The sequence below is a fragment of the Cellulophaga baltica 18 genome (assembly GCF_000468615.2).
In the GTDB taxonomy this organism is placed as follows: Bacteria; Bacteroidota; Bacteroidia; order Flavobacteriales; family Flavobacteriaceae; genus Cellulophaga; species Cellulophaga baltica.
Genome location: NZ_CP009976.1, coordinates 2,364,530 through 2,422,200, shown reverse-complemented (window position 1 = coordinate 2,422,200; position 57,671 = coordinate 2,364,530). Strand labels below are relative to the sequence as shown.

The following is a 57,671-nucleotide window of genomic DNA, read 5'->3' as shown; positions in this document are numbered from 1 at the left end:
TCAAATCTCCAAAAACCGATTCAATACTCAAAAATTCTTTTGGCTCATTTTTAGCCTCTATTGCTTTCTGATGCAACAACTCTGCCAATGCATCTTTAATCACTAACGTATTACCGTTCTCATCAAATCCTAAGGAATAAATAGCCCAAGCTGCAATAACAAACGCAGCTAATTTAACAGATCCACTCTCCTTTAATTGCGCATTTATTGTAGGCAATATAAATATAGGAAGCTTCGCAGAAGTTTCTGAGCAAATTCTATCAATTTGATCCTTAATATATATATTCCCGAAACGCTGAATTAAAGAATGCTTATAGCTTTTTAAATCGACACCTTCTAAATTACCCAGAACTGGCGTCACTTCAATATCCATATACAATTTTAGAAACTGACTGATTGCTGGATCATGTACCGCTTCATCAATTGTAGCATATCCTTTTAATGCTCCTAATATTCCTAAAACAGAATGACCGGCATTAAGCAAACTCAACTTCATTTTTTCATAAGGAACTACATCTGCTACAAATTGAGCCCCAACATTTTCCCATGCAGGTCTTCCTGCAGCAAAATCATCCTCAATAACCCATTGCTTAAATGGTTCACAAACTACTGGCCAAGCATCATCAATACCTGAATTTTCTTTTAATGCTGATATATCTACTAAACTTGTAGCTGGCGTAATCCTATCTACCATACTATTTGGGAATGTAACATTTGCATGAATCCATTCTACCAATGAAGGCGCTGCTTTTTCCACATAACTTAATAACATATTCTGAATCATATGCCCATTACCCTGAACATTATCACATGACTGAATAGCCACCCCTTTTAAATGCTGTTCTTTACGCGCTTTTAAAGCTTGCGTCAAATAACCGAATATTGTCTTTGGTGCCGTAGGATTTTCTAAATCATGCTGAATTAAAGGATTTGCAAAATCGAATTTTTTGGTTGCTTCATTATAATTATACCCCCCTTCTGTAATGGTGAGTGTTATAATCTTAATATCTTGATGCGCCATTTTATCAATAACTGCAGCAGGATTTTCTGGCGCAAATAGATACTCTACTATAGAGCCTACAATTGTTTTTGTTAACGTACCATCTAATTCTTTCACAATTAACGTGTAAAGACCATCTTGGTCTTTAAGCGTTTGATATATTTTTTGATCAAAATCTAATAACGCCACGCCACAGATTCCCCAATCTTTAATTCCTTCTTTGTGTAATAATTGATCTGTATAATATGCTTCGTGCGCCCTATGAAAGCCACCAATACCCACATGAACAATACCCACCTTTACATCTGACCTATCATATGCTGGAATAGCTGCGCTTCCCGAAAATTTTGATAGATTCTCACTATTTAATTTATAACTTGCCATCAATCTTATTATTATTTATTTTCAAAACGTTGCAGTAATACCGCAAATATGATAATCCCACCTTTTACTACTTGTTGTGGATAGGACGGCACATTTAATAGGTTTAATATATTCCCTATCAAGCCTAAAATTAAAACTCCCATCAACGTATTTATAGCCGAACCTCTACCGCCATTTAAACTAGCACCACCAATTACAACTGCTGCAATAGCATCTAATTCCCAAGCCATACCCATATTCGGAGAGCCAAGATTTGTTCTTGAAGCAACAATGATTGCCGCTATTGCCGCTAATGAGCCAGAAATTGCGTAGACTAAAAATTTGTATTTATTTACTTTAATCCCTGATAAGCGAGAAGCCTCTTCATTACTACCTATAGCAATGATTAATCTACCAAACACATTATAACGCAGCATAACAAATGCAGCAGCTACGATGATAAAAAATACGATAGCTATATTAGGCACACCGATAGTAGAATTATTTGCGAAATTTGACATAAATTCTCCTCCTGGAGTTTTAAATGTAATAGGAGATCCTTTAGAATAAATAAAACCTAGTCCTCTAGCTACAGTCATCAAAGCCAGTGTTGCTATAAATGGCGCCATCTTTTGATAAGCCACCAAATACCCGGAGACACTACCTAGACCAAAACCAATAACCACTGTTATTAAAATCGCCACGGGCAACACCACAACATTTACTAAGAGGGCAAATGTAACCGCTAGCAGTGCCACTAAGGACCCTACTGACAAATCTATACCCCCTGTTAAAATAACGATAAGCATACCGATACTAATAATTCCTATACCAGAAACCTGTTTTAATAAGTTTGAAAGGTTTACGGATGTAAAGAATACATCAGATATTACCGCCGAAAAAATTAACAATACTATAAAAATGAAAATAGTATTGTACTTTATTAAAAACTTTAGTAAACCTCCTGGACTACTAAGTTGTTGTTTTAAATTTAAAGCCATTGTTTGTTTTTTTGTTTGTTGAGTTGAGTTACTTTAATTGTTCCCCGATGGAATAGCGAAGTATGTTTTCTTCTGAAAAATTTTCTTTTGGCAATTCTCCGTATATACTACCTTCATGCATGACCAAAATTCTATCTGAAATTCCCATAATTTCTGGCATATCAGAAGAAATGACAATGACTGCCACACCTTTTTTCGCTACTTCATTAATAAGATTATAAATTTCTACTTTAGCACCCACATCTACCCCACGAGTAGGTTCATCTATAATAATAACCTTACTATTTACACTCAGCCATTTTGCTAAAGCAACTTTTTGCTGATTACCTCCACTCAAGTTTTTTACTTGAACTTCAGAGCTCACTGTTTTTATATTTAGTTTTTCAATAAGGTCTTGAGCATTCTTAGTTTCCTTATCTACACTAATAAAGCCTAACTTGCTAGAGATCGGTCCAAAATTGGTTACACTAATATTTCTTCTAATAGATAAAGGAAGAAAAACTCCTTCCTCTTTTCTGTTTTCTGATACAAGACCAATCTCATATCCAACAGCATCTACAGGAGATTTTGTTTTAATCTCTTCTCCATGCAAGAAAATACTGCCTGATTTCTTTTTATCTGCCCCAAAAATCAATTTAGCCGTTTCTGTTCTTCCACTACCTCCAAGACCTGCGATACCCAAAACCTCTCCAGCTCTAACCGAAAAAGAGACGTCATGCACTAAAGTATCTTTTGCAGTAAGGTTTTTTACTTCAAATATTGGAACCTCACCTACTTTTACATCACGTACTGGATACAAATCTTTCAACTCTCTACCAATCATCAAACGTATCACCCCATCCGTATCTGTTTCTGAAACAGGCATACTTCCAGTATCTACACCATCTTTTAAAACCGTAACCGTGTCAGCTATTTTAAAAATTTCATCTAGGTGATGCGAGATATAGATAATGGATATCCCTGTTTTTTTTAATCGCAATAAATTATCAAACAATTTCTGAGCATCTGTAGGGTCAAAAACCGTGGTAGGCTCATCCAATACTAAAACCTTAGTATCTTCCGAAATAGCTTTCGCTATTTCTACTACTTGTTTTTGGACTATACTCAAATCTCTAACCGTAGCTGTGGCATCAATATTAAATCCTAAAGAATTTATGAGTTCTTGAGCATCGTGTGTAATTTTCTTCCAATTCATCCAAAACTTACTTGCACCTAATTTGTGCAAGTAAATATTTTCTGCCACAGAAAGATCGTTCACTAATGAAAGCTCTTGATACACCACATTAATACCCAGAACTTGACCGTCATGTGTATTTTTAGGATTTATCTCTTCTCCATTTAACAAAACTGTTCCTGCATCTTTTTGATGTACACCACTAAGAATCTTCATTAACGTAGATTTCCCCGCGCCATTCTCCCCAAGTAAAGCATGGATTTCTCCATGCTTTACTTTTAAATTTACATTACCTAAAACCGAAACTTGTCCGAAACTTTTAGATATCCCAGTCATTTCTAACCGGTATTCACTTTCTGAGTTTTGCATATCAACTAATCTTACCGATTAAAATAAAGCTTTAGGATCGTAATATTTTGCAGCGTTTTCTTTGGTTATTAATAAAGGTGCTGTAAATGAAGTCTTCTTAAAATCTCTCTTACCGTTTATATATTGAATCGCATACTCAACCGCATTTTTACCAATTTGCACTGGACTATTCATTGCTGTACACCCGTAAAAATCTGTATCCATAATATATTTGATAGCCTCTTTCTGACCATCTGCACCAGCAACGATTAAAATATCATCTGTTTTACCTGCTTGCGCAATTGCTTTAATAGCACCAAGAACACAAACATCAGACTCTGTAATCACTACATTAATATCTGGATGCGCGACCAAAATATCTTCCATTGCCTTTAAACCTCCTGCATATGACCAATCTGTATACATTTGAGTTTTAATATCTAAATCTATATATCCTAATGTTCTTAACTGCTCCTCTGTGATACCCTGCAACAAACCTTGCTTACGAGTTCTTCCCACAGGATTACCCGCATTACCACTTAATAAAGCAATATTCATTTTTTCTTTTCCAAACTTTTTAGCTAACCATTCTCCTGCCAATTCGCCATTTGCTAAATTGTTAGACTGAATTGTAGTTACAAAATCTGCAGAAGGATCAATAGAACTATCAATTATAAATACTGGAATACCAGCAGCCTTAGCCAACTTAGTTACCCCTACCAATGCATCAGGATCTTTCGGGTTTAATAGCAATGCATCTACACCTTTGGTAATCAAATCTTCTACTGCTGCAATTTGCTTATTAATATCATCCTGTCCATCCGCAGATAAAAACACCATTCCGTTTTTTTCTGTACTGGCTTGAATACTTTGTAATAAAGCTTGATAATATGGTGCATTTAATGAAGGAGTACAATACCCTATTTTCATACCGGTAAGATCAATAGCGCTCTCTATTTTTTCACTTGTATCTGTAGCAGCATCGGTACCTGATTTAGATTTATCTACTTGCTCCACACAACTGGCGAGATTAAAAAATAAGGTCACCACCATTAAAGGCTTTAGAAGCCACTGAATAACATTTTTTTGTTTCTTAGTTTTCATAATAAATTGTTTTAAAATTTAGTTGAGATTAATTATATTCTATTTATTAAAATAAGGTAATATCTAATTGAAGCACTGTTTTTTCTTTTTCAGGATTCCACATGGCCGTAACTTCTACAGGCATTTTATAGGTTCCGAAATTAATATTCTTTCCTAGAGTCGCCCCTACATTAATAACATTACCTGCTCCTTCGGTATAAAACGTTTTATCTGTAAAAAACGACCAAGCACCGCCAGCAAATAAGGATAAGCTATAATCATCTTTTTCCCACACTTTACTTTTAACTTCAAAATAATGGGTCCAAGAATTTTTCAGAGAAGCATCTTCTTGCACTTCATAATCACCAGAGCCACCGCCTAATATTGTAGCAAAATATAATAAGGTATTATCAGAAATATTATACCCGAAGTTTAAATCTACAAAATTATATCCTTGTGTTTTATCATAACTCCAATACTCCAACTTATCTCCTCTTTCCTCAACACCTGTATAATTATTATGCGTAACCGCTTCTATAAAGAATTTATCTGAAAAACGATATGAGGTATAAATTGAAAATTCTTTATAATTAGCACCTACATAATCTCCTGTATCTTTATTAACAACATCTACACTTGTTAAGCTAGCCCCACCCCAAACACCAAAAGTAAATTTCTGATCTCTAGTCTTATACTCCAAGCTCGTTGCAAAAACTGCACCTGGGTGCACCACAAAACCATGCCATGTATGCATATTTTTAATATGAGCATTTGCATTAAAAGCATTATAAGTATCTATTTCCGTTTCATCTTCCTGAGCAGAAGAAATATGCACTCCTATAAGTAGTAAAATACTAAATAAAGCTATAGGTAACATTCTCAAGCTATTAGCTTTTACCAAAGAATGTTCTGGAACCAATACCTCGTGTACTCGTGTTTTCCTTGTGTTTTTCATTATTCAGGGTGTTATTTGGGTTAAATTATTTATTAAACGTACTATTAACGTTTTTTCAAATGTAAAATAAAAATTGACATAACAATAAATTTTAACATATTAAAATAGATATATCACAATAATACCCCTGTTTAATTCGATGATTGACACAATAAAAGAGAAACAAGAATACATCTAACGTATATAAAACGTTTTAAAATACCGAACATCTCTCACTCTTTCATAATCGAAGAATTAACTCTTATTAAGGTTGATTCTCTTAATTTTAAACCCTTAGACTAAAAAAGTCTTTGAAATATAATTGAAAGTATTTTTGATGCCCTTATCTTTGTAGCTTATAACTATGTATCAGTATGATTAAGATTACATTACCAGACGGTAGTATTAGAGAGTGCGAAAAAGGAAGCACACCAATGGATGTTGCTAAAAGTATTAGTGAAGGATTTGCGAGAAATGTTATTTCTGCAAAATTCAATGACACCGTACTTGAAGTTACCACCCCGCTTTTAGAAGATGGTTCCCTAATATTATATACTTGGAATGATGCAGCAGGAAAAAAAGCCTTTTGGCATTCTTCTTCTCACGTTGTTGCGCAAGCTATTGAAGAGTTATACCCTGGGGTAAAATTAACGATAGGGCCTGCTATTGATAACGGATTTTATTACGATGTAGATTTAGGAGAAAACAAATCTATCTCAGATAAAGACTTCCCTGCGATAGAGAAAAAGGCAATAGAAATTGCTAGAGGTAAGCATAATTTTGAGATGCATGCCGTATCTAAAGCAGATGCGTTAAAGAAATACAAGGAACAAGGCAACGAATACAAAGTTGAACTTATAGAAAATCTGGAAGATGGCACAATCACTTTCTGTGATCATGATACGTTTACAGATTTATGTAGAGGGGGTCATATCCCTAATACAGGAATAATAAAAGCGATCAAAATTTTAAGTGTTGCAGGAGCTTATTGGAGAGGTGATGAAAACAAACCACAACTTACTAGAGTTTATGGTATTTCATTCCCAAAACAAAAAGAGCTTACAGAATATTTAGAATTATTAGAGCAAGCGAAACAAAGAGACCATAGAAAATTAGGAAGAGAATTAGAGCTATTTACCTTCTCTGCTAAAGTAGGACAAGGTTTACCTTTATGGTTACCTAAAGGAGCTGCTTTGCGCGAAAGATTAGAAAACTTCCTAAAGAAGGCACAGAAAAAAGCTGGTTATGAAATGGTAGTCACACCTCATATCGGCCAAAAAGAATTATACGTTACCTCTGGTCATTATGCCAAATACGGAGAAGATAGCTTTCAGCCTATCAAAACTCCTAAAATGGATGAAGAATTCTTGTTAAAACCAATGAATTGCCCACACCACTGTGAGGTTTACAACTTTAAACCTCATTCTTATAAAGATTTACCGAAGCGTTTTGCTGAATTTGGTACTGTATATAGATATGAGCAGAGTGGAGAGCTACATGGCTTAACACGTGTTAGAGGTTTCACTCAAGATGATGCTCACATTTTCTGTACTCCAGATCAATTGGATCAAGAATTTAAAAACGTTATCGATTTATCCTTATATGTTCTAGGTTCTTTAGGCTTTGATAATTTTACGGCACAGGTTTCCGTACGTGATTTAACCAAACCAGAAAAATATATTGGTTCTGTTGAAAATTGGGAAAAAGCGGAAAATGCAATTATAAATGCTGCAAAAGAAAAAGGTCTCAATTTTGTAATTGAAAGTGGTGAAGCTGCTTTCTATGGTCCAAAATTAGATTTTATGGTTAAAGACGCCCTTGGTAGACAATGGCAATTAGGAACTATTCAAGTAGACTACAATCTTCCTGAACGTTTTGATCTTACCTATAAAGGTAGTGACAATGAGCTTCATAGACCCGTAATGATTCACCGTGCTCCTTTTGGTAGTATGGAACGTTTTATCGCCCTATTATTAGAGCATACAGGAGGTAATTTCCCACTTTGGTTAATCCCAGAACAAGCTATAATTTTACCGGTCAGCGAGAAACATGAAAAATATGCGGAAAAAGTTTTAAATTCGCTAGAAAAACACGAAATTCGCGCACTTGTTGACAAGCGTAATGAGACTGTTGGCAAGAAAATACGAGAAGCAGAGATGAATAAATTACCATTTATGCTTATCGTAGGAGAAGATGAAGAAGCTAAAGAAACCATCTCTGTACGTAGACATGGAGGCGAAGATTTAGGTTCAATTACAATTTCTGACTTTAATGAGTTGGTAACTAAAGAAATAAATAGTACCTTAAAGTCGTTTTAAAAAAATAAGTTTAATTAAAAAGATTTAGTCATAGCAATAAGAAAAAGATTTAAACCCCAACCACGGAGGGAAAATAAAAACCCTCACAAAATCAACGCACAAATACTTTCTCCTAACGTAAGGTTGGTAGGTGATAATGTAGAAGTTGGTGTTTACCCTATTAGGGAAGCACTTAACAAATCTGAGGAATTAGAATTAGATTTGGTAGAGATATCTCCAAATGCTGATCCGCCTGTTTGTAAGATAACAGATTATAAAAAATTCTTATACGAGCAAAAGAAGCGCGAAAAAGTCATGAAGGCTAAAGCGACTAAAGTTGTTGTAAAAGAAATTCGTTTTGGACCACAAACTGATGATCATGATTATGAGTTCAAAAAGAAGCATGCTGAGAAATTTTTAAAAGACGGAGCTAAGTTAAAAGCATATGTGTTTTTTAAAGGACGTTCAATTGTTTACAAAGATCAAGGTGAAATACTTTTATTGAAACTAGCTTCTGAATTAGAAGATTTAGGTAAAGTAGAACAAATGCCAAGATTAGAAGGAAAAAGAATGACTATGTTCATTGCTCCTAAAACAAACAAGAAGTAATACATAACTCTGTTCTAAAATTGTTTAGAACTTACGAGATAAGATAAAGAAATTGCCAGCTGAAAAGCCGGCATTTTCCATAATAATAAGCGAGATAAATTAATAAACTAGGAACAAGATGCCTAAACAGAAAACTAAATCCAGTGCTAAAAAGCGTTTTAAGCTTACAGGTTCTGGTAAAATCAAAAGAAAGCACGCTTTTAAGAGTCACATTTTGACGAAAAAATCTAAAAAGCGTAAGCTAGCGTTAACACATTCAGGGTTAGTTCACCAGGCTGATGTTAACAGTATTAAAGAGCAATTACGTTTAAAGTAATTTTCTCTTTACCGGTAAATTAATTATAAACCATGGAGTTAGGCTTTAAAAGTGTCGATCATCGACCGCCTACTACAAAAAACAATTTAAAAGTATGCCAAGATCAGTAAATTCAGTTGCTTCTAGAGCCAGAAGAAAAAAGGTAATGAAGCAAGCCAAAGGTTACTTTGGAAGACGTAAAAACGTTTGGACAGTAGCTAAAAATGCGGTTGAAAAAGCAATGTTATATGCTTACAGAGACCGTAGAAACAAGAAAAGAAATTTCCGTTCATTATGGATCACTCGTATTAATGCAGGTGCTCGTTTACACGGAATGTCTTATTCTCAGTTTATGGGGAAAGTAAAAGCTAACAACATCGAATTAAACCGTAAGGTTTTAGCCGATTTAGCAATGAATCACCCAGAAGCTTTTAAAGCTGTCGTTCAAAAAATAAAGTAACATTAACAATATATCTCGCTTATAAAAAATCCGATTCTAACGAATCGGATTTTTTTTTATCCTATTGTATACCTATCTTCTATTTAAATACGTTACCTATTTTCAATAAGAATTATAAAAATGAATGAAAACAATTTAATTGAAAACCCTATAATTAAAAATACGTTAAAAGAAGACCACAGTACATTAGCACTTTTACATTATAGCCAACTCTTAAATTTCTTTGGATTCTTCGGTATCATCATACCGGTAGTCTTATGGTCTACGAAAAAGAATGAAATTAAAGGAATGGATGAACATGGCAAACACGTGATCAATTACCAATTGAGTATGTTATTGTACGGGGTAATTTACGCTATGCTGTTTGTCATCTCCATACTATTAACGTTTGTATTTATAGGATTTGTTTTTATTATCATCCTTAGTATTCTTGGAATACCACTAGCACTTCTCTTAATTGTATATCCCATTATAGGAGGTATAGCAGCATCAAAAGGAGAATTTTACAACTACCCTTTAACTATAAAATTTATACGTTAGTTTCCAAAGGCTGTAATAACAATAGTTCTTCCAGAAGCACTATCTCGATGTTCACATATATATATTCCTTGCCAGATTCCTAAATTCAACTGGCCATTGGTAATGGGGATTTGAACTGAAGCCCCCATTAAAGAAGATTTGATATGTGCAGGCATGTCATCAGAACCTTCATAATCATGTTTATAATAGGGTTGATTTTCAGGCACCATAACATTCATGTGACTTTCAAAATCTAAGCGTACGGTTGGATCGGCATTTTCATTAATTGTTAAACTGGCCGAGGTATGCTTTATAAATACCTGAAGCATACCCACTTTAATATTTTTTAGTTCTGGAAGTTCTCGCAAGACTTGTTCTGTTATTAGATGAAAGCCCCTAGAAAAACTTTTTAACCTGAATTCCGATTGATAAAACTTCATAGCCTTTAACATTTATATACTAATATTAATACAAACTTATCTATTTAAACACAAATGTTCGTTGCTTATAGAATAACTTTGCAGCTTTTAAATTTTGAAACTATGGATCTATCAAAAATAAAAATGGTTGTTACAGATATGGACGGGACTTTATTAAACTCCGATCATCAAGTAAGCGCCAAATTCTTTTCATTATTTGAATCATTAAAGAAAAAGGATATTAAATTTGTTGCCGCAAGCGGAAGACAATGCCATAGCATCGTTGACAAATTAGCAGCTATTAAAAATGATATTATAGTCATTGCCGAAAATGGTGGTGTTGCTAAACAATATGGAAAGGAGCTGCTAGTCACCCCCCTACCCAATGCTACAAAAAATGAAGTTATTGCTATTTTAGATGGCGTAGAAAATGTACACCCTGTACTCTGTGGGAAAGACAACGCATACATAACGAACAAGTCTACGATGTTCGAGCAAAAATTAAAAGAATACTACACCAACTATAAGGTCTTAGATAATTTAAATGACTTTGATGGCGAAATAGTTAAGATTGCTATTTATCACTTTGAAAACTCTGAAAAATACATCTACCCAAAAGTATTTCACCTAGAAAATGAATTACAAGTAAAAATATCAGGAGCTAATTGGGTAGATATCTCCAGTAAAAATGCTAACAAAGGGTATGCATTGGAAAAAGTGATGCAGGAAAATAACATCTTACCCCATGAGTTACTGGTCTTTGGTGATTACAATAATGATTTAGAAATGCTAGCCTTAGCAGACTACAGTTTTGCGATGAAGAACGCTCACCCTAAGGTTTTAAAACTAGCCAATTACCACACCGAAAGTAACGATAACTTTGGAGTAGAAAGAATTTTAGAACAACTAATAAACTTAAAATAAGGTATTTACATATTTAAAATACAATTAAAAGTTAAAATAGTTTTTTATTTCAAAGCAAGTGCTTAGCTTTGTGGTGTAGTTTAGAAGTAATGGCTCGTAAAAAACAATATAACGAAGAAGAAGTAATCAATAAAGCAATGCGGCTTTTTTGGAAAAATGGTTACGAAGCTACTTCTGTACGTATGTTAGAGAAAGAAATGGGCATCAACCAATTCTCTATCTACGCAAGTTTTAAAAACAAACAAGGTGTTTTTTTAGAAAGCATTAAGAATTATAAGAAGGAAATTAATGGAATTAAGGAAATACTGAGACAGTCTAACAACGGTGTCACCGGTATTAAACAATACTTCTATAATTTTTTAGAATTTTCAAAAGAAGGAACACTAAGAAAAGGTTGTTTGGTAACCAATTCTGTGAACGAAATTAAAGACGATGCAGATCCTGAGGTTATGGTAGAACTTAAAAAGTTCGCAAATGAAATTAGAACTTTATTTGTAAGTAATCTAAAACAAGACGACCAAAGAAAAGAAATAGAATGCAAGGCAGATTTTTTAATGAATAGTCTTTTGGGTTTATCCATAGCATCAAAAGTATTTGATAAAGATCAGCTAGAAAATATAATAGAAGTTACGTTTAAAAACCTGTAACTTTTTTTTACCATATAACTAAGCGTATGCTTAGTTTGAATTTAAACATAGAATTAATAATACATAAAATTTAAAATTATGACAACTTTAAAAGTTCAAACTATTGAATCTGCTCCAGAAGCTAGTAAACCATTATTAGAGAATTCTCAAAAAGCTTACGGAATGATCCCTGGACTACATGGTGTTTTGGCAACTGCTCCTAACCTTTTGAAAGCATACCAAACATTACATGAATTGTTTGTAGATACCTCTTTCAATAATGAAGAGCTTACCGTAGTGTGGCAAACCATTAACGTAGAACACGCTTGTCATTATTGTGTGCCAGCACATACAGGTATTGCAAAAATGATGAAAGTAGATGATGCTATTACCGAAGCATTACGTAATGAAACTCCTTTAGCAGATGCTAAGTTAGAAGCACTACGTACCATGACCTTAGCCATTACTCGTAACCGCGGAAACGTTTCTCAAGAAGATTTAAATGCTTTTTATGCGGCTGGTTACGGTGAGCAACAAGTATTAGAAATTATTTTAGGCCTTTCTCAAAAAGTAATTAGTAATTATACAAATCATATAGCAAATACTCCAGTAGATGATGCTTTTAAGAGTTTTGCATGGTCTAAAAAATAGTAAGCACAATGCCACATGTAGATAAATGATGCAGGAGAGTGGCATATTTAAACCTTCCGTTTTAAAATCGGGAGGTTTAATTTTTTAAATAATAGCTTAGGTAAAGTTCTATTTACCACAAGGCATCTATTATAGAAGATTTAGTTATTCGGATTTATAGGTAGATAAGTCATAAATTGGGTTAGAACTACTTTTTACCAAAAGGATACTCCTTAAGTTCATACCTTTAAATGGGATAGTTTCCCTTTATCAAACAGCTGTTTTTTCAGATGAAAAGAAGAATGGAGACATATAGCTTAAAATATTAGTTTTAAATAAAAAACAACTAAAATCAGTATGGAAATACAAAGCATCAACATAAAAAAGTTAGCAAAGTATTCTGTAGAAGAAGTATTTAGAACAAATACAGATGCTCCTGGTTTCGTTTTGTTAGATTTCGGTAAAAGCCTATCCTCTTATAAATTAAGAGAAATTATGGTGAGTTTAAAAAAAGAATTATCTAGTTTCACCATAAGTGAATATAATAAAAAATTAAGTTACCACTGGCTTGTGCGCTTTGACCAACAGGAAGACACTCCTTTCCATTTAGACAATGCAGCAGAGGAATCTTTTTTAATGCTAGGGTATGAACCCAGTGAAATAAGAAGTGAATTATATATAGCCGACTATCATAAATTTGCTACTAATAATGAATTTGCTCCTACAGATTATTTAAGAAATTTTACGCCTGTATACAAAGAAGACGAATCCTTACTACGGCCATTTAGTACTAAAATAGCATCATTCCATAAAGATTCTTACAAAATTGTTTTAATAAACAATAGTAAACCAAAACCTGTAGCTAACACTTTGGGCGTATTTCACAAAGCAAAAATTGTTAGTAAAGATTTAAAAAAGAGTCGAATAGTAAATTCTATGATTATCAATATGCTTCCAGCGAATAAAATTATAGATAATGAGCCCGATGAAGAAGAATTTTTAAAGACAGCCTTAATTAGTAAATAAAAACTATTTAGTATGGAAACTAAAACAAGACCTAAAGTATTATTTTTTGATGTAAATGAATCTCTTTTAGACTTAAACGTTATGAAAAAAAGCGTTGGTAAGGCACTAGGAGACAGAGAAGATTTATTACCCTTGTGGTTTTCTACCATGTTACATTATTCTCTTGTAACCACCCTTAGCGAGCAATTTACAGATTTTAGTGCCATTGGAGCGGCAGCATTACAAATGGTAGCTGCTAATAATGCTATTACTATTTCAGAAGAAGATGCAAAAGAAGTAATGACTGCTTTTAGCGCATTACCGCCACACCCTGAAGTAAAAGAAGCTTTAACCATATTAAAAGATGCAGGATATACACTCGTATCTTTAACTAACTCCTCTACTAAAGGGGTAGAAACTCAATTCAAAAATGCAGGATTAACACATTTTTTTGATGAACGTTTAAGCGTTGAAGCGTTTGGAAAATACAAGCCTGCCAAAGATGTTTATACTTGGGCCGCAAATAAAATGGGCGTAGCACCAGAAGATTGCATAATGATTGCCGCACATGGATGGGATATTGCAGGTGCAATTTGGGCCGGTTGGAGAGGTGCATTTATAGCCAGACCAGGCAAACAATTGTATCCTTTAGCACCACTTCCAGAAATAAATGAACCTAATTTATTATTAATTGCAGAAAAACTTATTGCGCTTAAAGCATAATTGGCAAGTACTATATCGGTACTTAAATAAATAACACATAGAAACTAAGCTGATGCTTAGTTTAAATTAAAACAAATAAACTATGAGTATTTCTATAGAAAATAAAATTGCCTTAGTCACAGGAGCAAACAGAGGAATAGGTAAAGCCATTGTAGAATCCTTAATAAATCATGGCGCTAAAAAAGTGTACTTGGCAGTACGTGACCTATCTTCCACTAAAGAACTGGAAGATAAATTTGGAGCAAAGGTTGTAACCATTAAAGCCGATGTTTCTAGTACGACCTCTATAAACGATTTAGCTAAACAAACTACAGATGTTGACATTGTAGTAAATAATGCTGGCATAGGAGCACCGCAAGCAACACTTGGAGAAAACGTAGAAAAAGATTTCGCGCATCAATTAGAGGTAAATGCTTTTGGATTGTTACGTATAGCAAATTCTTTTGCCGATACATTAATTAAAAATAAAGGAGCATTAGTTCAATTAAACTCCATCGCCTCTATTAAAAACTTTGCACATTTATCTACTTATTCTGCTTCCAAAGCAGCTTCCTATTCTTTAACACAAGGACTGAGAACCGAACTAGGAGCAAAAGGAGTGTCTGTATTAAGTGTGCATCCTGGTCCTATTGCCACAGACATGGGTAGCGCAGCTGGCTTTAATGATGGTGCAGCCACAACGGTGGTATCAGAAGGTATTATCAGCGCACTAAAAGCAGGAGACTTTCACTTATTTCCAGATGAAATGGCAAAACAAGTAGAAAGTGCCTACCAAAGCTTTTCTGATAATGTGGTATTAGCAGATTTTTCAGCATAAAACAAAACACTAAAAAATATAAAAAAATACGATGATAAAACTAACAGTACTATATCCAAATACTCCAGAACTAAAATTTGATAAGGCATATTATATTAAGGAGCACGGGCAATTATTAAAAGATTTATTAGGAGATGCTATAATTTCTTCTGATGTAAATATGGGCTTATCTGGTGCCCAACCAAATACTCCTGCTCCTTATGTTGTAATTTCTAATATTATTTTTGAATCTTTGAAATCATTTCAAGAGTCTTTTGGTGCTAATGCTGAAAAGATATTAGGTGATTTACCTAATTTTTCGAACGTAAAACCAGAAGTTCAGATCAGTGAAATTGTGTAACTCTTAGGGAGTTTTATATTCAAGAGAAGAATCCTATACACAAGGTTTCTTCTCTTTTATCTTTAAAAAAATAATAAGATGACAGAAAAAATTAAAATAGATGTAGTTTCAGATGTTGTTTGTCCATGGTGTGCCATTGGATACAAACGTCTTGAGCAAGCCATTACAGAAATGGGCATCCAAGATAAGATTAGCCTAGAATGGCAACCCTTTGAATTAAACCCTAATATGCCTGCAGAAGGTCAAGATTTAGAAGAACATATTACAGAAAAATATGGTTCTACTCTGGAACAGCAAAAAGAATCGCAAGAGCGTATGACCGATTTTGGTGCTGAGCTCGGTTTTAAATTTGATTATTTTGAAGGTATGCGTATGGCCAATACTTTTGATGCGCATGTACTTCTAGAACATGCCAAAGAGCAAGGACTGCAAACAGAGCTAAAAATGCGATTAATGAATGACTTTTTTGGAGCACATCAAGATGTATCTAAGAGAGAGGTTTTAAAAGTAGCCTTAGAAGACGTTGGTTTAAATGCTGAAGAAGCATTTGCTGCATTGGATAATCAAGAGCTGCGTAAAAATGTAAAATCTACAGAACGCTACTGGCAAGAATTGGGTGTCAACTCTGTTCCTACCATAGTCTTTAATAGAAAAAGTGCGCTTACAGGTGCACAGCCTGTAGCGGTGTATAAACAAGTGCTAACAGAGCTTCTAGAAGCTAATTAACACGTAGGTAGCAAATTTAAAAACTAATAAATTATTATGAAAAGAGTCGTCATTACCGGTTTAGGAGCATTGACTCCAATAGGAAACTCCGTAGACACATTTTGGGAAAATGCTATCAACGGACAAAGTGGTGCATCAAAAATTACCAAATTTGATACCTCCTTATTTAAAACAAAATTTGCTGCTGAACTTAAAGATTTTGATGCTAAAAAATATTTAGATCGCAATCAAATAAAAAGAAGCGACCTTTTTACGCAGTACGCCCTATATAGTGTTGCGGAAGCTATGGAAGATAGTGGTCTAGATACTAGTATAATGTCTCCTTTTGATATTGGCGTAATTTGGGGTACTGGCCAAGGGGGTATGCAAACTTTCGAGGATGAAGTTAAAAATTATGTAGAAGGCAATAAAAACCCACGCTTTAGTCCGTTTTTTATTCCGAAACTATTATCTAATATGGCTTCTGGGTTAATTGCTATGAAATACGGTTTGATGGGTATTAATTATACGGCTGTTTCTGCCTGTGCATCTTCTAGTTCTGCTATTATGGACGCTTTTAATTATATCCGTTTAAACAAAGCGAAAGTGATGGTTACCGGCGGTTCTGAATCTCCTATTACCGAAGCTTCTATTGGAGGCTTCAACGCCATGAAAGCTTTATCAACAGCTAATGACCATGCAGAAGAAGCTTCTAGACCATTTGATGTAGACCGAAGCGGTTTTGTCATGGGAGAAGGTGCTGGAGCTCTAATCTTAGAAGAATACGAGCACGCAAAAAAACGTGGAGCTACCATCTACGCAGAAATTGTTGGTGCCGCAATGACGGATGATGCTTATCATATATCTGCAACTCACCCAGAAGGCTTAGGGGCTATTAAAGCCATGCAATTAGCCATGGAGGAAGCCAACATAAACCCAGAAGCTGTAAATTACTTAAATACTCATGCAACCTCCACTCCTGTTGGAGATATTAGCGAGGTTAAAGCTGTAGCGACTACCTTTAACAACCGTTTTGATCATCTTAAAATAAGTGCTACAAAATCTATGACGGGTCATTTACTGGGTGCTGCTGGCGCAATAGAGGCCATATTAGCTATTAAAACGATACAACACAATACCATACCGCCTACTATTAATACCACAACATTAGATCCTGAAATCCCTGCAGGTATGCCAATTGTAACAAAAGAAGCTATACCCCATAATGTTACCATAGCCATGAGTAATACGTTTGGATTTGGTGGTCATAATGCGACTACAATTTTTAAGAAAATATAATTAATTACAAATTAAAATCAAGACAATGAAACCTATTCTTTATCTATTTTTAGTCGCTCTACTCTTTGTTTCTTGTAAGCAAAGCACAAAGGAACCAAAGGAAACCTCCGTTACAACAAAAGTCCCTGAGGTTACAACAGTAGCGTCTTTTACTGGACAACAAGTTACGGGCGTAACGGTAACTACTACCGGCCGCATTTTCGTGAATTTTCCTAGATGGAGAAAAGGAGTTACTACTTCTGTTCTAGAACTAGGAGAAAACATAAAAGAACCGTTTCCTAATAAAGAATGGAACTCCTGGGAGATTGGGGATAAAGTAGCAATGCATAAATTTATTGGCGTGCAATCTGTTGTTGCCTCTGAAGATAAATTATATGTTTTGGACACTAGAAGTCCGCTTTTTCAAGAAGTATTAGATGCTCCTAGAGTTTTTGTCTTTAATCTAATTACAAAGGCTTTAGAACATACCTATATTTTAACTGAAAATGCATATCACGCTAATTCTTATATCAACGATTTACGCGTAGATAAAAAGAATAACAAAATCTATTTTACAGATTCCGGAAATTCTGGACTAGTTATCTTGGATTTAAAAACAGAAACCTTTCATAGAGTTTTAGACGAACATAGTTCTACAGAGGCAGAACAAGATTATTTAACTTTTACCGATGGAAAATGGATGAATACCGTACATTCTGATGGTATTGCTTTAGATACAAAGAATGATAAATTATATTACCACGCACTTACTGGGTACAGCTTATACAGCATACCAACAAAAGCATTAGGTGTTGAGGATGAACTTGATCTTGAAAAAGCGGTTACCTTAGAAGCTAAAACATCGGCTCCTGACGGGATGATTTTTGATAAAAATGGCAATCTTTATTATGCCGATTTAGAAAATAATAAAATCATGTATCGCGAACCAAATGGAAGTGTACATATTTTGTTGGAGGGTGATAAAGTACGATGGGCTGATACCTTTAGTATTTACGACAACCATTTATACTACACGAATTCTAGAATAAATGAAGTAACAGCAGACATCTCTGAAATGGAATTTACACTTCATAAAATAGCACTACCAATCAATTAAATTTAACGGACCATTTGATAGGGAATTCTACATTCACAAAAAATCAAATGGTTCTGAATACATTAGGAAAACTGGCTAAAGAATTATCAATTCTTTAGCACTAAACCATAAAAAATTTCTAGTCCTTTACACCATTAATTCAATTGAAATATGATTCATAAAACAATAGGCATTGTTGGTGGTGTTGGAAGTTATGCTGGTATAGATTTAATTAAAAAAGTATACGACCTTACCGAGGCAAAATCAGACCAAGAACATTTACCCGTTTCCATGTTGTCTGTTCCGCATAAAATTATAGATCGAACCAAATACCTATTAGGTGAAACCGATATAAATCCAGGTATTGCCATATCAGAAATTATAGCCTCATTAATTGCTAGCGGCTCTAGTATTATTGGTATCCCTTGTAATACCGCACATGCAAGACCTATTTTAAGTTTAATTGAAAAGAGTATACCAGAATCATGCGTACTCGTTAATCTTATTGAAGAGGTAGGCTTGCATATTTCAACAAAATACCCAGAAATTACAAAAGTGGGTGTTTTAGGAACTACCGGTACTATTTTGGCAAAAGTATATCCAGACGTACTCGCAAAATATAATATTGAGGTCATTCAACCTTCGGAAGACATACAAGATTTGTTTGTACACCCTTCCATTTATGACACGAGTTACGGAATCAAGGCTTTTTCAAATCCTGTAAATGAAAAGGCTAAAGAAAACCTGAGTATGGCCGCCACCTATTTATCAAGAAAAGGAGCACAAGCTGTTATATTAGGCTGTACCGAAATACCGCTAGCCATACAATATGAAAAGATTGAAGATAGCTTAATAATTGATGCTACTACCGTCCTTGCTAGCGCCCTTATTAGGGAGTCTAGAAAAATGGAAGAAGAGAACGTAAATGAGTAGAACTATTTACTAGAAACCATTTTTTAATTTATCAGACCAAAAGCTATAACATTCAATTAGATGTAATTATAATTTCCCAGCATACATACTGTAGCCATTACGCACTCAAATACTAATTAGCAGATACTTTCCAAGTTCCGTTTTTTGCTCCACTAAAAACACTATTATCATCTTCTTCCCTTTTGACAAAGAAAAATAAGAGCTAACTCTTTTCCTTTAAAAAAAAACACCTACTACTTCCTTATAAACGCAAGGTTTAAAGCATTTTAAAATTTAGAAATTAATTGATCGCATATAATTCTTAAAATATGTTAAGTTTTATTTGGAATTAATCTAAATAAATAGATACTTTTGCATTCTTATTTTTAATAAGTCTAAATAAATGCGTTTACTACTTTTAGTCACTACATTCTTTATAAGTTGTTTAGGATTTTCCCAAACGGGGGAACTATCTGGTGTTATTATATTAGAGGATAACACACCAGTAATCAATGCGCATATCAAAGTTATAGGTACAACCCACAGTGCCGTAACAGATTTTGATGGTAGCTATTTTATTGAAAACCTAAAGTATGGCACGTATAACCTCCTTATATCTACTATAGAAGCACATAAAAAAACAATTTCTATTACCATAGCACAAGAAAAAACTTCAATTACCACCACTGTCTCAAGAAAAACTAATGAACTAAATGAAGTGGTTGTAAATGGCCAAAGCAAAGAGACAAAGTTAGAAACGGCAGGGTATGCCGTGAACGTTGTCAAAACGGAAGAAGCCAGTATTCGAAACATTCAGACCAATGAATTATTAAACACAACTGTCGGGGTGAAAATTCGTCAAAATGGAGGTTTAGGCTCTGATGTAACTTACAGTCTAAATGGATTATCAGGTAGCTCTATAAGAATTTTCATAAATGGTATTCCTAGCTCCACTTACGGTTCTTCTTTTAATTTAAATAGCATCCCGCCTTCTATGATTAAAAACATTGAGGTCTATAAAGGTGTAGTGCCTGGGCATTTAGCCGATGACGCCTTAGGTGGCGCCATCAATATAGTATTGCATGATAAAATTAAAAACCACCTTAATGCATCAGTCTCCTACGGTTCTTTCAACACATTACAGACAAGCGTCAATGGAGTCTATCGTTTTGATAAAACAGGATTTACCGTAAAAGGCTCCTTATTTCATAATTATTCTGATAATGACTATAAAGTATCTGGAAGAAGTGTTTTAGTTACAGGTCTTGGAGGTGAACAAACACCTATAACCGCTAGAAGGTTTAATGATGCCTATAGATCTACAGGTGGAATGGTGCACTTTGGCTATTCTAACGTATCCTGGGCCGATCAGTTTTTCATTGGATTAACAGCTTCTGATGATTATAAGGAGGTGCAACACGGTGCTTTTATGACCATCACTCCCTATAAAGATAGATTTCTAGAATCGGATGCCCTTCTGGTAAACCTAAGCTATCAAAAGAAAAACATTTTTACAAAAGGATTGGATGTAACTATAAATGGATTGTACGGAAAAAGAAACCGTGCGGTAAATGATACCGTAGCTTGGGCATATAGTTGGTACGGAGAACGAGCTATAGATTTTAGAGGGAACGAATATCAATATACTTGGGGTTCACAACAAGAGGGCGGCCCTACCCTATCGAAAATAAAAAGAAAAGTAGCGGCTATCAGAACTGGTTTATCTTATACTATTGCAGAGAACCACAAAGTTTTATTAAACCATGTGTACAATAGCATTGATAGAGAAGACAGTGATGCCTTACAATCCGTTTTAGAAAATACGTTTATAGGAACAAGAGATTTACATAAAAATATCTTCTCTTTAACCTATGAATTAAATGCCCTTGATGACCAGTTAAAAGCAAGTGTATTTGGTAAACACTACCAGCAAAAAACAATTAGTATTGATCCCGAAATTGAAGCCGATGAAGATGGTAATGACAGGGTAGTTGATGAAATTGTAACTAGCACTAACGCCTACCAAGGTTATGGTTTCGCATCGTCTTATGCAATTACTCCTAACATAACCCTATTAGCTTCTGCAGAAAAAGCCATTCGGTTACCAGATGAAACAGAAGTATTCGGAAATGACGGTGACAATGTAGTTGCCAACCCAAATATACGACCGGAAATAAGTAACAATTATAATCTAGGTTTCCGTCTTGGAAGCTTTAAGGTAAAAAAACACGAGTTTACCATTTCAACAAATCTTTTTACAAGAAATATTAAAGATAGAATTGGTTTGCCTATTGAAACTTCTCTTAATGTTGATGACGAATTAATCGTATATGTAAACCAAGGTAATGCAAAATCTAAAGGAATAGATGCTCAATTGAATTATAGCTATAATAGCAATCTAGGTTTCAATTTTAATGTTTCTAGGTTTGATTTAACTACCGAAACAGCGGCAGGAACCGAATTTGATATTCCTAACACTCCGTTTTTAACTATGAATGGGAGTTTACGCTATTCATTTAAAAATTTCATTCAACAAAAATCAAATCTAAACCTCTTTTACACCCTATACTATACAGATGAGTTTTCATATTTGGTCTCACAAGGATCAAATACGGTGGGAGATGATTTTTTTAAAGTGCCACAACAAGTGACCCAAGACTTTGGTCTTAGCTATGCTTTTCCTAACAGCAAATTTGTAGTGAGTTTTGATGTCAAAAATATATTTGACAAACCTGTATATGACAACCTATCCGTTCAAAAACCAGGAAGAGCCTTTTATTTAAAAATGAATTACACAATAGATAAATTATAATCATAAAAACAGACCTGAAAATGAAACATAATCTTTTAAATTTTAAAACTTTAGCTACGATTTTTTTAACCATTGGCTTCATGAGTTCTTGTAGTAATGATGACAACGCTATAGATCCAGAAACAGAAATAACCCCAGAAACTGGAGCTGAATCTAGATGGATTACAATTGCTGGAGCACGAATGGGTGATAATCCTGGCGACGGAAATGGAGGTACATTAATTTACTCCGTACGTAGTGAAGATGCTAAAGACCCAAATACATCAATTAATGTTTTTGATAACGGTTTTTTAGCTCCTTCCAACAGAACTGCTCGTTTACAATCATCTGAAGATGGCACCACTATATTTAACATAAGCTATGCTGGTGATACCGGTGGTAACTATACAAAATATAACGTAGAAGGTGGGCAGGTGTTTACCGAAATAGGATCTCAGATAAGTATTGCTCCCTATGTTGGAACAGCTCCAAGATGGATTAAGTTATATGATGGCGATAAAACAGGAGCTGCTGTTTATGTTTCTACAGAAAATGAATTTGATGAAAATGAAAAATACATACGTACAAATGCAACTATTGGTGTAGTAACCCTAGATCTGGAAAATTCATTAATTAATGAATTTCAAGAACATAGTGTTGCTTTGAGTCCGGAAGAAGAAGCCTTAGGATACTATATTTCAAGAATAGATATGCCCGTATTAAATGAGGCTGGAGATAAATTGTATATAGGGGCTCGCTTAAGTAAGTTAGACCCAGCTACTACTGAGAGTGATAGTGATTATGAAATTTTAGGTTCTAAAACTATTGTATTAGATTATCCTTCTTTATTAAACCCATCTGTAATTACATCTACTGTAGGATACGGAAACACCAATGGTTACCGAAGCATAAATGCCTTTCTTTATAATGGAAGTGTATACCAAGCAAACCAAAGTGATCCTCAAGGTTCTCACATTTTAAAAATTGATGCGGATAACCAATATGACGATTCTTATGTATTTAATTTAGATGATGCCTTAGGTATAGAAGGTGCTTACATTCTTGCTTGGAAACCTGCTGCCAATGGTAAAGCCGTAATTGCTTATCGTCATGATGCCTCTCAAGAAGGTGTTGCTGGTGCCCAAGGATTTTTTGCCCTAGCGGATTTAAATACCAAAACTGCCACAAAAATTGACGCTATTCCTTATGATGCTGATTTTTACTTATTTCAATACCAAGGTTTTGTAGTTGATGGTACCGATATTTATATAACACAAGCTCCTGTAGGTCAAAATGGAAACATTTACGTTGTAGATACCACAACTGGTGAAGTAACTAAAGGTGCCGAACTAGTCAATGCAGAAGGAAGTCACTTTATTGGTACTTTCTAATTCAAGCCTAACGGCATAAAGATTAACCTTAGTTGATCTAAAACAGATACCAACAACAAGAACCCGCTATAAAAATTACTGTTTTTATAGCGGATTCTTTGTGGTAAATGGTCTCAAATAGAAAAGAGTGTCTACGGCTAAAAAGGCGTTTACTTGCGCAACCAGCCCATTATACGGCTATGATCAATTAGCCATTTATCTTCTTCCCGAATAAGATCATAGGTTTCTCTAGATTCACCGAAAGGTCCAGGATTCTGCTGAATAATTTCAACCTCGCGTTCTGTAACTTTTGAAATAATAGCTACATGTCCGTATTTATTAAATAAGGTTCCGGAGTACACTACCAAATCATTTACTTTAGGTTTAGAACTACTTGGATTTGTAAATTGATTTAGGTTACGCTTAATATTTAAGCCACCATCATCTAATGTTTTACTGAAAAAATCTTTTGCATTGCCATAACTATCGGGCATTTTATGATTCAATGCCTGGTAATAGTATCTTTTTACAAATTCTACACATTGATATTTTAATCCTAAATTATATCCATCTTCGGTTACTTCACGGCCAGCTACATTTCCTACACCTCCATTATAATAAACCACTACGCCATTTAAATCGTCAATTTTTTGTCCAACTTCAAAGTTAGAGTTCAGGTTAATTTTCTTTGATACAAAAAATCCTACTGTAAATAAAATTAATATTCCCAGTATCAGTACACTTCGCTTTTTCAATGTCTTATGTGGTGTTTTTAAGTTTTTTGTTTTTTCTTCTTTGCTGCAGGAAATAATACATTATTTAATATAAGGCGATACCCTGGCGAGGACGGATGTAGTTCCAATTCCGTTTTTGGGTCTCCAACTCTATGCTGATAATCTTCAGGATCATGCCCACCATAGAAGGTAAAAAAACCTTTCCCTTTGATACCATGAATGTACCGCGCTTCTCCATTTACTTTATTTTCCCCCAAAACCAACACGGTAGGTTTTATTTCTGAACGCTGAAAAGAAGTGGTTTGCCCCATGAATCCTTTTACCAAACTGGTATGGTTCTGACAAAGCATTGTGGGTATTGGATCCCATTTGGCAGAAAAATCCATCAAAGAAAAATAATCACTCTCCCTTGTAATGGCTCTTTTAGTGGTCATATCTATAGATGAAAACTCATAGACTAACGGATTTCTTTCTAACGTAAAATTGTCAAAGGCAAATGTTTTTTCAAAATCTAATTTAGCTTGGTAGTTAGCATCTGAAGGATCACCATCAAACATAGCCTCACATATATCTACATCATCTGAAGCAGACAAAGCAATATCAAAACTATCGGTAGCAGAACACATGGCAAACATGAATCCGCCTCCAATCACATAATTTCTAATCTTTAGGGCCACAGCTCTTTTTTCTTCAGAAACTTTACGATATCCAAGTTTTGAAGCTAATGCTTCTGCATCTTTTTTGCTCTGTAGATACCAAGGTGCGGCTTTATAAGCTGCATAAAATTTCCCGTATTGCCCTGTAAAATCTTCATGGTGCAAATGCAACCAATCAAATAAAGCTAAGCCATCTTCTAATACCTCTTCATCGTAAACCGTTTCATAGGGAATTTCAGCGTAGGTAAGTACCATAGTTACGGCATCATCCCATGGTAATGTTCCACTAGGAGTATATACCGCTATTTTTGGTGCTTTCTCTAATATAACTGCTTCTTGGTTTTTAGACGGACTGGATATATCTTCTAAAATTGCATTTGCTTCACTATCCGATATGACCTCAAAAGAAACACCACGAATTTGGCATTCTTTGCGGATAGCCTCACCATCGGGTAATAAAAAAGAACCTCCTCTATAATTTAATAGCCATTGTACCTTTTGCTGCTTCGCCAGAATCCAATAGGTAATTCCGTACGCTTTCAAATGATCTTTCTGTGATTCTGCATCCATAGGAATTAGAATTGCAGAGGCAAAAATCTTGAAGGAGCATGTAAAAAAAAGAAGCGTCCAAAAGTATTTAGACATTATTTTTTGTTTTAAAATAGTGGTATAAAGATAAAGGAAAAAATTACGAAAATTGCTATTAAGCATATCGACCTAATAGCACAAAGTAGGAATAAATAATAGCATTACCTATTTTTTCATGTATGCCAATTTACCACCAACATAGGTTTGTAAAACTTCAATATTTTTAATAGTTCCTGGATTAACCTTGAGTAGATTATCACTTAACACCACAAAATCAGCTAGTTTACCCACTTCTAATGTTCCTTTCTCCTGCTCATCAAAAGAGGCAAAAGCGGCGTTCTTTGTATAGGCATTCAAGGCTTGTAGTACTGTAATTTTCTCTTCAGGAATCCAACCTTCAGGATTTGCATGATCTAAAGTTCTTCTGGTGGTAGCGGCATAAATACCTAAAATAGGAGATGCAGGCGCAACAGGCCAATCACTACCAAAAGCTAAAGTTACCTTCTCCTCTAATAAAGATTTAAAAGCATAGGTTGTTTTAATCCTTTCAGCACCAATTAATTCTTCTGCCCACCTACCATCATCTATAGCATGGTAAGGCTGTACGCTAACAACAATATCTAAAGATCCAAACTTAGAAATATCTTCCTTTAATAAATGCTGCGCGTGTTCTACTCTAAAACGTCTGTCTCTAGGACCATTCTCATTTATTACTGCTTCAAAAATTTCTAATAAAACATGATTGGCATCGTCTCCTATAGCATGGACCAAAACTTGTAATCCTTTTTTATCTGCTTTAGAAATCCATTTTTTCATGTCGTTCTTATCATTTATAAAAAAGCCTCTATCACCAGCTTTGTCTGAATAATCTGCAACAAAAACTGCGGTATGAGAACCCAAAGAGCCATCCATAAAACCTTTTAATGCTCCCATCTTTAACCACTTATTTGTATTCTTAAACGTATCATTACGTTTATCCCAATGGTTTAAAGGGTTAATTGCATAGATTCTCACGGATAACTCATTAGCCTCTTTTAATTTTTTAGCAATAGGATAAGTACCAATACTATCTACATCGTGAACTGAGGTTACACCATTAGATAACAAATAAGTCATCGCTGCTTTAAGTGCCTTTTCTTTTTGAGGAACCGTCATTGAGGGAATCTTAGCCAAAAGATAATTCATGGCATTATCTTTCAAAATACCGGTAGGAATTCCATGCGCATCTTTAACAATTTCGCCACCTTCTATAGCTGGAGTATGCTCATCTATGCCGGCAATTTTTAAGGCTAAAGAATTTGCCAAAACCATATGACCATCTAGCCTATATAGAACTACCGGGTTCTCAGAAGTAAATGCATCAATCCATTCTTTTTTAGGCAATTCTCCTCCCCAAAGGGTATGATCCCAGTTACCTTCTAAGACCCAAGCACCAGGCGCTAAAGTTTTGGTATAATCTGCGATACGTTTTACAAATTCTTGTTGGGTAGTTGCATCTCTGAGTTCTACACTCAATAAGGCGTTACCGCCCATCATTAAATGTACATGGGCATCAATAAAACCAGGCGTAATAAATTTACCTGCCATATCTTTTACTACTGTATGCTCTCCTTTATATTTTTGAAGGTCTGCTGTAGTGCCTAAGGCTAGAATTGTGTCGGCTAGAATTGCCATTGCCTGCGCAGAAGATTGTGCGCTATTACCCGTCCAAATAACAGCATTCTCTACTATTAGATCTGCTTTAGGTAGAGTACTCGTACAAGAGACACATGCCAAAAACAATCCTAATAGTGTACTAAATATCTTGAATTGTTTTGGCATATACTCTTCACTTTAAAATTTAAAATGGAACATCACTATCATCAAAATCTGGCGGTGTTTCATTCATAGAGCTACCAAAGGCTTGATCTGCATTTGGAAGGCTTTTTGTGGCAAATGGATTTTCTTCTCCATCATTCATTTTGGATTGAAACTCAAAAGGAGAATCAAAATCATCTAGGTTATCAAATTTACCTTGATTACCGATAAACTTCAAACGTATATTCTCTAAACCACCATTCCTGTGTTTTGCAACAATAAACTCCCCTTGACCTGCAGTCGGTGAGCGTTCATCATCATCCCATTCATCAATCTTATAGTACTCTGGTCTATAGATAAAAGATACAATATCGGCATCTTGCTCAATTGCTCCAGATTCCCTAAGGTCAGAAAGTAACGGTCGTTTAGTACCCCCTCTTGTTTCTACCGCACGCGAAAGCTGCGATAGTGCAATTACAGGTACACTTAATTCTTTTGCTAATGCTTTTAGGTTACGCGAAATAGTAGAGATCTCCTGTTCACGGTTACCACCACCCTTTTGGCTTCCCCCAGCAGTCATTAGTTGCAAGTAATCTATCATGATCATTCGGATACCATGTTGGGATGCCAAACGTCTTGCCTTTGCTCTTAAATCGAAGATAGAAAGCGACGGTGTATCATCTATAAACAAAGGTGCTTTTTCAAGCGTCTTTACTTTTACATTTAATTGCTCCCATTCATGCTTCTCTAATTTACCAGTACGTAATTTTTCTGATGATAAACCTGTCTCAGAAGAAATTAGACGAGTAATTAACTGTACAGAAGACATCTCCAGAGAGAAGAACGCTACAGGAATATTAGAATTAACAGCCATATTTCTTGCCATAGATAAGGTCAAAGCCGTTTTACCCATACCCGGACGAGCTGCGATAATAATTAAATCACTCGGCTGCCAACCAGACGTTAGTTTATCTACCTTATCAAAGCCAGAAGGCACACCACTTAATCCTTCTTTATTGGCTATTTCTTCAATTCTTTTTTTCGCCTGAATAACAAGGTTCTGAGCTGTTTCTGCAGAACGTTTTAAATTCCCTTGGGTAACATCATATAATCTAGATTCTGCGGAATCTAATAAATCAAATACATCGGTACTCTCATCATATGCCTCTTTAATAATCTCATTAGAGATTTTAATAAGACTACGTTGAATATATTTTTGTAGAATAATACGGGCATGAAACTCAATATGCGCCGAAGAAGCTACTTTCTGAGTCAATTTTATCAAGTAAAAATCACCTCCAACAGATTCTAATTTACCATCTTTCTTCAATTGGGAAGAAACGGTTAATAAATCGACCGGTTCTGAGGTTTCAAACAACTTAAAGATAGCCTCATAAATAGATTTATGAGCTTCTTTGTAAAAAACATCTGGGTGAAGAATATCGATAACCTCATCAATACCCTTCTTATCTATCATCATTGCCCCAATCACAACCTCCTCTAAATCAACTGCTTGAGGTGGAATTTTCCCACGCTCTAAGCTAATTAAATTAGACTTATCTACTTTGTGACCTACTATCGGACTCGGTTTCTCCATAATTACGAAAGTATGTAATTAACCTTAGGTTAACTTTAAAATTGAATTTAGGATGTCAACAGTTCATTAACAATTTGCATGTTAATAAGTTACGTTTTTGTGTTGACAACAAAAAAAATCTGAAGAATTATTTCTTCAGATTTTATTATCCTAGGATAAAACAGGAATTAACCATTAAATACACCCATGTTGGCGTACTTGTCCATCCTTTTATTTATTAAATCTTTTGGTGATAACTTTTTCAGATCTTCAAAATGTGTTAAAATTTTGTTTTTTACGATTTCAAAAGTTTTGTCTCTATAACTGTGCGCGCCACCTACTGGTTCTCTTACGATTTCGTCGATTATTTTCAACTTCTTCATATCTGTAGCCGTTAGTTTTAACGCTTCTGCTGCAATTTCTTTGTATTCCCAGCTTCTCCATAGAATAGAGGAACAAGATTCTGGAGAGATTACAGAATACCATGTATTCTCTAACATCAATACTTTATCTCCTACACCTATACCTAAAGCACCACCTGAGGCACCTTCACCAATGATTACCACAATTATTGGCACTTTTAAACGTGTCATCTCAAGAATGTTACGAGCAATTGCTTCTCCTTGTCCACGTTCTTCTGCTTCAATACCAGGATAAGCACCTGGTGTATCTATAAAACATACTACAGGAACATTAAATTTCTCTGCAGATTTCATTAGACGTAACGCTTTACGGTAACCTTCTGGATTAGCCATACCAAAATTACGGTATTGACGTGTTTTGGTATTATATCCTTTTTGTTGCCCAACAAACATAAAACTTTGATCGCCAATTTTACCAAGGCCACCAATCATTGCTTTATCATCTTTTACATTACGGTCTCCATGAAGTTCCAAAAAAGTCTCTCCGCAGATAGCGTTAATATAATCAAGTGTATACGGTCTGTTTGGGTGTCTTGACAATTGTACACGTTGCCAAGCTGTTAGATTTTTATATATATCCTTACGGGTTTCAAGAAGTTTTTTCTCTATTTGCTTACAAGTCTCTGTAACATCTACATCACTCTCTTCACCAATAATCATGCACTTATCTAATTGTTCTTCTAGTTCTTTTATGGGAAGTTCAAAATCTAAATATTCCATGAGTATTTCCTGTTTAAATTATAATAGTTGACAAATATAAAACATTAAATAGGTATGCCTAACTCCTATTTCGTTTTTTTAATTTTCCTTTATTCTTTATTAAGCCGTTTGCTACTACTGTGCTTAAAATCAGCAATGCTCCAAAATAAAATAGCGGATTCATTTTCTCACTCTCTCCTAAAAACACAAAGGCTAGTAGAATTCCATATACAGGCTCTAAGTTTACGGTAAGCATTACGGTATAAGGCGTTAGCACTTTCATAACACGTACAGATGCTATAAATGCGTATGCGGTACATATAGAAGCTAAAATGAAAAGGTAGATCCAATCATTTTTAGAAACCTGAAAAAAGCCGGCGTCAAAATCGCCACGAACCGCTAAATAAACTGTAATAAATAAGACTCCTGCGCCAAGTTCATAAAAAGAGATAATACTGGGTCTGTGCGACTGGATGAGTTTACCATTTGCAATAGAAAAGATAGCGGCTAATAAGGCAGAGATTAAGGCTAAAATAATTCCTTCTACATATTGTGTTTCTACATTAAAAATGATATACAAGCCAATCACGACCACAATACCAAATACAATCTCATACCAGATCATCTTCCGTTTGTAAATAAAAGGCTCTATGATTGCCGTGAATAATGCCCCTGTTGATAAGGTGGCTAAGGCAATAGATACATTAGAGACTTTTATCGCCTTAAAAAATGTAAGCCAATGCAATGCTATCACTATCCCAACGACAGCCATTTTAGCCATTTGTTTTGGTGCAATTTTTAAAGAAAACTTATTTATAGCAATAAATACCGCTATAAGCACTACTGCGATTCCCATTCGATACCACACCAGCGGTAGAGCGTCTATCGTAATTAGCTTCCCGAGCACTGCGGTGAACCCCCAAATAAAAATAATAAAATGTAAATGAAGGTAATTTTTAAGCCTATCTGTCATTAGAGTACCAGCGTAATAGAAAGGTGATTATTTTACGAAACTATCTTTTGGCTTTTTGCAATAAATAGAATGCTAAAAATCCAAATAAAACATTTGGCACAATTACGGCTAACAATGGAGAAAAGCCCGATTGTTCTGCTAAGGTACCAAATACACGATCAAAAAATATATAAACAAAGGCCACCAAAATACCAAAAGCCAAGTTTACCCCCATACCTCCTCTACGTTTCTGAGAAGATACTGCTACTGCAATAAGAGTAAGGATAAAAGCGGTTACTGGTAGTGCCCAACGTTTATATTTTACTAAAATATACGTATTAATATTAGATGCCCCTTTACTTTTTTGCACCTCTATAAATTCATTTAATTCAAATAAATTTTTAGTCTCTGCCACATATGACACGGGCGTCAGATCATTTATTTTAAATGGAAATATGGTATCCAGTCTTCTTTTAGTTTCTAATATTTCTGTATCTCCCTTTAGGGTTCTTTTTACATAAGATGTTAACCTATAGGTAGAATCTGCCGGGATCCATCTAATATTAGCTGCAGATAATTTGTATCCTAATACATTATCATCACTAAAGTGCTCCATAGAAAAATTATAGCCTATATCTCTAGCAGGATCAAACCTACTTACATAGATAAAATCATTAGCATTTAATTGATTAAAAATATTCTCTGTGACCCGGTCTTGTTTTCCTTTCTTTAAGTATTTAAACTTAAACTCATTAAAGCCTTTACTAGCATTTGGCACAATGAACATCCCCATTAACAACATGAAAATAGCCACAATTACCGCGCCTATGATATAAGGCCTCAGAAAACGCCCGTAGGATATACCAGAACTTAGCATTGCCACAATCTCTGTATTACTTGCTAATTTTGAGGTAAAGAAAATTACCGAAAGGAAGAGAAAAATAGGCAATAACATACTCCCTATATAAATAGAAAAATTACCCAAATACATTAGTATTTCGTCTACTGGCGCATCATTATCTTGCATTTTATTAAACTGCTCAGATAAGTGCACCATTATTCCAATAGGAATAAATAAAAGTAACATTACTGAAAATGTCACTAAATAACGTTTTAATATGTATCTATCTAAAATGGTCAAGGTTACAATCTTTTATCCATTTGTTTTACCATCTTGTTTTTCCACTCTGTAAAATCTCCAGCTAAGATATGCTTTCTTGCCTCACGAGTTAACCATAAATAAAATCCTAAATTATGAATGGTTGCAATTTGCTTTCCTAAATATTCGTTGGCCGCAAATAGATGACGTAGATATGCTTTAGAATATTCTGTATCTACAAAGGTTATGGCCATATCATCAATCGGAGAAAAATCATCCTCCCATTTTTTATTTTTGATATTTATAGTTCCATGCGCTGTAAAAAGCATTCCGTTTCTTGCATTACGCGTTGGCATTACACAATCAAACATATCAATACCTAAAGCAATGTTCTCCAATATATTGATAGGAGTACCTACTCCCATTAAATATCTTGGCTTGTCTTCTGGCAAAATTTCACAAACCACCTCTGTCATTGCATACATTTCATCTGCCGGTTCCCCTACAGATAAACCTCCAATAGCATTTCCTTCTGCCCCTACTCCTGCAATATATTCTGCAGATTGACGTCTTAAATCTTTATAGGTAGATCCTTGAACGATTGGAAAGAATGATTGGCTATAATCATACTTATAAGGAAGCGTTTCTAAATGTTTAATACAACGCTCTAACCAACGGTGCGTCATATGCATTGAACGCTGTGCATACTTATAATCACAAGGGTAAGGTGTACACTCATCAAAAGCCATGATAATATCTGCTCCAATGATACGCTGAATTTCCATTACACTCTCCGGAGTAAAAGTATGATACGAACCGTCTATATGCGATTTAAACTTAACGCCTTCTTCCTTAATTTTTCTATTTTCAGATAATGAATAGACTTGGTACCCACCACTATCGGTTAGAATATTTCTATCCCAACCCATAAATTTATGAAGTCCACCAGCCTTTTCTAAAATTTGAGTTTTAGGACGTAAATATAAATGATAGGTATTCCCTAATATGATATCAGGATTAATTTCTTCTTTAAGCTCTTTCTGGTGCACTCCTTTTACAGAGGCAACCGTACCTACAGGCATAAAAATTGGCGTTTCAATTTTCCCATGATCAGTGATCATTTCTCCTGCTCTAGCTTTACTATGTGGGTCTGTATGCTTTAGTGTAAATTTCAAATCGTCTATTAAATTAGCGCAAATATAGTTAACTCATCAAGTAAATTACTTAAGAAAAAAATAAAGTTGAGATTATTGAACACAAAATCAGAATCTACTGAAATTAAGTATTTAAAAATTTAACAAGGTCTTATAATTTCAAAAACAATAAAGCCCCTTGCTTCTCGTTGAAAGTGATGAGAACAAACTTGAATTGGTATTATTATTGATACTATTCTTGTTTTTAAACTATAGAAAACATGAGGAAAACAATTTTAACAGCAGTATTGGCCTTAATAGGCGGTATTGCAATGGCACAAACAGAGCCTGGTTTTGGAATTAAAGCAGGGCTAAACTATGGCGCAAATGGCGATTATTTTGATTCTGCAGAAGATGCATACAAGAGTCCAGACGGCAATGTTGGATACCATGTGGGTATTTTTGGAAAATTTGGAGAGCAAATTTACTTTAGACCAGAATTAGTCTATACCAAAACAAAGTCTGATTATGAGAATAATAGTTTGGACATGTCTAAATTAGATGCACCACTATTAATAGGTTTCAATGTTATTGGCCCCTTGACCGTATTTGCAGGTCCATCATTACAGTACATACTAGATACAGATTATGACGGCATTACCTTTGGTGATGTTAAGAATGATTTCACTGTAGGTCTTAACATAGGAGCTGGAGTTAATCTTGGTAAGTTAGGTATTGATTTACGCTACGAACGAGGTTTTTCTGAAAATGAAATAACTGCTATTAACAATAATAACCTATTAAGTGTAGATAGAATAGATACGAGACCAGATCAATTAATTCTGAGTTTATCTTTAAAGATCTAAGATTCCGAACGAATTAAAAACGCATAAAAAAACCTGAAAGCTACACGTAGTTTTCAGGTTTTTTGATTTAAGCTATTTATGCTTATTTGGTATCTGGATCTAAGTGATCTGGAATACCGTCATTATCTGTATCTCTGAAAACAACTTCTCCATTCACAATATCTATCTCTTCACTGGTTGGTGTATTATCACCATCATCATCTGCATCTAGATAATTAGGAACAAACGTAAACACTTTTGCTTCATCTTCCTCATCGGTGTTGTCATTATTTAATCTACCATTTCCATCTACATCTTCTAAATAAGAAGGAATACCATCATTATCGTGATCGGCTTGATTGACTGTAAATAAATCAATTTTAAATACTATAGGAGAGTATGCTGGTATATTGGTTTGAGATGCTGCATAGTATCCTAGTGCTGAAGGCATAAAAATAGCTCCAATACCATAATCTTCAATTTTCACGGTACCATCTTCATTAACGCTTCCAGGTCCTCCACCTTTAAATTGTGTGATCCCTTGAGCAAAGCCTGTTACTAAAGAAGGCAAGCTAAACCATATTGGAGCTGCTGAAGAATCAAAAATAGTACCATCCAATAATTCTCCTTGATATCGTACAAAGGTAGAATCTGCAAATGTTGTTGCTGCACCAATTCCTTCTCTCGCTACTAAATAATATAATTTATGATCAATTTCTTCATCACTATCTGTAATTCCAACATTTTCAGACGTTACTTTAACCGTTTTAAATCCGAAACCTTCACTGTTTAATAGTGAAATCTTATCACTATTAACTCCTGATATCGTATCAAATACAATTTGATAATCAAAATCTTCTGCAGGATTTTCAAAATCTTCATAGTTGTAAAAGTGTGTCGAAAAATAGGCCTGAAGCGCAGACTCATCATCTACAATTGTTTCACTAAGGTCTGTTGGAGGAACAATTACAACATCATCATCTTTCTTACAAGAAATAAAAACTAAGGTAATTGCTAAAAAATAAAATATACTTTTGATATTCATCCATCTAATATTAAGTGTCGCAAGATACAATTTTCCCCTATTTTTGTAGAAAAGATTAAGAAAGAATTATAACTGATTATGCGTATAGATAAATACCTATGGTGTATTAGATATTTTAAAACCAGAAATATTGGTACAGAAGCCTGTAAAAAGGGTCATGTAAAACTAAATGGCGCTGCCGCAAAACCTTCTAAAGAGGTGCTGCCGATGGATAAAATAATTGTGCGCAAAAATCAGATCAACTATGAATTGACGGTTTTAGATGTTCCACCAAATAGAGTGGGCGCAAAACTGGTAGATCTGTACCGTAAAGATACCACCCCAGCTTCTGCTTTTGAAAACAATGAGCTTTTACAATATTCTAAGGATTATTATAGAAAGAAAGGAATGGGGAGACCAACCAAAAAAGACAGAAGAGATATTGAGGACTATATAGATGATTCTTCTGAAACTAAAAATAATGAAGAATAAAGAAGCGTTTCTTTATCTTTGATATGAAAATTTAAACCGCATGCAACACCAGATTTTATCCCATAAAGAGATACAGTACAAAATTAATAGAATTGCTTATCAAATCTATGAAGCTAATGTAGATGAAAAAGAAATCATCATTGCAGGAATAGAAGGCGGTGGTTTAAATTTCGCCAAAAAAATTGTAAAAGTTTTAAAAGAGATTACTACTGCAGAAATAAAGGTATGTAAAGTAAGCATGGATAAAAAAAATCCTTTACAGTCGGGAGTTACTACCGCTATAAAGGAAGAAGATTATGCTAATAAGTCTGTTGTATTAGTAGATGACGTTTTAAATTCTGGTACCACCCTAATATATGGTGTCCATCATTTTTTGCGGGTACCTTTAAAACAATTAAAAACTGCGGTGCTGGTAAACAGAAACCATAAAAAGTACCCTGTTAAGGCAGATTATAAAGGAATATCTTTATCTACCTCTTTACATGAGCAAATACAAGTAGAATTTAAAACAAATAACGACCGCGTCTACCTACTTTAGGTTTTCTAAAATTTCATTTACGATATCTTCCGGTATTTTAGTATCGCAAACAATAGTGGTATTCGCTTGTAGGTAAAAGTTATTTCTTTCAAACAAATGCTTCCCTATAAATTCTGGTAAATCGTTTTCTGCGATGTTTTGAACCAAAGGTCTGCTTTCTTTTTCATTTATTAGCCGTTTTACGAGACTAGGAATTGATAATTTCAGGTAAAAATTATGTTTTGTATGCTTTTGAATTAATGCTAAATTATTCGCGTAACAAGGAGTTCCTCCACCTGTAGATAAAATAAATGATTTTTTTTCTTCCATTAATTCTTGGACATATTTATGCTCCATTTTCCTAAAAAAGATCTCTCCTCGGTCTTTAAAAATATCAGAAACACTTAGATTTAATTTAGATTCTATATACGCATCCAAGTCTATGAAATTGATATTCAATTTTTTAGAAAGTAATTTTCCTATGGTAGTTTTTCCACTTCCCATGTAACCTATAAGGACTATTTTCATTTTCTTATTTTGTGTAAAATTGAACCAAAATAAAGTGATTTCAAAAAAAAATAATTTTTTTTCAAAATAGGCTTGGATATGTGACTAAAGGTTGTATATTTGCACCCGCAAACAGGGAATATTTCTCTATAGCAAATTACTGAAATAATGACCTGGTAGCTCAGTTGGTAGAGCATCTCCCTTTTAAGGAGAGGGTCCTGGGTTCGAGCCCCAGCCCGGTCACAGAAAAGCCTTTTGAATCATAGATTCAAAAGGCTTTTTGCATATATAGCATCTTCCGTAATAGTTTAATATTTTTCTAAATATATTAGGCCATTTCTTGCTAGGATATGTAACTAAAGGTTGTATATTTGCACCCGCAAACAGAGAATATTTCTCTATAGCGAATCATTGAAATAATGACCTGGTAGCTCAGTTGGTAGAGCATCTCCCTTTTAAGGAGAGGGTCCTGGGTTCGAGCCCCAGCCCGGTCACAGAAAAGCCTTTTGAATCATAGATTCAAAAGGCTTTTTGCTTTTAAGATATTGAGCACTTTACTTCTTTTAAAAAAATAGGCAGTTTAATTAATGAGTGCATGCCTACAAAATAAGACTTAGCTGTTTACGTATTTCAAGAAGGTTTAATAGCTGCTAGCACATTTAAACTATTCTACTTCTATAATCATCGCATTTCTTGCCTTTACAGACAACTTAGAAGCTGCATTAATTCTAACATTGTTTAGGACCTCTCTACCTGATAAGGACTCTCCAAGTATTTCTCTATACGTTGTCAAATCTAATAGTACATCTTCGGTGTTTTTATTTAAAATCACCATAATTTTTTTCTGGTTGTTATATCTAAAAAACACATACACCTCTTCCTTATTTTTTGGAGCAAAATGCTTTAAAGATCCGCTATGAATAACTGTAGTGCTTTTACGCCAATTTAGAAGCTTCTTTACAAACTCTTGAGCATCTTTCTGCTTTAACGACATACCGTGCCCTGTAAAGGCATTTACTTTATCTTTTTGCCACCCCCCTGGAAAATCAGAACGTATAATTCCGTGATCATCTGAACCTGGATTGGTCTTTAAGATTTCGGTTCCATAATAGATTTGGGGAATACCGCGCGTAGTAGCAAGATACACCAACGCTAACTTATAAAGGTCGTAGTTTTCATTGAGCTGTGTATACATCCTACTCATGTCATGATTATCTGAAAAAATCATTAAATTATTCGGATTGGCATATACGTAGTCTTGTGCCAATGTTTCGTAAAGCTCTATCCAAGATGAAGCCCATGACTTTTCATTATTTAAGGAATTTACTAAAGCATTCTGTAAAGGAAAGTCCATAACACTTTTTAAGTGTGATTTATAACCATTGTAATTTTCCTTCCCTTCCTGCCAATAGGCCACTTGGTTGGGATTTGTAGACCATTCTTCTCCTACAATAGTAAACAAAGGATATTCTTTAGAAATTGCAGCGGACCAATCATTCATAAATTCCATATCCGGATAAGGATAAGTATCCATTCTTATACCCGATATTCCTGAGTATTCTATCCACCAAATTGCATTCTGAATTAAATAAGTTGCGAGTTCTGGATTTTTTTGATTTAAATCGGGCATAGTACGAACAAACCAACCATCGAAAAATATTTTCCTATCCTCCTCTGCTGCATACGGATCTAATATAATAGATTTCCGATGATTGGTTTCTGTATATTCTGACCATTGGTTAATCCAATCTTGTGATGGCAAATCATTCATCCACCAATGATTTAAACCAATATGGTTGGCCACCATATCCATTATGACAGTTAAGCCTTTTTCATTGGCTTTTTTCACCATACTCCGGTAAAGGTCTTTAGAACCAAATCTAGGATCTACCTTATAAAAATCAGTAATAGCATACCCATGATAACTATTTTTTGGCATCGCATTCTCTAGCATCGGAGTAATCCATAGCGAGGTAAATCCCATATCAGATATATAATCAAGGTGATTAATTATTCCTTGTATATCTCCTCCATGCCTGCCCCCTTTATCTTTTCTATTTACTTTATCTTCAAATCCATTTACATTATCATTGGAGGTATCTCCATTCACAAATCTATCCGGCGTTATTAAATAGACCATATCTGCCGAAGAGAAACCGACAGTATTTTTATTAGTTCCCTCTCTGGGCAATAAGGGATAGGATAAATGTTTTGGCGCTTCTTTTTTACTATTCAACGTAATTGTTAAATTTCCGGGTGAAGTTTGAGGTGCAAGTGTCAAATTTAGAAACACATAATTATTATTCTGTACCCTCTTAACTTCCTTTAAAACTACCCCCTCATATTTTTCTAATCTAACTTCATAAGCGCCAATATTTTTACCGTAAAGCATAATTTCAAGATCTTCAGAAGCCATGCCTACCCACCAGTTTGGGGGCTCCATACGCTCAACGAGCTGTTGCGAAAATAATGTTGGGGAAGTAGCCAGAAAAAATGCGGCTATAAAAAATAAAAAACGACACATAATAATTTTTTAAATAAATTAATAAAAGTGCCTCCAAATTATGCTATTATCAAAGTGTTTTCGCCCCAGTTTATAAACTGACCTCTATTAATCTAAGTAAAAGAATAAGAAACTATGCATTGAAATACTCCCGTGGCGTTTTTCCTGTAATTTTTTTAAACGACCTATTAAAGGATGATTTTGAATTAAAGCCTACATCTAAAGCTATACCTAAGAATGTATGATTTTTGTATCCTTCTTTATTTACTTTTTCAATAAACGTATTTACCCTATATTGATTTACAAAATCTCTAAAATTTTTATCGAATCCATCATTAATCGTTCTTGAAAGTAAGTGCACATTGGTCTGTAATTTCTGTGCGAGATCGGGAAGGCTAAGTGCAGGGTCTAAAAATGCTTTATCTACTTCCATAATATGGATAAGCTTCTCTTTTAGCTGAAGAAATTCATTATCATTACTAGTTGTTTTGGCAGCCTCTACCTTGACTTCATGAATTTTGAAAATAGCCGGCTGTTTAATTGCATAATACCCTAATAAAAAAACAGTTAATGAAAATAAAATCCAAATACTATCTACTAGAAATAAGGTTAAAGTACTTAAACTATTGGTCATAATATAGCTATAGCCACCTACTATAAAAATTACAGTCCATAACACTAAACAACCTCCTTTTAGCAGCATAATGGTATGTAAGTAATTTACATCTTGATCATAAGAATAAGTGTCTTCTATATTTTTTAAATAGTTCTTTATGACATTTTTTATTTTGAACCAGAACCAAATATTAAATAGTAATGCAATACCACCTATGGTAATGTAGATTTCTGATGGATAAAAACGAGAAACAGCTCTATCTATAAACAGGTGCAATGGCTCAATAAAAAATAGTAGATATACTATTACTTGGATAACAAATGGCACAAAGTACCACCACTGACTAAGCTCCCTAGGTTTTGAAGGTATTTTTAATAATTTTTTGATATAAATAAAAAATATCGGTGCATACAAGAAATACACCAAATCTTGAAATAATGAGAGCCGAGGATAGCTATTGTATATATCTCTATCGTACAGGGACACTCGCGTAAGAAGTATAATCGCTATTAAAAATATCAAGCCACTTAAAACGCGATTAGCTTTCCGGTTATTATTTTCGTAAGAATTGATAATGAAAATTAGAAATATTCCTTGAATACCTGCAAGGATAAGTATGAGAGTATACGGATTAAACAATCCAGAAGATTGATCCTCCCAATACATAATCTTCTCTTCTAAAGGTTTATCAAAAGTTTCATTAGTAATTAATTGAAAACGATCATTTCTTGGTCTTCCATACGTCTTTCCTTCCACCGTATACCAATTACCACGTGTAAACTTATAGGTTAATCTTGGCCAATACACTGGAACATCAATTTCGTAAGAGCCATCTTCGACTTTGATTAATTTATAGCGTTTATCTCCTGGAACCCATCCATTAAAATTACCCGCAATGTAGATAGGAGCATCTGGGGGTGTAGATTTTGGTATTTCAGTTACTTTTACAGTAATCTTTTTTGCGCTAATAGCACGCCCTTCTTTATCTGCCCAACCCGTGATCTTTAAATGCAATGTATCTATAGGTTGAGAAAATGATATCTTTCTAGTTAGCACTGGCAACCCATCACTTTCTACCTCAGCAGTTTCCCAACTTCCACGAGTTACCAAAAACATGATAGTAGCATCCTCGAAAACTAGCGGTTTCGTATAATATTTTCCGTCTGAATTTTTCTCAAATTTATACCTGCTATTTCCTGGCTCCCATTCATTAAAGCTCCCCGTGAGATAAAGTGTTGCATTAGTTGGAGTACTTGAGGCTACATGGTCTAGTACAAAGGTAGTTTGAGCATTCAAAAACAAGGAACAATTAAAGAATGATACTACTAAAAATAAAGTGAAAAAACTTATCCTTCTAAACATGTATAAATTCTAATTCAATGACAACTTATGCGCAATCAACTTTGCATGCTACCTAATTTACAGAATGTATCATATGATTTAGTAGGTTTAAAAATTAGAAGCTCTTCACCATAGTACATTCATTTGCGAATATAAGAAAACCCCAACCAAAATAATGTTATTTGATTAGGGTTTAGAACTAACTCAACTATTAGTATTCTTTTAAAATTTTATTTAAGAAATTTCAAATTTCTTAGTCTACTTTAAACTCAAAAATTGGAGATTTAGACGTATTACCCTGACTATCAAAAGCGATAACTTGCCAATAATAAATACTATCTGTTAGTGCTGTGGTATTCAAAGTCATAGAATTTGTTTCACCAATTAGGGTATTTGGAACATTGCTTTCATCCAACAATATGCGAAAAGAAACTATATCATCATCAATATCCTCTGCCAACCAACTTAATTGTATTGGTCCTGGAGTAATCGTTGAACCCATTTTTGGAAAAATAGCATTTGCAGGAAATGGAGGATAACTTTCTGCAGCCAATCCGGCATTGTAAAATCTCCAAGTGTCACTTTCTGAATTTTCATTGCTGCCGTTTGCTTTAGATATTACTGTCCACTCGTAGGGGGTACCTCTGAATATCGTGATTGGCAATTCATTCTGAGTTTCATTATAATTAACTATTTCTCCACTACTTAGATTCTTCAAATTAACGGTATAGCTATCCGTGTCTTCAGAATCGTTCCATTTGAAAACAACTCGACTCTCCGTTTCTGACAAGATTTCTCCTTCATTGCATTCTGCATTATTTTCAGGAAAAATAAGTGTTGCAGATGCTGGCACAGGAATTAAAGGCGCTTCCGAAGAGCTTCCTCCTCCACAGGAAGAACAAAAACTCGTCACAAACATGAGTAGTATATATTGAAAAGGATATTTCATTATTTGATAATTTTATAGTTTAAAACTTCATTATTTAAATTAACCTGCATAAAAAATATTCCTTTTGATAGCCTAGATACATTTAATTCAACAGCACTATTGATCACCGGATAGCTAGTATTTAATACTTGAATTCCATTAGATGAATACACGGTTATTGTTACCTCTTTAGCGTTTTTATTATTTAAATGGACATGCAAAACATCGTCGACTACAGGATTTGGATATATAGTTAAAGAAGTATGCAGCAGTATTGTTTCTTCATATACTCCTTGACAATCTTTATCTGTTCTCACGTGTATCACATTTTCAGAAGCCTCTAAATTAATTGCTACTTCGTTGCTATTGGTTGTGAACGTCTTCTTATTTACTGTAATATAAAAGGTATCTGCGCCTTTTAAACTCAAAGTAGCAGTAGTACCTTTAGCATTCATTTTAGACGAAACGGTCAAAGCATCTGGCTCGCCAATTACAACATCATAACATTGAGAATAATTTTCACCTTCAATACTTAAGCAAATTGTATAATTCCCTGCCGATAAATCCGTAAATAAGGTTGATGTACGAAATGCTTGACTACTTGTTGCGCCTCCTGATAGGGTCGCCGTATATTCATAATCTTCTAGCGCAGTTATAGCTATACTTCCATTGTTACTACTGCTACAGGTTTCATCACTTAATTTTATTTGAAAATTATTTGATGGCACTGTAAAAACCAGACAACCATTTACATTTACGGTTGATCCAAGTGGTGTATCAGGACAATTATCATCTGCATCTTGCACCCCATCATGATCTTGATCTGGTAAATTGTTATTGGGAAAAAGTGCCGTTGGCTTATCGCCAAATATTCTATATTCACCGGGAGCCAATGTAATTGTTGCCTGGGTGTCTGTTACCACATATTTTAAATTTTCTTTCAAAAATTCATACCATATACCAGTTTCCTGAAATTCAGGAATAATAGATTGTGTCGTAACTCCGAAGTTGCCTATAATGGTTACATATTTAATTTCTTCAGCCGTTGCGCCTACTATTGATAGGTGAAGTTTTTTTAATCCCGACGGATTAGCAAAATCCAATTCAAAATCTGTCGTTTCAAAAATTGGTTCATTAATTTTTAAGTCGATTAGTTTAGCCCATGTTTCATATACTGCCTTTCTATTCTCATCAGCAAAATATTCCCAACGAATGGGCTTATTTCCTACCCTACCGTTATCATCTATTGAAACATCATAACCAAGCTCCCCAAATTGCCAAATCATTTTAGGTCCTGGAACTGTAAAAAAGAAAGCGCCTGCAGTTTGCATTCTGTTTAAGGCTGTTGGAATATCTTTCACATTGTAGGTACCATCAGAATTACCAAATTCTAAATTTTTGAACATCAAACGTTCCTCATCATGACTTTCCATAAAAGATAGTGCTGATGGCTGCTTAAATCCTTTTTCGTTATAAGAAACTCCTGAGAAATTAGAGGTACTATTAAAGCCTAATGTAGCCTCGTTATACGCTTCGGTCTGTTTATTCCAAAGTAGTATTCCTTTACCCTCATCCATACGGTAATCTGCCCATTGCTCTTCTTCTTCTATGGCTCCTAAATGCTCAAAAATGATATAAAAATCATCATCAGAAGCCCACTGGGTATCGGCATATTCTTGTAAAACCGATACTCTATCTTGCTGAGTCATATTGGTGCAATTCTCGTCTGATGGTGTACAGTTTTGTGTAAAACCTTTAGTAAGGTCCCAGCGCATTCCATCAATTTTAAATTCCTCAATCCAATACGTAGCAGTTCTATTTACATAATCTTTAGTAGCTTGACTTTGATGGTTAAAATCGTTAAAAACACTATACGAATGTTTTGCTTCTTGATTAAAAAATGGGTTATCCGCAGCTGCTTGTCCGCCACTACCACCATTATCTGTATTCCACATTCTATAGTACGGGTGTTGCCCCGAAGCATGGTTATACACCACATCTATAATAACTGCTATTCCTCTAGCATGGCATTCATCTATTAACGCTTTTAAGGCGTCTTTGGTGCCATAATATTTGTCTAAAGCCATATGAAAAGCTGGGTTATACCCCCAACTTTCATTGCCATCATATTCATTAATAGGCATCAACTCAATAGCATTTACACCTAAATCTTGTAGATAATCTAATCTATTCTTAACGGCATCAAAACTGTGCAATTCATCAAAATCTCTAACTAATAATTCATAAATTACAAGATCGTCTTTCTTAGGCTTTACAAAGTTGGTATTCTGCCAATTATACTCTGGATCTCCAGTGCGTAAAACTGTAATTGCATCTGATTGTCCTACTGGATAATCTGGAATGTTTGGATACGTAACCTCATCAATAAACGCATCGTTTCCGTAGCCATCTAAAACTAAAGTAGAATAAGGATCTGCAATATTCAAATTAAACTCAACAAGGTATTGGTAAAGGTGATTGGCTTGAGGTGTTAAATTATTTAATTCAATCCAAAACCGATCTTTGGAGCTGTCTTTTTTTAATAAGTATTCATTTGAAATTTGCCAATCATTAAAATCACCAATAAGGTGTACAAACTCTTTTCCGGGTGCATATAACACTAAGGTAGCCTTTGTAGGGTCGTTTGGGTTTAAATTAATCCCATCTACTAAATTGGCAGGCATTGGCAGCTCTTCTACCGTCGGGGATACTATGGCGCTGAATGATGCCGATTTAGTCTCCGTATCACTCGTAACCTCTAAAATAAAGTTAGTATTTGCAGAGACCATATAGCTATAGCTGTAATCTGTAATTTCGGCCTTTGTATCTACAATGACTCCGTTTGCCTTTAAAACAAAGGTTGCCATTAAAGAAGATGTAGCTTCAACCGATACATTGTCTCCAGAATTTACAATTGTTGTAGTTTCTGTTGGTGTAGAAAGCGTAAATTGAAATGTACCTACGTCAAAAATAAAGTCTTGCGTTTTTTTATCGCCATCCCCATTTTTTGCTTTTACAAGTATCCCTATTTTACCAATATTTGTTCTATTAAAAAAAGTAGTCGGTGTTAACACAAAGCTATAGGTACCATTGCCATTGTCTATAAGTTTTTGGCTTTCATCAGAATTTACCCAACTGCCATTGGTAGGAGAATCTATAGTGCTGCCTCCATCAGTATCTAAGGACCATGCCCATATATAAGCATCTGTTTCACCCCAAGTAGTTAGATTTAAATTGGAGACTGTTATTCTAATTTCTTCATCTTCCACAAAGGCTGTTGGAGAAATAGTATAAGTTACATTCTGTACTTGTGAAAAAATCAGTACAGAAAAAAATAAAAAAAAGAGTAGTAAAAGTTTTTTCATAGTGGGGTATTAAAAAAGGGTTACACCATGTGCAACCCTTTTAATTTTGTCTTATTCAATTACAATTGTAGGAGAAGCTTCATCTGAAAAATCTATAACAATTTTATACGTCCCTGTGGTTACATTTATATTGTTTTCATTTTCGGTATCTAATATTCCATCTAGCTCCAAATCACCGTAACTAAGATCCCATGTATCATTTGCTCTTACTTTAATTTGTCCGTCTACAAGGTCAATACTATCAATTGTCCATATACCAGGATTAGCAAAATCTGGCATAAACTTAGTATCTGGACCATCCCAACCATTTGGTGTAGCAGAACCAACTAAACCCCAAATTGTGGTTTCTTCTAAAGTATACGCTAGTGTATTAAAATTTACCGTTAATAAGTAAAAACCAGCTGTAACGGCAATATTATTATCGGCATCTGTGTCCAAAATTCCATCTAAATTACCATCACCATAACTGGTATCCCATGTATCATTCATCCTTAATTTTACCTCACCATCTATTAATTCTACGACCGCTTTAAAAGTGTCTGTTGTATAATCATACTCAAGCTTGGTATTAGGGCCGTCCCATCCGTTTGGTGCGGCACTACCAACTATACCCCAAAAATATTCTTCCATGGTGTAGGACTTATCACTTAAGTTAATAGTAACTTTAAATGTACCAGCTTCCGCTATTACAATGTTATTGTTTTCATCAGCATCTAAAATTCCATCTAAAGTAGCATCTCCTAGATCTCCACCCCAAGTATTGTTTTCTCTAAACTTAATTTCTCCAGCAATTAAATTAGCATATGAAATGATAATATTAGGATCCTCAGTACTATAAAAAGGGATATCTGGAGTAGCTCCCCAATCATTAGCTGCAGACCCCACAATACCCCACGAAGATAGTTCAACACCACTAGCAACCTCTACGTCTTCAGGTAAAAGCACATTTAGCGCTGTTACCGTTGAAAAACTTTCTGGAGCATTCTCCCCGCCATCACCAATATAAGCTCTAACTCTAAAATACAAACTGCCTGCATTTGGTACATCTGTAGTATTTGGGTCATTATCTAAACCTGCCGTAGTGGCCAGTTCTAGCATTTCCGCTACTGTAATCCCCAAATTGTTTTCTGCTGTAGTTCCTAGAACCACTACCTCTGCGAAATCTTCTGTTATAGCGCCTTCTAAGTCGTAACTATTTGGGGTGGCTATCCCAAAGTCTGGAGAATTCCAAACAAAGCGTTCTGCTATATTGTTCTTGGCATCTTCCGTTAATATATATTCACTTAAAAAAGTACTTGTGAAGGCTACATTTTCTGAAGGAACTTGTGCCGTATACACTAAATTATCGTCTTCTTCGCAAGAAGTGAATGCAAAGCTTGCTAAGATGAATAATCCTATAATTTTAATATTTTTCATAGTTATGGTTTTTGGTTATTTAATATCCAGGGTTTTGTTTTAAATTGAGATTAGCTTCAAGAGCCTGTAAGGGTATTGGAAACAATTTATAGTGCTCTGGAATTGAAGTGCCATTTAACACTCCACCCTTCCACGGCCATACGTAAGCGCTTCCTGTAAATTTCCCAAAACGAATTAAATCCGTTCTTCTATGACCTTCAAGATTTAATTCTCTAGCACGCTCATCCAGCATAAAATCTAGGGTTAAATCTGATGCTGCTATTGGTGCTGCATTAGCTCTTGTTCTTACCTGATTTACAAATCCTAAAGCTTCGCCTAAATTTTGAGAGGTTCTAACAGCACACTCCGCATACATTAAATAAGCGTCTGCTAACCTAAATAATGGAAAATCTGTACTAGAAAATGTGGTTGGTGCTGTAGCGGCTGACAAAGCGTTCGTATTTCTAAATTTAATTGGCGGATACCCATCTGTCCAAGTTTTATAATCGGTCATTTCATAAGAATGCCCTTCTTTAAAAAACAAACTAGCTCGCTCATCTGTAGTGGTATCTAAATCACCATACAAACCATACCAACCTTTAGATGCTCTATGACCACCCCAACCATCTGTTAATCCATAATCTTCTAAAGTCATAGTTTCTGAGCTACTACAACCATTGACTATATAGGTTGTATTACCATAACTCTGACTTGTAATTGCATCTGCAATTAAAGGAAATATTATTTCGGTTGACGTATTATTATCCCCAGAAAATACGCTAACAAAACTGTCTGCCAAGGTGTAACCTCCATTGGTAATCACACTACTAATTGCTGTAAGAGCATCTCCATATCTAGGAGTTCCTGTATATACTTCTGCATTGATATAAAGCTTAGCCAATAACATTTGCCCAACAGCTTTATTTGCTCTACCATAATCATTTGTATCTGGTAATGTTTCAACTATTTCTACCAACTCTGATTCTACATAAGCAAATAACTCCGCTCTCGTTGCCTCTGGTAACGGTGCTGAAGAACCAAAGTTTTCTTCTGTTGCCAGCACACCTTTTCCAAAGGTATCTATAAGATAATAATACGCTAGGGCTCTTAGAAAACGAACCTCTGAAATTACCTGTTCTTTATCTTCCGCATCTTCGTTATTTAAAACCGACAATAAATTATTACACTGTGGTATGGTATAATATATTCTATTGTACAAATACCTAAAAAACTTATTGTTTTCATCCCAATTAGTTGTTGTCGTGAGCTGATCTAAACCATCATCTCCCCATCTGTTCTTTATTCCATCTGCCGTAAAATCTTGAAGGTTTACAATACCTCTCAAAAATGGAGATTCGCCTGCATCATCACTAATATCTGAACTTTCTGGACCGTCTGGACCAGACAAAGCAAAAGAACCGTACAACCTAGACACAATACCTTGTACTGCATTAGGGTCTCTATTTATAAGTTCTTCCAATGTCAGTTCTACTATTGGCTCTGTATCTAATTCATTTGTACACCCCATATTATTTAATAGGGTTAATCCTAGAAAAGCTATTATTATATTTTTTTTCATGTCCTAAAAATCTAAATTTAATCCTAAGGTGAATACTCTAGGTCTTGGGTAAAAATTATTATCTATTGCATTAAAATTCTCAGGGTCCTGTCCGCTATAATCACTTATAACAAAAAGATTATTTGCCGCACCGTAGATTCTTAATGAGGCATCTTTTAAGAAATTAGGGACCCTAAACCCGATTACAATATTCTCCATTCTTAAAAAAGAAGCATCTTCTAAGAAATAATCAGAGAAAGGAATATTTCCTTGAACATTAACAAATGATGTAGTTGCTGTATCAGAATTAAAATCTAATACATTACTCAAGCTATTACTGTTGTTTGGTATTGCTCTGTCTATCCAGCCAGAAGTTAACCTTCTTGCATTGTAAACTTGCCCGCCAATTTGCCCTCTAAAACTAGAACTAAGATCCCAGTTTTTATAGTTTAGATTAAGTCCAAAACCAAAAGTCCAATTTGGTCTTAAAGTCTCGTAATATCTATCATCATTATTTATAATATTGTCCCCATTAATATCAACAAACGCATTAGATATAGGATCTCCATTAAGGTCATACACTTGTTTAAATACCCATGCAGAATATGGTTGATAACCTACTGTGTGATAAGCTAAGCTAACGCCTGTTCCTGTTGGCAAACCAGATTCGCTTGCTGTTATTCTAGTAACATCTTTTAAACTAGTAACCTCAGACCTGTTATAGCCTACATTAGAATTAATTTCTAATCTAAAATTTTCTGTGGTAATAGGGTTAATATTTAAATTAACTTCAAAACCTTTGCTTTCCGTTTCACCCACGTTTTGAACAAAAGCATCAGATAATGCTTGTCCTGGTGGCACAGCAGTTTTTGCTAATAAGTCTTTTGTTTCTTTTTGGTAAAAATCTACAGAACCAGACATAATACCTTTAGCAAACAAATCAAAATCTAAACCAACATTATACGTCGTTGTTTTTTCCCAAGTTAAATCTGGATTAAAGGCTTTTGCTGAATATAAATTAACTCCCGCTAGATATTGACTCGTTGTAGAACCTATTTCAAAAAGAGGTGAAGATGGGTAGTAACCAACAGCTCCGGTAATATCTTGCTGCCCTGTTTTACCAGCACCCAATCTTAATTTAAGATCATTAATTGTATTGGAATTCGCTACAAAACCTGCTTTTCCAATTTTCCAAGCTACCGCTGCAGCCGGGAAATACCCCCATCTGTTCTCTTTCGTAAATAATGAAGAACCATCTGCTCTAAAAGATAATGTTACTAAAAATTGATTTGCTAAATCTATGTTCGTTCTTCCAAAGAAAGATTGTAGGTTTAAAACATTAAAATACCTATTTGTAAGATTATTAGGGTCAATCAATTCTTCTCTTATCCCTGTTTCGTCATCATACCTAAATATTTTTTTAGTACCATCGTTTTCAAAGTTTTGATAAGAATAGCCACCTTGCACTTCAAATCTTTTTACAAAACTTTCAAATTCTTTGGTATAGACTAAATATGCGTCTAATGTAGTATTGGTAATATCCTGATCTTCTGTATAATTTACACCTGGATTAAATACATAATTAGTATTTATATCTGTATCTGCATTATTAAATCTATATGTTGCTATTGAATTGTCTAAATATGTTTCCTCTATATTAGCTTTAGACGCTTCTAACCCTAAATTAAGTACTGCTCTTAATTCTGGTAGGGCATGTAACTTATAATCTAATTCTAAACTCGCCAAAATACGAGCAACTTGTTCTGGCCGCTGTCTTTGTTTTAATAAGGCTAGAGGATTGCTTTGCCCATCTAATAATAATCTATTACCATCTACAATCGTATTTTGGTAATAACCTCCAAAACGATTGTCTGCACTTGTATCTAGAACCGGTTTTGTGGGGTCCATGTTTATAGCACCTCCCAAAGCACCACCTTCATCTATAGCGTTTTTATCAGAAAAAAGTCCTTTTGCATTTAGACTTACTTTTAGATGATCATCTAAGAAAGCCGGAGTTAACTTAAGCGATAAAGTTACTCTTTCATAATCATTAGTTTTCACCACTCCTCCCGTATTTGTATAACCTATAGAACCCCTAAAAGGTATCTTACCTCCTAAATTAGCTCTTGCACTAAAGTTTGTATTGGTAGAAATGGCTGTTCTAAAAATTTCATCTTGCCAATTGGTGTCCCCAATAATTCTTCCTTCTATAGCCGTAGTTAAGGGATTATCCGTTACCGTTGTATTGGGATCATCTACTCCTAATAAATTTGTAAATGAAGGATGGTATGTACTAATGAAATTTACGTATTGATCACTATTCATTACATCTATAGTACTAGCTACATTGCTTACAGATACATCTGATGTAAAATTAAATTTAACTTCACCTGATGTTCCTTTTTTAGTAGCTATAATAATTACACCATTCGATGCTCTAGAACCGTAAATAGCTGTTGCAGAAGCGTCTTTTAAAACACTAAAACTTTCTATATCATTTGGATTGATCAATGATAAAGGATTACCAACTCCGGCTGGATTTGTGTTATCTACAGGGATACCATCTATAACAATTAATGGACTGTTATTTGCAGATAAAGATGAACCTCCTCTAATTCTGATATTAGGTGCTGCATCCGGCTGCCCACCGTTAGAGGTAATTCTAACCCCGGCCATTTTCCCTGTCAATAACTGATCTGCAGAAACTACGGAACCTTGATTAAAGTCTTTTGAAGACAATACGTCTACGGAACCTGTTAAATCTTCTTTTTTTGCACTACCGTAACCAATTAACACAACCTCTTCTAATAATTGTGTATCAGTTTCTAAAGAAACATTTAAGGTAGTACCGGCAATTTTTTCTTCAATACTCTTATAACCGATATAGGAAAATTGCAATATATCATTTTGGTTTGCCGAGATAGTATAATTACCATCAAAATCTGTAGAAACACCTTTTGTAGTTCCCTTCAAAATTATACTAACACCTGGCAACGGATCACCTGTTGTTTGATCTGTTACTAATCCAGAAATTTGTTCTTGAGATATAGCCCATAACGGTACGAATAGCATAATCAAAAAGAACTTGTAAAATCTTTTATTCATAATTTAGTTGAGTTTAATTTATACGCTAAAACTAAGCCTCCAAAAGCCTGATATCGCTTCATTCTATAAAATGACCCCACTTTTTTTTGACATTTGATAAAAAAAGCGATGCTGAATTACGGTTCTGCTAACAATTAACCTTTTAATTATCAGCAACGTTATAAATCTATCTATTGGATAGTGTGAATCTGAAAGTGTAAAACACTGTTATAAAAGAAAATTTACACCATTATATCACCATAAATTGCATCCGTAGTGCCCTAAAAAATGCGCATAAAAAAAGCATCAAACTTTTCAGTTTGATGCTTTACCTAAATTGTAATGATGTTTACTATTGCACTCGTGTCCAATATTGTGTTCTTCCTAATAAAGAAAAACCGATAAAGCCACGCACTTTTAATTTATTTGTTTCTTCTAACGTGATATAACATTTATAGACTTTTCCAGATTCTGGATCCAAAATTGTTCCGTCTTCCCATTCGTCATCATCTTTCTCTAGGTCTTTAATAATGACCATACCCAAAATAGGTTTGTCCTTATTGGCACCCGTACAAGCTTCACAAAGACGGTCTTGCCTTGACTTGTCTGTTATTTCTATAATTTTACCAAATACTTTTCCATTATCTGAGTAAATTTCTACCACAGATCTCACCTTGCCAGTTTCATCATCAATAGTTTGCCATTTACCAGTAACACTTTGTGCATGCAAAGTGACATTAAGCATTAAAAAAATTGAGGCTATTAAAAATTTCATATGATTGTTTTTTTATTTAAAAATACAGAAAGGATATGAAATCGCATAATAAATATCCAGATTAAAAATTTGACTTCATTAAAATTAAAGATTATGGGAATATACTTTTTTATGACCCCTTGGACTAGCTTCAACTAATCACATAATTAAGATGCTGTTTATAGCACTTTATTATTTACTATTTAATAAAACATTTTATAGTATATGATAAAAGCCTATTAAGAAACAATAACTACATTTTTTTAACAGTATTAAACATCTTCTAACAAATATTTAATTTTAACAAATTTAATTCAACAATAAATATCTATAGATAAATTAATTATAATATTTAACTTAATATATTATTAATATTGTAATTAATTCATTGATAATTATCAAGTGCTTAAAAATCCACAAACTACCATATACTTTATTGTTTTCTTAACATTTTATTTACATTTTTAGCTTCTAACTAACTCAAAATAGATAAGTATGAAGACAAAGTTTCGTGGAATTTTGACGCTACTACTAGCGTTTGTCGTGCAACAAACATTTGCACAAGAAAAGATTATCTCAGGTACTGTATCAGACAATTCTGGTATCCCCCTCCCTGCTGCCTCAGTAGTAATTAAAGGCAGTTCCTCCGGCACATCTACAGATTTTGATGGAAAGTACTCCTTACAAGTGAATATTGGAGACATTGTTCTATTCAGTTATGTGGGATGCACTTCTTCTGAAGTAGCCGTTGGAGCAGCGAACACAATAGATGTTACTTTAGCGGAAGATGCTTCTTTACTTGATGAAGTTGTAGTAACCGGATTAGGCATTAAAAGAGATAAAAAATCTATAGGTTACTCACAACAATCTGTATCAGGAGAAGAACTACAAAAAGGAAGACAAACAGACATTAACAACGCACTAGCTGGAAGAGTTTCAGGGGTACAAGTTGTTGGTAATTCATCTTCTACATTTGGTAATTCCGAAATCAAACTGAGAGGTGAAACAGGTGCTTTGTATGTAGTTGACGGTGTTCAAGTTTATTCAATTAGCGATATAAATATGGAAAGTGTTTCAGATATGTCTGTATTAAAAGGAGCTTCGGCAACAGCTATATATGGTCCAGATGGTCGAAATGGGGTTATTATTATCACTACCAAAAAAGGGAAATCCGGAAAAGCTACATTTACAATTGACCAGACGACAATGGTGAATAGAGTAACTACATTACCTGACTATCAAAATGAATATGGAGGTGGATATAGTCAAACATTCAATACTTTTTCATATGATCCAAGCGTTGATCCTGCCTCATGGGCCGGATTTGATGGAGATTTATATCCAGATTATTATGCTGATGAATCTTGGGGTCCTAAATTAGAAGGTCAATTGGTACGCCATTGGGATTCTTGGTTAGAGGGAACAGATTATTTTGGCGAATCACGAGAATGGTCACCAACTACCAGTGATGTTGATGATTTTTATAATACTGGCGTAACTTCAAATACTGCTTTTACATTTGCTAAAGGAGGAGATGATTATGATATTAGAACTTCATTATCTGTCATTGATCAAAGTGGAATTATTCCTAATTCTAGCCAAAAAACAGTTAATGCTTCTATTAATGTTGGGTACAACATTAGTGATAAACTGTCTATACAAGGTGTATTTAATTATCAAGACAGAACGACATCGAACAATCCTGATGAAACCTATGGCAATTTAGGTTCTAATATGAACCAATGGTGGCAAAGACAATTAGACTTAGATAGACTAAAAAACTATGAACAAAATGGTACAGTATTATCATGGAATATAGGAGGTCCTAGAGATTTCGGACCTTTATATTGGGATTCTCCATACTTTCAAACCAACGAAAACTTAAGAAATGATGATAAAAATAGTGCTTTTGGAAAAATAGGTATTACGTACAAATTTAATGAAAAATTCACCGTATTAGGTGAGGTCAGAAGTACTTTCAACTCTTACATTGGTAATGATAGAGGTACTACAAAAAGCACCGTAGAGACCCCTTTTTATGAGGAATACCAATATAGAAATAATAAAGAACAATATTTTGGCATGGCAACCTATACGGATGAATATGCAGATGGTAATCTAGATTTAAATGTGAGTTTAGGTGGTGACATTGTATCTAACGATTACAATTACATATTTGCAACAACAAATGGCGGCCTATCAATACCAGGCTTTTATAACTTATCAGGATCCGTTGATGCCGCTACTACTTCTACAGAAATTGAGCAAAGTAAAACTAGAGGTGCATTTTTAAAAACATCCCTTGGATACAGAAGTATGCTTTATTTGGATGCTTCATATAGATATGATTGGTCTTCTACAGCATCTGCAGACAACAATAGAGTAGAAACATTTGGTGTGTCAACAAGTATATTAGCACATAAGCTTTTACCCGTAAATGATATTCTAACATTTGCAAAATTTAGAGCTGGTTATGCTAGCGCACCTTATTTTCCAGACCCATACTTAATTGCAAGTGTTTACGAACCTGGAGATTTATACCAAGGTTACGGAACTTTATCTGTACCCGATACTCAAAGTAATTTTAATTTAGTTGGAGGTACAAGAACTGAATTTGAAGTTGGTGCCGAATTCAGATTTGTTAAAAATAGAATTGGACTAGATGTAACTTATTTTAATAGGATTGATGAAGATATCCCCACAGAAGTCTCATTAGATGGTTCAACTGGATATACAGATATTACAGTAAATTCAGGGAAAACAACTTCAAATGGTTTAGAACTGGCACTAAGCGGAACCATAATTAAAGGAGATAATTTCTCATGGGATTTAAGTGTAAATATTGGAACACTTAAGAAAGTGGTAAATGAAATATTTCCAGGTGTAGAATCCTATGATATTAGTACATACGGAAACGTAAGTCTACAAGCTCGTGTTGGTGAAGAATATGGATTATTTTACGGCGATGGATTTGCAAGGCATACTGATGGCAGCATTATTTTCACTGGTACTGACTCTGATAGTTTTGCCCTTGAGAATAACAAAAACCTTGGAAGTTTATTACCTGATTTCACAGGTGGTTTATCTACAACGTTTAAATACAAAAACCTTGATTTATACTTAGGTCTTGATGGTCAAAAAGGTGGTTTATACTATTCTAGAACAGAAAGATATTTTGCTGGTTCTGGTCTTGCAAGCTACACAGCAGGCGAGAATGATTTAGGAAATCCCTTGAGAGATGAAGTAGATTCAGGTGGAGGGGTTCATATTGTTGGTGTTTTACAAACAGGAACAGATGGTGATGGAAATCCAATTTCTGATGGTACTATAGTTGATAAGTATGTAGATGCAAAAGATTATTTTGCCTCAGGAAATCTTGGTAACGTATACGAAAACAACGTTCATGATGCCGATTACCTTAAACTTAGAACTGTTAAATTAACCTATACTTTTAAGAAGCCTTTGGTTAATAAACTTGGATTAGATGATGTACAAATTTCTTTATTAGGTAACAATGTTTGGCTAATTTATTCTGATCTACCATGGATTGATCCTTCAGAATTAGAAAAAAGAAATGGTGTTAACTGGGCCGAAAGCGGTACGCTCCCTATGACAAGCTCATATGGGGTTAACTTAAAATTAACATTTTAAAACACAACAAAAATGAAGAAAATATATAAAAACATACTACTATTGGTTAGCATTACAGCCATATTTAATTCATGTGAAACTGTCGATTTTGGCGATATTAATGAGGATCCTAACGGACCAACGTCAGCTGTAACTTCACAATTGCTTACTGAAGCTCAAAAAGATATCTCTACAATAACAACTAGTGATACGGGCATACTTTATATGCAACATCTGACAGAAGGCCAATACCCTGGAGATTCAAGATATGGAACCCTAACTTTTAGTTATGATAATTATTATACCGGAGCAATTCAAAACTTGAATCAAATAATTTCTTTAAATGAAGATGAATCCACAATGGAAGAAGCTTCTGCTTATGGTGATAATAACAACCAAATTGCAACTGCAAAACTTGTCAGAGCATTTATTTTACATTTTATGACAGACAGTTGGGGAGGTTTACCATGGGAAGGAGCATTTCAAGGTATTGATAATGCACAACCAACATTTCAAACTCAAGAAGAATTGTATACTATTCTTTTTGACGAAATAGAGGAATCCTTGGCTTTAATAGATGAAACAGCTTCAGGACCACATGGAGATCTTATGTTCAGCGGAGATATGAGTAGATGGATTATTTTTGCTAATTCATTAAAAATGACTGCGGCATTAAGACTTTCTGATGTAAATGCAACCCTAGCTCAAACTAAATTTGAAGAAGTAATTGTTTCAGGTAATTACATAAAAAGCAATGAAGATAATATTGAATTTAATTATGCCTCAGATGATGCTAGTGATAGTCCATGGCAAGACAGATTTGAAACAAGAGAAGATTATATTTTATCGGATGAAATGGCTGAATCTCTAAGAACTAATTTAGATCCGAGACTTTTTAAATATGCAGAACCTTCTACAGATTCTATTGTTAGTTCACCTGCATGGCCTGATGAATCTGATGCAGCTTACGTTGGCGCTCCTGACGGTGCAGTGAATGGAAATACCGTAGATTATTCATTTCCTACCGCTACAATTATTTACGACCCAGTGTATCCTACTCCCGTTTATACTGCAGCACAAACTAAATTTTCTATGGCAGAAGCAGCTTTAAGAGGTTGGTCTGTTGGTACTAACGCTGAAAGTTTATTTGAAGAAGCTATTACGCTATCCATGGAATATTGGAAAGTTGAAAGCGCTGATATAACAGCATATTTAAGTACTCACACAAGCGCAACAATGAAAGATATAGCGTATGAAAAATGGGTTGCTTTATATTTAAATGGGCCTGAAGCTTGGGCTGAATGGAGAAGACTTGACGCCCCTACCTTAACCCCTTCAGAATATGCAAATGATGCTAGAATTCCTGTTAGGTACGCTTATGATTCTTCGGTAGAAGATAATAACAAAACTAATTATGATGCAATAATAGCAATACAGGGTTTAGACAATTTACACACAAAACTTTGGTGGGATGTCAATTAAATAAAATCCCATCCTAAATAATCGATAAAAATTATTAAAGGATTAAATTTAAAGCTTAATGATCTAGTATCATTAAGCTTTTTTTGATTTGAAGTAATTCTAGAATTGGACAAGGGTGGTCTAATTTGGTGGTAAATTCCAGCAACTTCATTTACTTCTTTTTGTATGATTTCCAGACTGTTTTTATATGTGTCACTATTAGAAAGAGGTGTCAAATGCTCCTTTATAAACTTTCTAAAAGAAAAGTATAGTAGA

At 34.5% G+C, this 57,671-nt stretch carries 47 protein-coding genes and 2 tRNA genes (1 of these 49 cut by a window edge); 25 read left to right on the top strand and 24 right to left on the bottom strand.

Annotation, left to right across the window (positions count from 1 at the left end; genetic code table 11):
* The 5 genes in view from M666_RS10175 to M666_RS10155 are tightly spaced (at most 46 nt apart) and all read right to left on the bottom strand, a layout consistent with a single transcriptional unit that may run on beyond the window.
* Window positions 1–1,384 carry the 5' portion of a mannitol dehydrogenase family protein gene (locus M666_RS10175; RefSeq protein ID WP_029446814.1) on the bottom strand. 113 nt of this gene lie to the left of the window's left edge, so the window shows 1,384 of its 1,497 coding nt (coding positions 1–1,384); it begins with the start codon at window positions 1,382–1,384; the stop codon falls past the left edge of the window.
* 11 nt (window positions 1,385–1,395) lie between these two features.
* Window positions 1,396–2,364, bottom strand: a complete 969-nt coding sequence (locus tag M666_RS10170) for an ABC transporter permease (protein WP_029446815.1) — start codon at window positions 2,362–2,364, stop codon at window positions 1,396–1,398.
* Window positions 2,365–2,392: 28 nt separating this feature from the next.
* The gene (locus tag M666_RS10165) at window positions 2,393–3,907 is read right to left on the bottom strand and encodes a sugar ABC transporter ATP-binding protein (protein WP_024481374.1); all 1,515 of its coding nucleotides are present in this window, start codon (window positions 3,905–3,907) and stop codon (window positions 2,393–2,395) included.
* Window positions 3,908–3,925: 18 nt separating this feature from the next.
* Window positions 3,926–4,990: a substrate-binding domain-containing protein gene (locus M666_RS10160; protein ID WP_029446816.1), complete on the bottom strand. Its 1,065-nt coding sequence runs from the start codon at window positions 4,988–4,990 to the stop codon at window positions 3,926–3,928.
* 46 nt (window positions 4,991–5,036) lie between these two features.
* Window positions 5,037–5,924 carry a hypothetical protein gene (locus M666_RS10155; protein ID WP_029446817.1) on the bottom strand — a complete coding sequence of 296 codons (888 nt, stop codon included), beginning with the start codon at window positions 5,922–5,924 and terminating at the stop codon, window positions 5,037–5,039.
* Window positions 5,925–6,277: 353 nt separating this feature from the next.
* On the opposite strand from M666_RS10155, the gene thrS reads away from it, so the two are divergent.
* From thrS to M666_RS10130, 5 genes are all read left to right on the top strand, one after another.
* A complete protein-coding gene (gene thrS, locus M666_RS10150) occupies window positions 6,278–8,221 on the top strand; it encodes a threonine--tRNA ligase (protein WP_029446818.1) in 1,944 nt (647 codons plus the stop codon).
* A gap of 30 nt (window positions 8,222–8,251) precedes the next feature.
* Window positions 8,252–8,809 (top strand): translation initiation factor IF-3, encoded by a 558-nt coding sequence (gene infC, locus M666_RS10145; RefSeq protein WP_081688264.1) that lies wholly within the window; start codon window positions 8,252–8,254, stop codon window positions 8,807–8,809.
* 118 nt (window positions 8,810–8,927) lie between these two features.
* Entirely contained in the window at window positions 8,928–9,125 is a 198-nt protein-coding gene (gene rpmI, locus M666_RS10140) for a 50S ribosomal protein L35 (RefSeq protein WP_013551342.1), read from the top strand.
* Window positions 9,126–9,219: 94 nt separating this feature from the next.
* Window positions 9,220–9,564, top strand: coding sequence for a 50S ribosomal protein L20 (gene rplT / locus M666_RS10135; protein ID WP_013551341.1), 345 nt, complete (start codon window positions 9,220–9,222; stop codon window positions 9,562–9,564).
* Between the two features lie 120 nt (window positions 9,565–9,684).
* Complete coding sequence (locus tag M666_RS10130; RefSeq protein ID WP_024481379.1) at window positions 9,685–10,104, top strand: DUF4870 domain-containing protein; 420 nt, start codon at window positions 9,685–9,687, stop codon at window positions 10,102–10,104.
* On the opposite strand, the gene M666_RS10125 is transcribed toward M666_RS10130, so the two are convergent.
* On the bottom strand, window positions 10,101–10,523 hold the full coding sequence (locus tag M666_RS10125; RefSeq protein ID WP_029446819.1) for a secondary thiamine-phosphate synthase enzyme YjbQ: 423 nt from the start codon (window positions 10,521–10,523) through the stop codon (window positions 10,101–10,103). The genes M666_RS10130 and M666_RS10125 overlap by 4 nt on opposite strands.
* A gap of 102 nt (window positions 10,524–10,625) precedes the next feature.
* Here M666_RS10125 and M666_RS10120 point away from each other — a divergent pair, with 102 nt between their 5' ends.
* The 13 genes from M666_RS10120 (at window position 10,626) to M666_RS10060 (ending at window position 23,740) form a co-directional block, all read left to right on the top strand.
* Window positions 10,626–11,426 carry an HAD family hydrolase gene (locus M666_RS10120; RefSeq protein WP_029446820.1) on the top strand — a complete coding sequence of 267 codons (801 nt, stop codon included), beginning with the start codon at window positions 10,626–10,628 and terminating at the stop codon, window positions 11,424–11,426.
* An 89-nt stretch (window positions 11,427–11,515) separates the two neighbouring features.
* Window positions 11,516–12,073, top strand: coding sequence for a TetR/AcrR family transcriptional regulator (locus M666_RS10115; protein ID WP_024481382.1), 558 nt, complete (start codon window positions 11,516–11,518; stop codon window positions 12,071–12,073).
* 78 nt (window positions 12,074–12,151) lie between these two features.
* The gene (locus M666_RS10110) at window positions 12,152–12,703 is read left to right on the top strand and encodes a carboxymuconolactone decarboxylase family protein (RefSeq protein ID WP_029446821.1); all 552 of its coding nucleotides are present in this window, start codon (window positions 12,152–12,154) and stop codon (window positions 12,701–12,703) included.
* A gap of 336 nt (window positions 12,704–13,039) precedes the next feature.
* Window positions 13,040–13,708, top strand: a complete 669-nt coding sequence (locus M666_RS10105; RefSeq protein ID WP_029446822.1) for a hypothetical protein — start codon at window positions 13,040–13,042, stop codon at window positions 13,706–13,708.
* Window positions 13,709–13,720: 12 nt separating this feature from the next.
* Entirely contained in the window at window positions 13,721–14,410 is a 690-nt protein-coding gene (locus M666_RS10100) for a haloacid dehalogenase type II (protein WP_029446823.1), read from the top strand.
* 82 nt (window positions 14,411–14,492) lie between these two features.
* Window positions 14,493–15,227 carry an SDR family oxidoreductase gene (locus tag M666_RS10095; protein WP_029446824.1) on the top strand — a complete coding sequence of 245 codons (735 nt, stop codon included), beginning with the start codon at window positions 14,493–14,495 and terminating at the stop codon, window positions 15,225–15,227.
* A gap of 31 nt (window positions 15,228–15,258) precedes the next feature.
* Window positions 15,259–15,567, top strand: a complete 309-nt coding sequence (locus M666_RS10090; RefSeq protein WP_025615622.1) for an EthD family reductase — start codon at window positions 15,259–15,261, stop codon at window positions 15,565–15,567.
* Window positions 15,568–15,645: 78 nt separating this feature from the next.
* A complete protein-coding gene (locus M666_RS10085; protein WP_029446825.1) occupies window positions 15,646–16,293 on the top strand; it encodes a DsbA family oxidoreductase in 648 nt (215 codons plus the stop codon).
* A 36-nt stretch (window positions 16,294–16,329) separates the two neighbouring features.
* Complete coding sequence (gene fabF / locus M666_RS10080) at window positions 16,330–17,571, top strand: beta-ketoacyl-ACP synthase II (RefSeq protein ID WP_029446826.1); 1,242 nt, start codon at window positions 16,330–16,332, stop codon at window positions 17,569–17,571.
* 25 nt (window positions 17,572–17,596) lie between these two features.
* Complete coding sequence (locus tag M666_RS10075) at window positions 17,597–18,667, top strand: L-dopachrome tautomerase-related protein (protein WP_029446827.1); 1,071 nt, start codon at window positions 17,597–17,599, stop codon at window positions 18,665–18,667.
* Window positions 18,668–18,817: 150 nt separating this feature from the next.
* Window positions 18,818–19,579, top strand: coding sequence for an aspartate/glutamate racemase family protein (locus M666_RS10070; RefSeq protein WP_029446828.1), 762 nt, complete (start codon window positions 18,818–18,820; stop codon window positions 19,577–19,579).
* 382 nt (window positions 19,580–19,961) lie between these two features.
* Window positions 19,962–22,370, top strand: coding sequence for a TonB-dependent receptor (locus M666_RS10065; RefSeq protein ID WP_029446829.1), 2,409 nt, complete (start codon window positions 19,962–19,964; stop codon window positions 22,368–22,370).
* A 20-nt stretch (window positions 22,371–22,390) separates the two neighbouring features.
* On the top strand, window positions 22,391–23,740 hold the full coding sequence (locus M666_RS10060) for a DUF4374 domain-containing protein (protein WP_029446830.1): 1,350 nt from the start codon (window positions 22,391–22,393) through the stop codon (window positions 23,738–23,740).
* A gap of 149 nt (window positions 23,741–23,889) precedes the next feature.
* On the opposite strand, the gene M666_RS10055 is transcribed toward M666_RS10060, so the two are convergent.
* The 8 genes from M666_RS10055 to tgt form a co-directional block, all read right to left on the bottom strand.
* Window positions 23,890–24,474 carry a CHAP domain-containing protein gene (locus tag M666_RS10055; protein WP_024481394.1) on the bottom strand — a complete coding sequence of 195 codons (585 nt, stop codon included), beginning with the start codon at window positions 24,472–24,474 and terminating at the stop codon, window positions 23,890–23,892.
* A 17-nt stretch (window positions 24,475–24,491) separates the two neighbouring features.
* On the bottom strand, window positions 24,492–25,754 hold the full coding sequence (locus tag M666_RS10050) for a hypothetical protein (protein ID WP_029446831.1): 1,263 nt from the start codon (window positions 25,752–25,754) through the stop codon (window positions 24,492–24,494).
* Window positions 25,755–25,862: 108 nt separating this feature from the next.
* Window positions 25,863–27,518: an amidohydrolase gene (locus M666_RS10045; protein WP_029446832.1), complete on the bottom strand. Its 1,656-nt coding sequence runs from the start codon at window positions 27,516–27,518 to the stop codon at window positions 25,863–25,865.
* 19 nt (window positions 27,519–27,537) lie between these two features.
* The gene (dnaB, locus tag M666_RS10040) at window positions 27,538–29,091 is read right to left on the bottom strand and encodes a replicative DNA helicase (protein ID WP_025615631.1); all 1,554 of its coding nucleotides are present in this window, start codon (window positions 29,089–29,091) and stop codon (window positions 27,538–27,540) included.
* Window positions 29,092–29,258: 167 nt separating this feature from the next.
* The gene (locus M666_RS10035; protein ID WP_024481398.1) at window positions 29,259–30,212 is read right to left on the bottom strand and encodes an acetyl-CoA carboxylase carboxyltransferase subunit alpha; all 954 of its coding nucleotides are present in this window, start codon (window positions 30,210–30,212) and stop codon (window positions 29,259–29,261) included.
* Window positions 30,213–30,270: 58 nt separating this feature from the next.
* The gene (locus M666_RS10030; RefSeq protein ID WP_029446833.1) at window positions 30,271–31,164 is read right to left on the bottom strand and encodes a DMT family transporter; all 894 of its coding nucleotides are present in this window, start codon (window positions 31,162–31,164) and stop codon (window positions 30,271–30,273) included.
* A gap of 40 nt (window positions 31,165–31,204) precedes the next feature.
* A complete protein-coding gene (locus M666_RS10025; protein ID WP_029446834.1) occupies window positions 31,205–32,284 on the bottom strand; it encodes an LptF/LptG family permease in 1,080 nt (359 codons plus the stop codon).
* Between the two features lie 2 nt (window positions 32,285–32,286).
* Window positions 32,287–33,417, bottom strand: coding sequence for a tRNA guanosine(34) transglycosylase Tgt (tgt, locus tag M666_RS10020; RefSeq protein WP_029446835.1), 1,131 nt, complete (start codon window positions 33,415–33,417; stop codon window positions 32,287–32,289).
* Window positions 33,418–33,656: 239 nt separating this feature from the next.
* Between tgt and M666_RS10015 the strand changes: the two genes are divergently transcribed.
* Window positions 33,657–34,241 carry an outer membrane beta-barrel protein gene (locus M666_RS10015; protein ID WP_024481402.1) on the top strand — a complete coding sequence of 195 codons (585 nt, stop codon included), beginning with the start codon at window positions 33,657–33,659 and terminating at the stop codon, window positions 34,239–34,241.
* Between the two features lie 82 nt (window positions 34,242–34,323).
* Here the strand turns inward: M666_RS10015 and M666_RS10010 are convergent, their stop codons facing one another.
* Window positions 34,324–35,265 carry an FKBP-type peptidyl-prolyl cis-trans isomerase gene (locus tag M666_RS10010; protein WP_024481403.1) on the bottom strand — a complete coding sequence of 314 codons (942 nt, stop codon included), beginning with the start codon at window positions 35,263–35,265 and terminating at the stop codon, window positions 34,324–34,326.
* A gap of 78 nt (window positions 35,266–35,343) precedes the next feature.
* Between M666_RS10010 and M666_RS10005 the strand changes: the two genes are divergently transcribed.
* Together M666_RS10005 and M666_RS10000 are read left to right on the top strand one after the other, a co-directional pair.
* The gene (locus M666_RS10005; RefSeq protein ID WP_024481404.1) at window positions 35,344–35,736 is read left to right on the top strand and encodes an Hsp15 family ribosome-associated heat shock protein; all 393 of its coding nucleotides are present in this window, start codon (window positions 35,344–35,346) and stop codon (window positions 35,734–35,736) included.
* A gap of 40 nt (window positions 35,737–35,776) precedes the next feature.
* Window positions 35,777–36,274 carry a phosphoribosyltransferase family protein gene (locus M666_RS10000; RefSeq protein ID WP_024481405.1) on the top strand — a complete coding sequence of 166 codons (498 nt, stop codon included), beginning with the start codon at window positions 35,777–35,779 and terminating at the stop codon, window positions 36,272–36,274.
* Here the strand turns inward: M666_RS10000 and M666_RS09995 are convergent.
* Window positions 36,266–36,781, bottom strand: a complete 516-nt coding sequence (locus M666_RS09995; RefSeq protein ID WP_024481406.1) for a shikimate kinase — start codon at window positions 36,779–36,781, stop codon at window positions 36,266–36,268. The genes M666_RS10000 and M666_RS09995 overlap by 9 nt on opposite strands.
* 149 nt (window positions 36,782–36,930) lie before the next feature.
* On the opposite strand from M666_RS09995, the gene M666_RS09990 reads away from it, so the two are divergent.
* Window positions 36,931–37,003: transfer RNA gene (locus tag M666_RS09990), tRNA-Lys, on the top strand.
* Between the two features lie 178 nt (window positions 37,004–37,181).
* Window positions 37,182–37,254, top strand: a tRNA-Lys gene (locus M666_RS09985).
* Between the two features lie 170 nt (window positions 37,255–37,424).
* Here the strand turns inward: M666_RS09985 and M666_RS09980 are convergent.
* From M666_RS09980 to M666_RS09945, 8 genes are all read right to left on the bottom strand, one after another.
* Window positions 37,425–39,284, bottom strand: coding sequence for a glycoside hydrolase family 13 protein (locus M666_RS09980; protein ID WP_029446836.1), 1,860 nt, complete (start codon window positions 39,282–39,284; stop codon window positions 37,425–37,427).
* Between the two features lie 112 nt (window positions 39,285–39,396).
* Window positions 39,397–41,241, bottom strand: a complete 1,845-nt coding sequence (locus tag M666_RS09975; RefSeq protein WP_082007905.1) for a helix-turn-helix domain-containing protein — start codon at window positions 41,239–41,241, stop codon at window positions 39,397–39,399.
* Window positions 41,242–41,473: 232 nt separating this feature from the next.
* Window positions 41,474–42,169, bottom strand: coding sequence for an Ig-like domain-containing protein (locus tag M666_RS09970; protein ID WP_029446838.1), 696 nt, complete (start codon window positions 42,167–42,169; stop codon window positions 41,474–41,476).
* Window positions 42,169–45,513 (bottom strand): alpha-amylase family glycosyl hydrolase, encoded by a 3,345-nt coding sequence (locus M666_RS09965; protein WP_029446839.1) that lies wholly within the window; start codon window positions 45,511–45,513, stop codon window positions 42,169–42,171. The genes M666_RS09970 and M666_RS09965 overlap by 1 nt, the downstream gene beginning before the upstream one ends.
* Window positions 45,514–45,564: 51 nt before the next feature.
* Window positions 45,565–46,929 (bottom strand): SusE domain-containing protein, encoded by a 1,365-nt coding sequence (locus M666_RS09960; RefSeq protein WP_029446840.1) that lies wholly within the window; start codon window positions 46,927–46,929, stop codon window positions 45,565–45,567.
* A gap of 19 nt (window positions 46,930–46,948) precedes the next feature.
* On the bottom strand, window positions 46,949–48,487 hold the full coding sequence (locus M666_RS09955; RefSeq protein WP_029446841.1) for a RagB/SusD family nutrient uptake outer membrane protein: 1,539 nt from the start codon (window positions 48,485–48,487) through the stop codon (window positions 46,949–46,951).
* Between the two features lie 3 nt (window positions 48,488–48,490).
* Window positions 48,491–51,571, bottom strand: a complete 3,081-nt coding sequence (locus M666_RS09950) for a SusC/RagA family TonB-linked outer membrane protein (protein WP_029446842.1) — start codon at window positions 51,569–51,571, stop codon at window positions 48,491–48,493.
* A 331-nt stretch (window positions 51,572–51,902) separates the two neighbouring features.
* On the bottom strand, window positions 51,903–52,325 hold the full coding sequence (locus tag M666_RS09945) for a DUF2147 domain-containing protein (protein ID WP_024481414.1): 423 nt from the start codon (window positions 52,323–52,325) through the stop codon (window positions 51,903–51,905).
* A 474-nt stretch (window positions 52,326–52,799) separates the two neighbouring features.
* On the opposite strand from M666_RS09945, the gene M666_RS09940 reads away from it, so the two are divergent.
* Both M666_RS09940 and M666_RS09935 read left to right on the top strand, forming a co-directional pair.
* Complete coding sequence (locus tag M666_RS09940) at window positions 52,800–55,955, top strand: SusC/RagA family TonB-linked outer membrane protein (RefSeq protein WP_024481415.1); 3,156 nt, start codon at window positions 52,800–52,802, stop codon at window positions 55,953–55,955.
* Window positions 55,956–55,967: 12 nt separating this feature from the next.
* Window positions 55,968–57,416, top strand: a complete 1,449-nt coding sequence (locus tag M666_RS09935) for a SusD/RagB family nutrient-binding outer membrane lipoprotein (protein WP_029446843.1) — start codon at window positions 55,968–55,970, stop codon at window positions 57,414–57,416.
* Window positions 57,417–57,671 lie beyond the last annotated feature (255 nt).

Excerpts from the sequence above, each read along its gene's own strand:
- M666_RS10120 (WP_029446820.1), top strand. The coding sequence starts at position 10,626 with ATGGATCTATCAAAAATAAAAATGGTTGTTACAGATATGGACGGGACT.
- M666_RS09970 (WP_029446838.1), bottom strand. The coding sequence starts at position 42,169 with ATGAAATATCCTTTTCAATATATACTACTCATGTTTGTGACGAGTTTT.
- M666_RS10075 (WP_029446827.1), top strand. The coding sequence starts at position 17,597 with ATGAAACCTATTCTTTATCTATTTTTAGTCGCTCTACTCTTTGTTTCT.
- M666_RS10115 (WP_024481382.1), top strand. The coding sequence starts at position 11,516 with ATGGCTCGTAAAAAACAATATAACGAAGAAGAAGTAATCAATAAAGCA.
- M666_RS10100 (WP_029446823.1), top strand. The coding sequence starts at position 13,721 with ATGGAAACTAAAACAAGACCTAAAGTATTATTTTTTGATGTAAATGAA.
- M666_RS10005 (WP_024481404.1), top strand. The coding sequence starts at position 35,344 with ATGCGTATAGATAAATACCTATGGTGTATTAGATATTTTAAAACCAGA.
- M666_RS09980 (WP_029446836.1), bottom strand. The coding sequence starts at position 39,284 with ATGTGTCGTTTTTTATTTTTTATAGCCGCATTTTTTCTGGCTACTTCC.
- M666_RS10170 (WP_029446815.1), bottom strand. The coding sequence starts at position 2,364 with ATGGCTTTAAATTTAAAACAACAACTTAGTAGTCCAGGAGGTTTACTA.
- M666_RS09945 (WP_024481414.1), bottom strand. The coding sequence starts at position 52,325 with ATGAAATTTTTAATAGCCTCAATTTTTTTAATGCTTAATGTCACTTTG.
- M666_RS10000 (WP_024481405.1), top strand. The coding sequence starts at position 35,777 with ATGCAACACCAGATTTTATCCCATAAAGAGATACAGTACAAAATTAAT.
- rplT (WP_013551341.1), top strand. The coding sequence starts at position 9,220 with ATGCCAAGATCAGTAAATTCAGTTGCTTCTAGAGCCAGAAGAAAAAAG.
- M666_RS10160 (WP_029446816.1), bottom strand. The coding sequence starts at position 4,990 with ATGAAAACTAAGAAACAAAAAAATGTTATTCAGTGGCTTCTAAAGCCT.
- M666_RS10110 (WP_029446821.1), top strand. The coding sequence starts at position 12,152 with ATGACAACTTTAAAAGTTCAAACTATTGAATCTGCTCCAGAAGCTAGT.
- M666_RS09950 (WP_029446842.1), bottom strand. The coding sequence starts at position 51,571 with ATGAATAAAAGATTTTACAAGTTCTTTTTGATTATGCTATTCGTACCG.
- thrS (WP_029446818.1), top strand. The coding sequence starts at position 6,278 with ATGATTAAGATTACATTACCAGACGGTAGTATTAGAGAGTGCGAAAAA.
- M666_RS10050 (WP_029446831.1), bottom strand. The coding sequence starts at position 25,754 with ATGTCTAAATACTTTTGGACGCTTCTTTTTTTTACATGCTCCTTCAAG.
- M666_RS10155 (WP_029446817.1), bottom strand. The coding sequence starts at position 5,924 with ATGAAAAACACAAGGAAAACACGAGTACACGAGGTATTGGTTCCAGAA.
- M666_RS10015 (WP_024481402.1), top strand. The coding sequence starts at position 33,657 with ATGAGGAAAACAATTTTAACAGCAGTATTGGCCTTAATAGGCGGTATT.
- M666_RS09935 (WP_029446843.1), top strand. The coding sequence starts at position 55,968 with ATGAAGAAAATATATAAAAACATACTACTATTGGTTAGCATTACAGCC.
- M666_RS10090 (WP_025615622.1), top strand. The coding sequence starts at position 15,259 with ATGATAAAACTAACAGTACTATATCCAAATACTCCAGAACTAAAATTT.
- M666_RS10165 (WP_024481374.1), bottom strand. The coding sequence starts at position 3,907 with ATGCAAAACTCAGAAAGTGAATACCGGTTAGAAATGACTGGGATATCT.
- M666_RS10085 (WP_029446825.1), top strand. The coding sequence starts at position 15,646 with ATGACAGAAAAAATTAAAATAGATGTAGTTTCAGATGTTGTTTGTCCA.
- M666_RS10035 (WP_024481398.1), bottom strand. The coding sequence starts at position 30,212 with ATGGAATATTTAGATTTTGAACTTCCCATAAAAGAACTAGAAGAACAA.
- M666_RS10125 (WP_029446819.1), bottom strand. The coding sequence starts at position 10,523 with ATGAAGTTTTATCAATCGGAATTCAGGTTAAAAAGTTTTTCTAGGGGC.
- M666_RS10065 (WP_029446829.1), top strand. The coding sequence starts at position 19,962 with ATGCGTTTACTACTTTTAGTCACTACATTCTTTATAAGTTGTTTAGGA.
- dnaB (WP_025615631.1), bottom strand. The coding sequence starts at position 29,091 with ATGGAGAAACCGAGTCCGATAGTAGGTCACAAAGTAGATAAGTCTAAT.
- fabF (WP_029446826.1), top strand. The coding sequence starts at position 16,330 with ATGAAAAGAGTCGTCATTACCGGTTTAGGAGCATTGACTCCAATAGGA.
- M666_RS09995 (WP_024481406.1), bottom strand. The coding sequence starts at position 36,781 with ATGAAAATAGTCCTTATAGGTTACATGGGAAGTGGAAAAACTACCATA.
- M666_RS09960 (WP_029446840.1), bottom strand. The coding sequence starts at position 46,929 with ATGAAAAATATTAAAATTATAGGATTATTCATCTTAGCAAGCTTTGCA.
- M666_RS10030 (WP_029446833.1), bottom strand. The coding sequence starts at position 31,164 with ATGACAGATAGGCTTAAAAATTACCTTCATTTACATTTTATTATTTTT.
- M666_RS09940 (WP_024481415.1), top strand. The coding sequence starts at position 52,800 with ATGAAGACAAAGTTTCGTGGAATTTTGACGCTACTACTAGCGTTTGTC.
- M666_RS10105 (WP_029446822.1), top strand. The coding sequence starts at position 13,040 with ATGGAAATACAAAGCATCAACATAAAAAAGTTAGCAAAGTATTCTGTA.
- M666_RS10060 (WP_029446830.1), top strand. The coding sequence starts at position 22,391 with ATGAAACATAATCTTTTAAATTTTAAAACTTTAGCTACGATTTTTTTA.
- M666_RS10130 (WP_024481379.1), top strand. The coding sequence starts at position 9,685 with ATGAATGAAAACAATTTAATTGAAAACCCTATAATTAAAAATACGTTA.
- M666_RS09955 (WP_029446841.1), bottom strand. The coding sequence starts at position 48,487 with ATGAAAAAAAATATAATAATAGCTTTTCTAGGATTAACCCTATTAAAT.
- M666_RS10095 (WP_029446824.1), top strand. The coding sequence starts at position 14,493 with ATGAGTATTTCTATAGAAAATAAAATTGCCTTAGTCACAGGAGCAAAC.
- M666_RS10070 (WP_029446828.1), top strand. The coding sequence starts at position 18,818 with ATGATTCATAAAACAATAGGCATTGTTGGTGGTGTTGGAAGTTATGCT.
- rpmI (WP_013551342.1), top strand. The coding sequence starts at position 8,928 with ATGCCTAAACAGAAAACTAAATCCAGTGCTAAAAAGCGTTTTAAGCTT.
- M666_RS09975 (WP_082007905.1), bottom strand. The coding sequence starts at position 41,241 with ATGTTTAGAAGGATAAGTTTTTTCACTTTATTTTTAGTAGTATCATTC.
- M666_RS10045 (WP_029446832.1), bottom strand. The coding sequence starts at position 27,518 with ATGCCAAAACAATTCAAGATATTTAGTACACTATTAGGATTGTTTTTG.
- M666_RS10010 (WP_024481403.1), bottom strand. The coding sequence starts at position 35,265 with ATGAATATCAAAAGTATATTTTATTTTTTAGCAATTACCTTAGTTTTT.
- M666_RS09965 (WP_029446839.1), bottom strand. The coding sequence starts at position 45,513 with ATGAAAAAACTTTTACTACTCTTTTTTTTATTTTTTTCTGTACTGATT.